Raw genomic sequence first — 41,881 nt, forward strand, 5'->3', positions numbered from 1 at the left:
CCCCACCCCCGACCCCGCCGACGCCACCCGACGCCGCGTCGAGGACGCCGTCCTCGGCTCCCCCGCGTCGTACACCCGCGACGAGGTCGCCCGACGCGCCGGCGTCGACCTCGACCGCGCCCGACGCCTGTGGGTCGCCATGGGCTTCCCCGTGTCTCCGGACCCGGACGCGGTGATGTACACCGACGCCGACGTCGAGGCGCTGCGGGCGCTCACGACGCTGGTGGACCGGAACGTCGTGGAGCAGTCGATGGAGGTGGCCGTCGCCCGCACGCTCGGTCAGTCGATGTCCCGGCTCGCGGAATGGCAAGTGGGCGTGGTCAACTCGTACATCGCCGCGCGCATTCGCGAGGACGAGGCCGCGGGCGGCGAGACCGATCCGGACCGCATCCGCCACGACGCGCGGGAACTGGCCGCGGACACCGTCCCGGCGCTCGAGATGCTCCAGAACTACGTGTGGCGTCGTCACGTCGCCGCGGTGGCGGGGCGGTCGCTGGACGTCGACGGGTCGTCGGACACCCGCCGCACCCTGGCGGTGGGGTTCGCCGACATGGTCGGCTACACCTCGCTGACGCGGCGCCTCGACGTCGACGAGTTGACGTCGTTGCTCGAGGAGTTCGAGTCGGTGGCCGGCGAGGTCATCGCGCGCGGGCACGGATCGGTGGTGAAGAACGTCGGCGACGAGGTGATGTTCCAGTGCGCCGACCCGGTCGACGCGGCGCGGATCGCCCTGCGGCTGCACGAGGCGTTCGCGGACCGCGACGACGTGCCCGCGCTGCGGGTGGGCATCGCCCTCGGGCCCGCGCTGGCCCGCTTCGGCGACCTGTACGGGTCGGTGGTCAACATCGCCGCGCGCCTGACGAGCAACGCCCACCCCGGCACCGTGCTGGTCGACGAGCACACGGCCGAGGCGCTGTCGGACGTCGACGAGTTCTACCTCAAGTCGCTCCGCCCGCTGCGGGTCCGCGGCTTCCACAAACTGCGCACGTTCGCCCTGCGACACAACCGGGCGCACCACCCCGATCACGGCAGCGCACGGGAAGGATCGAGCGACTCCGGGCGTTGATCCGAGGCAATGACTCCTCCCCGGACTCCCGCCGCGACCGCCCTCGTCGAGCCCACCCGCCTGTGGACGCCGAAGCACGTCGTCGTCACCGCCTCCGCCGCCGACCTGCCGCACACCGCCGAAATCCTGCGGCGCTGCGCGGCCGCGGGCGTCGACGACGTGACGATGCTGCCGGGCGATCGCATCACCGGGTTGCGTGCCGGGTCGGACCGCGAGGTGTACGCGCGGGCGAAGTCCACCCTGGCCGTCGTCGTCGCCCCGCCGAGTGCCCGCAAGCCCCAACCGATTCCGCCGAGTGCGGACTGGCGCATCGACCTGGCCAAGGGCTGCCCCGCGCACTGCCAGTACTGCTACCTGGCGGGCTCGTTGTCGGGGCCGCCGATCACCCGCGTCTACGCCAACCTCGACGAGGTGCTCGCGCCGATCGCGACGCACGTCGGCCGGGGCTCGGTCACGTCCGGCACCGCCGAGCGCGCCCACGAGGGCACCACGTTCGAGATGTCCTGCTACACCGACCCGTTGGGCATCGAGCGGGTCACCGGGTCGCTGGCCGCCTCGATCGCGCGCGTCGGCGCGGGCGAGTTCGGCGACGACGCGTCGATCCGGTTCACCACCAAGTTCGACGACGTCACCGAGCTGGCGACGCTCGATCACCGCGGGCGGACGCGGGTGCGGTTCTCGGTCAATGCCGCCGACGTCGCCCACCGGTTCGAGGGCGGCACCGCCCGCATGCCCGCGCGGTGGGCGGCGCTGCGCACCCTGGCCCTCGCGGGGTACCCGGTGGGCGTGACCATCGCCCCGATCATGCCGATTCCCGGCTGGCGCGAACAGTACGGACGGATGCTCGCCGACCTGGCCGACGCCGTCGCGGACGTCCCCGATCTCGACCTCACCGCCGAGATCATCACGCACCGCTTCACGCCCGCGAGCAAGGACGTGCTGCTCGGCTGGTACCCGGCGACCAAGCTCGAGATGGACGAGGACGCGCGCAGTGCCAAGCGGTCGAAGTTCGGCGGGGTCAAGTACGTCTACCCGAAGGACGTGATGGCCGAGATGCGCTCGTGGTTCACCGCCGAACTCGAGCGGGTGGTGCCGTCGGCGCAGCTGCTCTACTGGACCTAGCCGTGCCGGAAGGGGACACCGTCTTCGCGCTCGCGCGTCGGCTCCGGCCCGCCCTCGACGGGCAGCGACTCGCCGTCGGGCGCCTGAACGTCCCCGCCCACGCGACCGCCGACCTGTCGGGTCGGACGGTGCTCGGGCATCGCACCGTCGGCAAGCACCTGCTCACCGATCTCGACGACGGCCTCACCCTGCACACCCACCTGAAGATGACCGGCTCGTGGACCGTGACCCGGCCCGGCCGACGCCTCCCGCGCCGGGTCGCCCCCGACGTCCGGGTGGAGCTCGGCGTCGCCGACGGGCCGACCGCGTACGGCATCACGCTGCCCGTCGTGCAGCTCATGACCACGCCCGACGCCGCCCGCGCGCTCGCCTACCTCGGCCCCGATCCACTGCACGACGACTTCGACGCCGCACTCGCCGCGGCGAACGTCCGCGCGGATCCGCGGCCGGTGATCGCGGTGCTGCTCGACCAGCGCGTCATGGCCGGGCCGGGCAACCTGTGGGCCAACGAGCTGTGCTTCCTCCGCGGCCTCGGCCCCTGGGTTCCCGCGTCGGATGTCGACGCCGATCGACTGGTCGCCCTGACCCGGAAGACCATGCGGCATTCCGCGACCGTGCCCGGTGCGATGCAGGTGACCACCGGCGACACCCGACCCGGTCGGCAGCACTGGGTGGCCGGACGGGCCGGCAAACCCTGCCTGCGCTGCGGCACCACCATCCGCGTGGTGGCCGAGGTGCCCGGCGACCCCGAACGTCGTCGTACCTGGTGGTGCCCGCACTGCCAACCGGGCCCGCCGCCGGATCGACCCCGGGGCTGACCCCGGGCCGACCCGGGCCGAAGCGGACGGGGTCACGACGGTCGGCGTTTCGACGGTCGGCGCACGGGTAGTTCGAGGCTCCCCCTCGAAGGAGTTCCCCATGGCTCGAGCCACTCTCGCCCACCTGCTGCACGACGTCGGCATCGCCGCGTGGTTCGGTGGCACGCTCGCGAACGCGGTCGCCCTGAACAAGGCCGCCGCGAACGCCGACACCGCCTCCTCGACGGGATCCGTCGCCAACGAGGGGTGGGACCGATGGACGCCGGTCAACGCCGCCGCGATCGGGGTGCACCTCGTCGGCGCGACGGCGCTGCTGAAGAACGACTACGGCCGGCTGAAGAACCAGGACGGCGTGGCCACGATGGCGGTCGTCAAGACCTCGTTGACCGCGGCCGCGCTGGCCGTCACCGCGTACAGCCGCGTTCTGGGGCAGACCGTCTCCCGGCAGGGCGCGGTGCCGGCCGCAGACGGCACCACGCCCACCGCGTCGACGCCGCCGCAGGTGGCCGCCGCGCAGCAGAAGCTGACCGCGTTGCAGTGGGTCGTCCCCGCTCTGACCGGCGGCGTCGTCGCGGTGTCGGCGTACGCCAGCGAGCAGTTCCGACCCGACCAGGTGGCGCGGGGCGTGCTGTCCCGCATCGCCGGCTGAGTCGCGGCCGGTGGACACCCCGTCGGACGAGCGCGACGGTGCCGATCAGCGCACGCCGCTGATCGAGCCGCCGACCCTGCGCACCGAGGACGATCGAGCCGCCACCCGGCTCGAGCTGTTCTTCGACCTGGCGTACGTCCTGGTGGTCCACCAGCTCGCGCTCGCCCTCACCGCCGACGTGACGGGGCGGGGCGTCGCGACGTTCGTCGGCCTCTTCGCGGTCACGTGGTGGTCGTGGGTGACCAGCACTCTGTACGCCAACCGCTTCGACACGAACGACGTGCTCTACCGGTTGCTCAAGCTCGCGGCGACGTTCGCGGTGGCGGTCATGGCCGCCGCCGCGGCCACCGCGGTGGGCGGCGACGGGACGGTGGCCTTCGGCGTCGGCTACATCGCCACGCGGGTGATCCTCGCCGCGCTCTACCTGCGCGCCCGACGGCACATTCCCGACGTCCGCGTCACCGTCGACCTGTACCTGGCCGCCACGACCGTGAGCATCGCGCTGTGGGCGGTGTCGCTGTTCACCCCGTCCCCGATCACGTACGTCCTGTGGGCGGCCGGCATCGCCGTGGAGGCGGCGGCTCCGTTCGCCGCCACCCGGTGGGGTCCGGACGTGCCGCTGCACCTCGACCACTTGCCGGAGCGGTTCGGCCTGTTCGTCATTCTCGTGCTGGGCGAATCGATCTCGGCCATCGTGCTGGGGACGAAGGACACCCACTGGGCGCTGCCGTCCATCGCCGTGTCGGCGCTGGGGTTCACCATCGCGGCGGCCGTGTGGTGGATGTACTTCGACATCGGCGGCGCGGAGGCCAAGACCGAGATCCAGGACGACGAACGGGCGGTCGGGAGCGGACGCGCCGACGGGTACATCTACGGCCACCTCCCGCTGACGCTGGGGGTGGCGTTGCTGGGAGTCGGGATCGAGCAGTACGTCCTGCATCCGGTGGGCGAGCTGACCGACATCGGGCGGTGGCTGCTCTCCGGTGGCGTCGCCCTCTTCGTCGTCGGGGTGTGCCTGGTCCTGGCCTGGTCGTCGGGCGGGTGGCGGATGGTGGTCCCGTGGCCGGCCCTGGCCGTCCCGGTGGTGCTCCTGGTCGGCCTGGTCGACACGGCGCTGCCGTTCGCGTCGGCGATCGTGCTCGCCGTCGGTGCCGTCGTCACCGTGATCACCGGTGTCGTACGGCGACGTCGGAGTCCCGTCGTCACCACCGAGACCTGAGCGGAGGACGTGCGGGTAGGTTTGGGCCCACCGATCGGCCGTCGACCAGGAAGACAGTGATGCAGTATCAGTCCACGCGGGGCCACGACGTGCCCCAGCACTTCTCGGACATCCTGCTCGGCGGCCTGGCCCCCGACGGCGGTCTCTACCTGCCCGCCGAGTATCCGCAGCTGACGACGGACGAGCTCGAGTCGTGGCGATCGCTCGCCTACGCCGACCTCGCCTACGAGGTGCTGCGGAAGTTCGTCGACGACATTCCCGAGGACGCGCTGCGCGACATCACCCGGCGGACCTACACCGCCGACGTGTACTGCAACGGCCGCCCCGGCGACGACACCGCGCTCATCACCCCGCTGCGCACCCTCGGCGAGGAGCAGGGCGCGCCGCTGCACCTCCTGGGCCTGTCCAACGGGCCGACGCTCGCCTTCAAGGACATGGCGATGCAGCTGATCGGCAACCTCTTCGAGTACACGCTGGCGCGCGACGACGCCGAACTGAACATCCTCGGCGCGACCTCGGGGGACACCGGCAGCGCCGCCGAGCACGCGATGCGCGGCAAGCGCGGTATCCGCGTGGTCATGCTGAGCCCGCACGGCCGGATGAGCAGCTTCCAGCGGGCGCAGATGTTCAGCCTGCAGGACGAGAACATCGTCAACCTCGCGGTCGAAGGCAACTTCGACGACTGCCAGGACATCGTCAAGGCCGTCTCGCGCGACGCGGAGTTCAAGGCGCACCACGCCATCGGCACGGTGAACTCGATCAACTGGGCGCGCGTCGTCGCGCAGGTCGTCTACTACGTGCACGGCTGGTTGCTCGCCACCGACGGACCGGGGCAGCGGGTGTCGTTCTCCGTGCCGTCGGGCAACTTCGGCAACGTCTGCGCGGGCCACATCGCCCGGTGCATGGGGCTGCCGATCGACCGCCTCGTCGTCGCCACCAACGAGAACGACGTGCTCGACGAGTTCTTCCGCACCGGCGTCTACCGTCCGCGGTCGGCCGCCGAGACCCACCACACGTCGAGCCCGAGTATGGACATCTCGAAGGCCTCGAACTTCGAGCGGTTCCTCTACGACCTGGTCGATCGCGACGCCGCCCGGCTGGGCGAGCTGTTCTCCCGCCTCGACACCGAGGGCGGCTTCGACTTCACCGGCACCCCCGAGTTCGACCGCATCGCAGGCGATTTCGGGTTCGTCTCAGGCAAGAGCACGCACGCCAACCGCGTCGAGACCATCCGCGACGTGCACGAGCGCTACGGGGTGGCGATCGATCCGCACACCGCCGACGGCGTCACCGTCGCGCGGCACCATCTCACCGCGGGCGTGCCGATGATCGTGCTCGAGACGGCCCTGCCGGCGAAGTTCGCCGACATCGTCCGCGAGGCGCTCGGCCGCGAGCCGGAGCGGCCGACGGCGTTCGAGGGCATCGAGGACCTGCCGCAGAAGTTCGACGTGGTCCCGGCGGACGCGGACCGCGTGAAGGCGGTCATCGCGGAGCACGCCGGGCGTTAGACGGCGTCAGCCGGGACGCCCACCCGGCGTCAGCCGGCCAGTTCACGGTGGTAGGCCGCCATCGCGGCGGTGAGGGCGCCGAACACGCGGTGGGCGGCGTCGAGGTCGGTGTCGGGCAGGTCGGCCATGGCCGTCCGGACGTGCACGCCGAGCGGGCCGAAGAACTCGCGGGCCACCTCCATGCCGGGCTCGTCGTACCGCAGGATGACCCGTCGTCGATCGCGGGTGTCCGGTTCGCGGCGGATGTGGCCGGACGTGATCATGCGCTCGACCAGGTAGGTCATGGCGGCCGAGGACAGCCCGAGGACGGAGCCGAGCTCACCCGGCGACACGGGCCGACCGCCGACGTCGGCGACCATGATGTGCAGCAGCGCTCGGAAGTCGTTGGCGCTCAGGCTGTGCTGGGCTCCGAATACTCGACCGAGACGATCGGACTCGGCGGTCATCGCGCGCACGTCCGACGCGATGCGGGACTCGAGCTCGGCCCGCTCGGGGGTAGGACTGCCGTCCTGGGCTGACATCGACACTCCTTCGACCGGAGTCAGACTACTCGCGTCGAAGTATCTCAGTTGCTGAATCATCAAGAAACTGAGATAGTTGACGCCGTGAGCGCACCATCTGCACCCGCCGACTCGTCGTCCCCGTCGTCCCCGTCGTCCCCGTCGTCGTCGCTGTGGGGGCGCGTCTCCGCTCTGGTCTCCTCGCGCCGATCCTGGATCGTCGCGCTGATCGTCACCATCGCCGCCATCGGACTGGTCGGCGGCGTGGGGGCCAACGACGCCGCCGAGAGCTCCCCCAGCTCGGTCCCCACCGACGCGGAATCGGCCCGCGCGAGCGCGCTGCTCGAGCAGTTCCCCGACGCCGACGTCGCGTCGACCATCCTCGTGGCCACCCGCGCCGACGGCGGTACGCTCACCCCGCAGGACCTCGCGGCCGTCGACGAGGCGCGCGGTCGCATGCTCACCGTCGACCGCGGTCTCGACGCCGATTCCCCGGCAGCACCGGTGATTCCGTCGCCCGACGGTCAGGCGGCCATCGCCCCGGTGCAGCTGTCGACGGCGGAGACCGGACTCGGCCTGTCCGACACCGTGACCGAGCTGCGCGACGCCGCCCGCGACGGTGCGCCCGCCGACCTCGTCCTCCAGGTGACGGGTGGGCCGGCGTTCGGCGCGGACATCGCGAACTCGTTCTCGGGCGCGAACTTCGTCCTCCTGGGCGTCACCGCCCTGGTCGTGGCGGTGCTGCTGATCGTCACCTACCGCTCGCCCGTCCTGTGGCTGATTCCGTTGGCCGTCATCGGATTCGGTGATCGCGTGGCGTCGTCGGTCGGCACGGCCGTCGCCGAGCTGACCGGACTGTCCTTCGACGGCAGTACGTCCGGCATCACCAGCGTGCTGGTGTTCGGCGCGGGCACCAACTACGCCCTGCTCCTCATCTCCCGCTACCGCGAGGAACTGCGGCGCGAGGCCGACCATCGCGTCGCACTGCGCCTGGCCGTGCGCCGCGCCGGCCCGGCGATCCTCGCCAGCAACGCCACCGTGGTGCTCGCGCTGCTGACCCTGCTGCTCGGCACCCTGCCCAGCACACGGAGTCTCGGCGGACTGGCCGCGGCCGGACTGGTGGTCGCCGCGATCTTCGTCCTGTTCGTGCTCCCCCCGTTGCTTGCCCTGTTCGGGCGAAAGCTGTTCTGGCCGTTCGTCCCCCGCGTCGGTGATCCCGAACCGACCGACAAGGGCGTCTTCTTCCGCATCGCCTCCGGGGTGAGCCGCCGCCCCGGCCGCACGGCCGTCGTCTCCATCGTCGCCCTCGCGGTGTGCGCGCTCGGGCTGATCGGCACCAGCGTCGGGCTGTCGCAGACCCAGCAGTTCCGCGTCGAGGCCGAAGCCGTGACCGGCATCGACACCCTCGCGGAGCACTTCCCGGCCGGTCAGTCCGATCCGACCGTGGTCATCGCACGGACCGACGCCGCCCCCGCCGTCCAGGACGCACTGGACGCGACCCCCGGCGTGGTCTCGGCGACCGAGTCGGCCGCGTCGACCACCGGGCTCACCGAATGGGCCGTCGTCCTGGACGGCGAACCGGCCTCCGATGCCGCGTTCGACGCCGTCCGGGCCGTGCGCGGCGAACTCTCCGCCGTCCCGAACGCCGACGCCGTCGTGGGCGGCAGCGACGCCGAGGCACTCGACACCGCCGACGCCGCGCAGCGGGACCGCCTGGTCATCATCCCGGTGATCCTCGCCGTGGTGCTCGCCGTCCTGTTCCTGCTGCTGCGCTCGGTGGCCGCGCCGCTGATCCTGGTGGCCACCACGGTGCTCAGCACCGTCGCCGCGCTCGGTGTGGGCAGCTGGGCCAGCCAGACCGTGTTCGGGTTCCCGGCCCTGGGCGACAACGTGCCGCTGTTCGCGTTCCTGTTCCTCGTCGCGCTGGGCGTCGACTACACGATCTTCCTGGTCACCCGCGCGCGGGAGGAAACACCGCAGCACGGCACCCGGACCGGCATCGTGCGCGCGGTCGCCTCGACGGGTGCGGTCATCACCAGCGCGGGCATCGTGCTCGCCGCCGTGTTCGCCGTGCTCGGTGTGCTGCCGCTCATCCTGCTCACCCAGCTGGGCATCATCGTCGGCATCGGCATCCTTCTCGACACGTTCGTCGTCCGGACCGTCGTCATCCCGGCGCTGTTCACGCTGGTCGGTCCCCGCATCTGGTGGCCGACCGCGCTCGACCCCGAATCCGAAGAACCCGCAGAACCCGAAGATCCAGGGACACCCACTCACGAAGGAGCTCACCGATGAAGCGCACGTTCGCCCGAGCCGCCGCTGCTCTCGCCCTCGCCACCGGAGCCGCCCTGGCCGGCAGCGGCGCCGCCTCCGCCCAGCCGCTGTGGGAGCCGCTGCAGCCGATCCAGAAGCTGGACGTCGAGCGCTACACCGGCGACTGGTGGCAGCTCGCCGCCGTGCCGCAGCCGTTCAACCTGAACTGCGCGAAGGACACCAAGGCCAACTACCAGCTGCTCGACCCGGCGAACGTGCGCGTGCAGAACACCTGCACCCGCTGGGACGGCGGCCGCAACGAGATCCTCGGCAACGCCCGCGTCAACGACCCGGTCACGCAGGCGCAGCTGCACGTGAGCTTCCCCGGCGTCCCCACCCAGGACAACCCGGACGGCCCCACCAACTACATCGTCACCTACATCGCCGACGACTACTCGTGGGCCCTGGTCGGCGATCCGTTCCGCACGTCGGGCTTCGTCCTCTCGCGCTCCCCGCAGGTGAGCACGGAGAAGTGGCAGGAGATCCGGCGCGTGGTCGAGAGCCGCGGCTACAACGCCTGCCTGGTGCTCACTTCGCCCACCACCGAGGGCTCGAACGAGATCCGTCCGCTCTGCACCGTCTGACCCACTGTGGACCGTCGCGGTGGCTCGCGTCACCGCGGCGGTCGGCGGGCTTCGCTCGCCGATAAACTGGGCTCACCATGCTCACACCCATCACGGTCGCGCTGTACGTGCTTCCCCTCGTCGCCGCGGGGTGGGCGACGGTGAAGATCGTCCGCGACAAGCCGTTGCTGCTGGCGCACCGCAGCGACCGCGTCTTCTTCCGCTTCCTCGTCGGCATCGAACTGCTGGTGATCGTGCAGGCCGTCGTCGGCTTCGTCAGCCTGGCGGTCACCGATCACCAGGTCCACGCCGTGACGTTCGGCGCCTACCTGATCGGGCTCGCGCTGCTGCTGCCCCTCGGGATGTGGTGGTCGCTCGGCGACCGCAGCCGCGGCGGCACCGCCGTCCTCGTCGTCGTCACCCTCACGCTCGCGGTCATGGTGCTGCGACTGACCCAGATCTGGAACGGCCATGCCTGACGCCCACACCGCCGACACCCGCGCGACCCTGGCGGCCACCACACGGTCCGGACCGGGTCGCATCCTCATCGCCCTCTACGCGATCTTCTCCGTCGCCGCGACGTCGCGGTCCGCCGTGCAGATCGCGACGCGATTCGACGCGGCCCCGATCGCCTTCCTGCTGTCGGCGTTCGCCGCCGTGGTCTACATCGTCGGGACCGTCTGCCTGGCCCGCGCCTCGGTGGTCTCCCGGCGGATCGCCACGATCTCGTGTGTGGTCGAACTGGTCGGCGTCGTGGCCGTGTCGATCGCCAGTTACGCCGCGCCGCAGGAGTTCCCGGAGCCGACGGTCTGGTCGCACTTCGGGTCCGGCTACCTCTTCGTGCCGGTGGTCCTGCCCGTCGCCGCGCTCTGGTGGTTGCGGCGCACCGAGCGTGCCGGCGACTAACCCAGCTTGGCCAGGTTGGTCACCGAGTCCCGCACGTCGGATTCGAGCACCTTGGCCACGACGGTGCCGATCGGGCCGCTGAGCAGCCCACCGCGGAAGTTCGCCTCGAGGGTGAACGTCGACCCCGCGTCCTTCGGCGCCACCAGCATGCGCAGATCGATCTTGACGCCGCCCTTCCCGGTGCCGAGCAGCGCGATCTCGTGCGGCTTGTCGTACTCGGCGATGGTCCAGGTGATGACGTTGCGGAACCCCTTGACCTTGATGAGGGAGTCGACCGTCACGCCCTCGTGGAGCGTCGTCGGGATCGGGCTGCGCCACCCACCGAAGATGGTCATCCAGTCGTCGAAACCCGACAGGTCCGACGCCCGCGCCCAGGCCTCGTCCGGTGTCATCGTCGATTCCACCGTCACGTTCACTCCCGCCACGCGGTCCCTCGCTCCCTGTCGTCGTGCTCGCACCGGTTCCCCGGCGGCCCGGGTCCGGGTCCACCTGTACCCACCGCGGACTCGCCACAACCGTCCCACGGTCGGGTGGCACACGCCCGCCTAGGCTGGACCGCATGCCACCCGCCGGGTCCACGCGCCGCGAGATCGGTGGGCACGCGCTGACCTTCACCAATCCGGACAAGGTCCTGTATCCGGAGACCGGCACCACCAAGGCCGAGGTGATCGACTACTACCTCGCCGTCGCGGACGCCATGCTGCCGCACCTCGCCGGGCGACCGGTCACCCGCAAGCGCTGGCCCAACGGCGTCGACCACCCGGCGTTCTTCGAGAAGAACCTGGCCGCATCGGCCCCGGAGTGGTTGGATCGCAGGCGGATTCACCATTCCGACCGCGTCGTCGTGTATCCGGTGTTCCACGGCCCGGCGGACCTCGCGTGGCTCGGGCAGCAGGCGGCGCTCGAGGCGCACGTTCCGCAGTGGACCTTCGATCGGGACGAGCAGGGCAAGGCCACCCGCATCGTCTTCGACCTCGATCCGGGCGACGACGTCGACCTCGACACGTGCGCGGAGGTCGCGTGCGCGGTGCGGGCGATGGTCACCGACATCGGACTGACCGCATTCCCACTCACCAGCGGCAGCAAGGGCATTCACCTCTACGTGCCGCTGGAGAAGCCGGTCACCTCGGCGGGCGCGTCGACCGTCGCCAAACGCGTGGCGACGCTGCTGGAGGGCACGATGCCGGACCTCGTCACGGCGTCGATGTCCAAGGCGCTGCGGCCGGGCAAGGTGTTCCTCGACTGGAGTCAGAACAACGGCAAGAAGACCACCATCGCGCCGTACTCGCTGCGCGGGCGCAGCCGGCCGACCGTGGCCGCCCCGCGGACCTGGGCGGAGATCGAGGGCGGTGGTCTGGCGCAACTGACGTTCACGGAGGTCGTCGACCGGCTGCACCGCGACGGCGACCTGCTCGCCGACCTCGACGCCGCGGTGCCGGGCGGCACCTCCGACCGGCTGGGCCCGTACCGCGGCAAGCGCACGACCTCCCGCACGCCCGAGCCGGTTCCCACCGAGCAGGTGCCCGAATCCGACCGGAGCACAACCACGTTCGTCATCCAGGAGCACCACGCCCGGCGGCTGCACTACGACTTCCGACTCGAGCGCGACGGCGTCCTGGTCTCGTGGGCGGTGCCGAAGAACCTGCCCACCGACACGTCCTCGAACCACCTGGCCGTCCACACCGAGGACCATCCGCTCGACTACGCCTCGTTCGAGGGGACCATCCCGTCGGGCGAGTACGGCGGCGGCGAGGTGACCGTCTGGGACCACGGCACGTACACCACCGAGAAGTGGCGGGACGACGAGGTCATCGTCACCCTCGCCGGCGACCGCGTGGCCGGCCGCTACGCCCTGATCCGCACCGGCGGCGATCAGTGGCTGGTGCGCCGGACCAAGAAGAACGCGTCGGGCATCCCGCAGGGCGACGCGGCGCTGCCCACCCGGGTTCGTCCCATGCTCGCGACCGCCGGTGAGCTCGACGCGCTCGACGCCGACCAGTGGTCCTTCGAGGGCAAGTGGGACGGCGTACGCGTGGTGGCCACGTTCGACCGGGGCGAGGCCGTGCTCGAGAGCCGCACGGGGCAGGACCTCACCCGTCGCTACGCGGGCATCACGGTGTTGGCGGCGGACCTCGCCGACCACCGGGTGGTGCTCGACGGGGAAGCCGTCGCGTACCGGGAGGACGGCGTCACCAGTTTCGAGCTCCTGCAGGACGCCCATCCCGACGACGTCCAGTACATCTGCTTCGACATCCTCCATCTCGACGGCACCGATCTCACCGGCAAGAAGTTCACCGACCGACGCCGCATCCTCGAGTTGCTCCTCACCGGCCTCGAATCGGCGACGGTGTCCCCGCTGATGGCCGGCACCCCGGCGGGCGCGCTGGCGGAGAGCGAACGACGGGGTTGGGAGGGCATCGTCGCCAAGCGCCGCGATTCCGTCTACGAGGTCGGCCGGCGCAGCACCGCGTGGATCAAGGTGAAGAACTGGCGGACGCAGGAGGTCGTGATCGGCGGGTGGCGGGCCGGGAAGGGCGGGCGGGCCGGCAGCATCGGCTCCCTCCTGCTCGGCGTGCCCGACGGCGTCGGGCTGCGGTACGTGGGCCGGGTGGGAACGGGATTCACCGAGCGCGCCCGCACCGATCTGCTCGACCGGTTGCGCCCGCTGGTGCGGGACGACTCGCCCTTCGACCGTCCGCTGCCGACCGCCGATCGCAAGGACGCCACGTGGACCGAGCCGACGCTGGTCGGCGAGGTGCGGTTCTTCGAGTGGACGGACGGCGGGTCGCTGCGCCACCCGAGTTGGCGTGGGCTTCGCGAGGACAAGAACCCCGGCGACGTGGTGCGCGAAGCCTGACGCGGACCGGCCGCACCCGGGACCGCTCACAACACCGGCGCATTCGATTGCCGGTACTCGACGTGCATGGTTACGGTTCGGATACGGAGCGGGGTGCCGGTTTCCGTGCCGAACGGCGCGGTCGGCGTCGGTTGTCCGGGGGAATTCGTTCACTCGATTGCCGACGTGCCATCATCGGCACCGATAACCGCACGGTCGGTTCGTAGGGAGTGGTAGCACCGTGGGCATAATCCGTCGTTCGTTTCTCAGCGCCGTGGGGGCCGTGGCGGCCGTGGCGGTCGTGCTCGCGGCACCCGGCACGGCCTCGGCCGGGGCGCAGTTCCCGATTCCCAACGCCGATCCGTTCTACTCGGAGGGTGGGGACATCTCCGGGGTCGCCCCCGGCACCGTGATCGCGGCGCGGCCGATGCCCAACCCGCCGAACTTCGTCGGCGTGAACACCTGGCAGCTGGCCTTCCGCAGCACGTCCAGCCTCGGTAAGCCGATCGTCGGCGTGACCACGGTCTTCGTCCCCGTGAACAAGGCACCGGACGGGCCGCTGCTCTCCTACCAGCAGATCGTCAACGCCCTCGGCCTGAAGTGCGCGCCCTCGCAGGCCCTGTACTCGACGGACCCCAACGTGGTCATCCGCGACGCCGCCGCGCTCAACGTCGTGTTCCAGCGCGGATGGTCCGTCGCGATGCCGGACCACCTCGGCCCCACCAGTGCCTACGGCGCCGCCAAGCTCGGTGGTCAGATCACGCTCGACGGCATCCGCGCCGCCCAGAACTTCGACCCGCTGCAGCTGCGCAACAGCCCGGTCGCGATCGCCGGGTACTCCGGCGGCGGCATGGCGACGGCCTGGGCCGCTGCCCTCGCCCCGTCGTACGCCCCCGAGCTGAACATCGTCGGCAGCGCCCAGGGCGGCGTGCCGATGAACCTGATCAAGATGGCCTACCTGCTCGGGGAGACCAACCCGCATCCCACCTTCGGCCTCGCGCTCGCCGCGGCCATCGGTCTGGGACGCGAGTACCCGGACACCATGCCGGTGTCGGAGAGCCTGACGCCGCAGGGCACGGCCATGATGAACCAGGTGGCCAACTCCTGCACCAACGACATCCTCGCCGTCGGGGCCAATCACAGCGCCGCCGAGATCACGGCCAACCGGTCCGTGTTCCAGGATCCCGAGGGTCGCCGGGTGGTCGAGGAGAACAGCCTGGAGCTGTACCCCGGCGTGCCGCGTGCCCCGATCTTCGAGTGGCACAGCCCCACCGACGGGCTCATCCCCGTCGACGCGATCGACAACTCGACGGCGCGGTACTGCGCAGCCGGCACGCCGGTGCAGACCCTGCTGACGCCGACCCCCGATCACCTGTCGGCGGCGCTCCTGGGCCTGCCCGCGGCGCTGCAGTGGCTCGTCGATCGCTTCGCCGGCCTGCCCGCACCCAGCACCTGCTGACCGGTCAGGTGCGGACGGGCTCGTCGAACTGGGTGCGGTAGAGCTCGGCGTACCGGCCCGACGTGGCCAGGAGCTCCACGTGCGTGCCGCGCTCGACCACCCGGCCGTCCTCGATCACCAGGATCTGGTCCGCGGCGCGGATGGTCGAGAGGCGGTGCGCGATGACCAGGGACGTACGCCCGTCGAGCGCCTCGGCCAGTGCCTCCTGCACCGCGGCTTCCGACGTGGAGTCCAGCGACGCCGTGGCCTCGTCCAGCACCACCACCCTCGGATGCGCGAGGAGCAGGCGCGCGATGGTCACGCGCTGACGCTCACCGCCGGAGAATCGGTAGCCCCGCTCCCCGACGACGGTGTCCAGACCGTCCGGCAGCGACCGCACCAACTCGCCGAGCCGCGCGCGCTCCAGGGCGGACCAGACGTCGTCGTCGGTCGCCTCGGGGCGGGCCAGGGTGAGGTTGGACCGCAGGGTCTCGTGGAACAGATGCCCGTCCTGGGTCACCATGCCCACCGTCGCGCGGACCGACTCGGCCGTGAGGTCGCGGACGTCCACGCCGGCGAGACGCACCGCACCGCCGTCGACGTCGTAGAGGCGGGAGACCAGCTGCGCGATGGTCGACTTCCCCGCGCCCGACGATCCCACGAGGGCCACCATGTGCCCGGGCTCGGCCCGGAACGAGATGCCGTGCAGCACCTCCTCACCGCCGCGCGAATCGAGGACGGCGACGTCCTCCAGCGAGGCCAGCGAGACCTTGTCGGCGGACGGGTAGGCGAACCGGACGTCGTCGAACTCGACCGTGACCGGCCCGTCGGGCACCGGACGCGCGTCCGGCGCATCGGCGATCAGGGGTTCGAGGTCGAGGATCTCGAAGACCCGCTCGAAGCTGACCACCGCGCTCATGATGTCGACGCGCGCGCTCGCGAGCGCGGTCAACGGCGCGTAGAGACGCGTGAGCAGCAAGGACATGGTGACCACCGACCCGGCGTCGAGGGTGCCGCGCAGGGCGTAGAAGCCGCCCAGCCCGTAGACGAGGGCCAGCGCCAGGGCCGAGACCAGGGTGAGGGCGGTGACGAAGGTGGTCTGCACCATCGCGGTGCGCACACCGATGTCCCGCACCCGGCCGGCCCGCGTCGCGAACTCCTGCGACTCGTGATCGGGGCGCCCGAACAGCTTGATCAGCGTGGCGCCGGGCGCGGAGAACCGCTCGGTCATCTGCGTCGACATCGCCGCGTTGTGCCCCGCCGCCTCGCGCTGCAGCGTCGCGAGTTTCGCGCCCATTCGCCGGGCAGGGATCACGAAGACCGGCAGCAGGATCAACGCGAGCAGGGTGATCTGCCACGAGATGCCGATCATGACGACCAGCGTCAGCAGCAGGGTCACCAGGTTGCTGACCACGCCGGACAACGTGCCGCTGAACGCGCGCTGCGCGCCGATGACGTCGTTGTTCAGGCGGGAGACCAGCGCTCCCGTGCGAGTCCGGGTGAAGAACGCGATCGGCATCCGCTGCACGTGGTCGAACACCCGGGTCCGCAGGTCGAGGATGAGGTTCTCGCCGATGCGCGACGACAACCACCGGTTGGCCAGGCCGCTCGCGGCGTCGAACAACGCCACCGCCGCGATGACGACGGCGAGGATCAGCACCGTGCGGAACTCCACGCCGCGCACGATGCCGTCGACCACCCGCCCCGCGAGGATCGGCGTCGCCACGGCGAGCGCCGCCGACACCACGCTGAGGATCAGGAACCCGATCAGCAGGCCCCGGAGCGGGCGGGCGAACACCAGGATCCGCCGCAGGGTGACACGGGAGAACGGGCGTGCGTCGGTGTTCTGATGCATGCCGCGATACATCTGGCTGTACGCCACCGATTCCATGCTCACGACGCGCTCCTCCACTCGTCCGACCGCACCGGGTACCCGCTCACGCCGCCGGGGTCTCGGCCGCTCGCGCTACCGGCTCCAGCGCAGCCGCGACGATATCCGCCACGTCCGACATCGGACGGACGTCGAGGGCGCTCAGGACGTCGGCGGGGACGTCGTCCAGATCGGGTTCGTTGCGGATCGGCACGAACACCGTGCTCAGTCCCGCCCGCTGCGCGGCGAGCAGCTTCTGCTTCACCCCGCCGATGGGCAGCACGCGGCCGTTCAGCGACACCTCGCCGGTCATGCCGACGTCCGAGCGCACGGGCCGTCCCGTCGCCATCGACACCAGGGCGGTGACCAACGTGACGCCCGCGGACGGCCCGTCCTTGGGCACCGCGCCGGCGGGCACGTGCACGTGGATCGTGCGGTCGAGCGCCGCGGGGTCCACCCCGAGCTGCTCGGCATGCGCCCGCACGTAGGACAGGGCGATCTGGGCGGACTCCTTCATCACGTCGCCCAGTTGGCCGGTGAGCGTGAGACCCGGCTCCGTCCCGGTGCTGCTCGCCTCCACGAAGAGGACGTCGCCGCCGAGGCCGGTCACCGCCAGTCCCGTGGCGACGCCGGGCACCTCGGTGCGCTCGTGCGCCTCCGGAGTAAAGCGGGGCCGACCCAGATAGCCCGTCAGGTCGTCGGCGTCGACGGTGATCGGCCCGGTCTCCGCCGCGGCGATCTTGCGCAGCGTCTTCGCCACCAGACGTTCGACCTGTCGCACACCCGGCTCGCGGGTGTACTCGGCGGCGATGCGGCGCAGGGCCGCCTCGGTGAACCGCACGTCGTCGTCGGTCATCGCCGCGCGGTCGAGCTGACGCGGCAGGAGGTGGTCGCGCGCGATGGCCACCTTGTCGTCCTCGGTGTAGCCGTCGACGGTGACCAACTCCATGCGGTCGATCAGCGCCGCCGGGATCTGCTCGACCACGTTGGCGGTCGCGAGGAACACGACGTCCGACAGGTCCAGATCGAGGTCGAGGTAGTGGTCGCGGAAGGTGTGGTTCTGCGCCGGATCGAGCACCTCGAGCAGGGCGGCGGCCGGATCGCCGCGGTGGTCGGATCCCACCTTGTCGATCTCGTCGAGCAGGACGACGGGGTTCATCGACCCCGCCTCCGCGATCGCCCGGACGAGACGACCGGGCATGGCGCCCACGTACGTTCGGCGGTGGCCGCGGATCTCGGCCTCGTCGCGGACGCCGCCCAGCGCGACACGGACGAAGCGGCGGCCCAACGCGCGGGCCACGGATTCACCGAGCGAGGTCTTGCCGACGCCGGGCGGACCGGCCAGCACCATCACGGCGCCGGAGCCGCGTCCACCGACGACGGACAGGCCGCGCGACGCACGACGAGCGCGCACGGCGAGGTACTCGACGATGCGGTCCTTCACGTCGTCCAAGCCGTGGTGATCGGCGTCGAGTACGACGCGAGCGGCGACGAGGTCGGTGGTGTCCTCGGTGGTGGTCGCCCACGGCAGGCCCAGCACGGTGTCCAACCACGTTCGGATCCAGCCGGTTTCGGGGCTCTGGTCGCTCGAACGCTCCAGCCGCTCCACCTCGCGGAGCGCGGCGGACCGCACGGCGTCCGGCAGGTCGGCGGACTCGACGCGGGCGCGGTAGTCGTCCGCCCCGTCGGGCTCGGTCTCGCCCAGCTCCTTGCGGATGGCGGCGAGTTGCTGACGCAGCAGGAAGTCCTTCTGCGTCTTCTCCATGCCCTCGCGCACGTCGCCGGCGATCTTGTCGGTCACCTCCATCTCGGCGAGGTGATCGGTGGTCCAGCGGATCAACGTCGCCAAACGGGTTGCGACGTCCGGGGTTTCGAGCAGCTCACGCTTCTGCACGTCCGTCAGCCACGACGCGTAGCCGGCGGTGTCGGCCAACGCCGACGGGTCGGTCAGCTTGGTCACCGAATCGATGGCCTGCCACGCCTCGCGGCGCTGCAACAGTGCCAACACGAGCGTCTTGTACTCCGCAGCCGACGCGCGGACGGCATCGGTGGGCTCGTCGGCGGCGACGATCTCCGCCTCGACCCACAAAGCGGTTCCCGGCCCGCTCACACCGGCGCCGAGATGCGCGCGGGTGCGGGCCTCGAGCACCGCCGCCGGCGCGCCGGTCGCGAGGCGCCCGACCTGCACGATGGTCGCCACCACGCCGTACGCGGGGTACCGATCGTCGAGCCGAGGTGCGACGAGGAGCCTGCCGTCCGCCGACGTGCGCGCCGCGTCGATGGCAGCGCGGGCGGCGTCGTCCAACTCGACGGGCACCACCATGCCGGGCAGCACCACGGGGTCGTCGAGGAAAAGCACGGGCAAGCGAGTGGGTTCGCTCATGGGGTCCTCCAGGGTTCAGCGTGCTCGGCTCAACCTCGCGGACGAGGACGCTGTTCCCGGGTGGGGACCCTGTTCGCTGGGGGCGTACGACGCCCCCGATCTCAGCTGGTCAGCGCAACGTCGACACCGGTGACGGACTTCAGGAACGGGCAGATCGAGCGCGCTTGCTCGAGGACGTCGCCCGCGTTCTCGACGCCCGGCAGGGTGACCGAGAGGCGGTAGGTGGCGTCGTACCCCGCGCCGTCGGCAGCGGCGAGAGTCACCGCTCCCTCGACCGACGCGCCGTCGAGGCTGCCGCCGACGGTGCCGACGGCGATGCGCAGGGATTCGAGCAGACAGGACGACAACGCAGCCGCCATCAGCTGCTCGGGGTTGGTGGCGCCGCCGGGTCCACCGAGGTCGGCGGGCTCGTGGACGTCGAGGGTCAGCACGTCGTCGCTGGAGGTGACGGATCCGTCGGTGGCGGTGACAGTGGCGGTGTACAGGTCCTGGCTCATGGTTCTCGGGTGTCCGCCGCGGACCGCGGGCAAACCCTCGCCGTCGAGGCGGGATTCACGACGCGAGGAATCGTCCGACCACGGACACGAACGTCTCCGGCTCGTCGAGGAAGACGGCGTGGGAGCTGTTCTCGAACAGCTCGAACTGCGCATTCGGCAACGTGTCGGCCACGAATCGTGCTGCCTCCCAGGGGAATGCACGGTCGTGGCGACCGACGATCACCAACGACGGGAGCGTGAGGCCGGGCAGCAGATCGCGCCAGTCGTGGTGCGTGTGATCGGCCATGACCGCGTTGCGGGCCGACGACGTCATGCGCGACATCTCCTCGACCAGGACGTCCACTCGGCCGTCGGGAAGGTCCGTCGCGGTGATCTCGTCGACCTGCTCGCGGTCGAACGCCGCCCGGTCGTAGGTGACCCGGCCCTGCACGGCGGCGAGGGTCGCGTCGTCGAAGATCGAGTGGTGGGCCAGCGTCCAGTCCGGTGCGCGGTACTGCTTGGGGGTCTGCGCGACGTAGACGGCCTGCCGCAGACGATCGGTCCCGAACAGCTCCTGGTAGCTCCAGATCACCGGGCAGCCGAGAGACCAGCCGAGCACCGTGACGTCGTCCAGGTCGAGGGCGACGATCAGGTCGCGGAGGTCCGCGGCGAGCCGCGACACCCGGTAGCCGTGGCCCGGATCCTCCGACCGGCCGTGGGCCCGGAGGTCGACGGCGATCACGCGAGCGTGCTCGGCCAGCCCCGGAACCACGTCGGCGAAGAACTCACCACTGAATCCCCAGCCGTGCAGGAGGATCAGCGGCCGACCCGTCCCGCTCTCGGTGTAGTGCAGGGTGGTGCCGTCGCCGACCGTCACGGTGCTCATCGCTACCCCGTACCCGAATCTCCCCGCGCGGTAACGGTGCGGTCACACCCGCGCTCGGGGTACCCCGTGTCCGATTACAGTCGCGACTACCAGCCGAGACACGTCACGGGTCCCGGCTCGACCCCGAGGAGCCCCATGACCGGTCCCAGTTACCCCGGCCAGCCCGGACCCGACGACACTCCCCGCGACTCGGGCCAGTACCCCCCGCCCGGGCAGTACGGCTCGAGCCCGCAAGGCGGGCAGTACCCGCCCCCGCCCGGCGGACAGTACGGCCAGAGCCCGCAGGGCGGACAGTACGAGGCCGCCCCGCAGTACGCGGGCGGCTATCAGCAGCAGCCGCCGGCGAGTCCGAAGAACGGCATGGGAATCGCCGCGCTGGTGGTCGGCATCCTGGCGCTCCTGACGTCGTTCACGATCTTCGGCGGCATCGTGCTCGGCTTCGTTGCGGTGATCCTTGGTTTCATCGGGCGAAGTCGAGTCAAGAAACTCGTAGCCACCAACAAGGGGATGGCGACCGCCGGAATCGTGCTCGGTGTGCTCAGTATCGTCGTGGCCGCCGCGCTGGTGTTCTTCGGCTTCCGCCTGTTCCAGGAGGTCGGCGGCCAGGATCTGACCGAGTGCCTGTCGAACGCGGGCAGCGATCAGGCGAAGGTCGAGCAGTGCCAGCAGGAGTTCACGAACAACATCGAGGAGCGTTTCTCGGTGACCCTCACACCGACGCCCTAGGCTGATCCACCTGTGACGCGGATGCCCGGTTGACGACCCCGTCGACCGGGCATTCCCGTGTCATGAGCGATGCCGCGAACACTCCTGTCGACACCACCAGCGTCGATCCCCGCGAGGCCACTCGGGGCACGGGCGCCGACACCGCGCAGTCCGAGTCCGAACGTGACGAGGCGATCCGCGAATTCGATCACCACGCGGAGACCGACGGCCCGGACACCCTCGACCGCAGCGAAGCGGTGGTCGACGAGGGCAAGACACTGGGCACGCCGGATCCCGAGGACGTCACCCCCGGCGACAAGGACGACAAGCAGACGACGCGGTCGGAGTGACCGTCAGAAGAGCGTGACCGGTTCCGCCGCGGCCATCGCCACGGCGGACCCGGCCGGCGGGCTCTCCTCGAGCGTGCCGTCGCGGACTCCCCGCGCGGCCTCACCGGCGAGCTGGTCGGCCATCTCGTTGTATTCGTTGCCCACGTGCCCGCGGACCCAGCGGAACCGCACGGGGCCCTCACGCTCGGTGATCGCGCGATCGATGGCCCGCACCAGGTCGAGATTGCGCACCGCGGTGCCGGTGGACGTCCGCCACCCCTTGCGCTTCCAGCCCGGCAGCCATTCCGACGCGCACTTGATGGCGTACTGACTGTCTGCCTCGATGAGCAGCGGCTCCGCGCCCGGGTGCGCGAGCACGGCCTCCAGCAGCGCTCTGAGCTCGGCGATCTGGTTGGTGCCGGACGACGCTCCACCCGATGCGCTGGGTCCGGTGTGGTCGACCCAGGCCCAGCCGATGGCGCCGCCCGGGTTCTTCAGGCAGGACCCGTCCGTACTCACGATGATCACGTCCGCGACAGTATCCGCACCCACCGACACGGTCCGGTTCCCGCGCCGACGTCGCCCGCACCGGGGTTCCCCTACCCTCGATCGTGTGACCGCACCCAACGACAGCTTCCGTGCCCTCGTCGCCCGCGCGACCGACGACGGCATCGACCTCGCCGCCGAGACCGTCGACGCGTCGTTCCTGCCGGACGGCACGGTGACGGTGGCCGTCGAGTACTCGTCGATCAACTACAAGGACGCGCTCGCCGTCACCCCGAAGGGTGGCGTCGTGCGGGACTACCCGATCGTGCCGGGCATCGACCTCGCCGGCACGGTGGTCGCGTCGGAGTCGCCCGACATCGCCGTCGGCACCCGCGTCGTCGCCCACGGATACGAGATCGGCACCGGCCGCCACGGTGGGTACGCCGAGTACGCGCGTCTGCCGGCGGAGTGGGTGGTCCCGCTGCCGGACGACCTCACGACGGCGGATGCCGCGGCCATCGGTACCGCGGGCTTCACCGCGGCGATGAGTGTGCAGGCCCTCGAGCGGCACGGCGTGCGGCCGGATGACGGACCCATCGTGGTGACCGGCGCGAGCGGCGGCGTGGGCACGGTGGCCGTGGACCTGCTCTCGCGCAAGGGTTTCGAGGTGGTCGCGTCCACCGGAAAGACGTCGGCGCACGATCTGCTGCGCACCCTGGGGGCCGCCGAGGTCGTCGGCCGGCTGCCCGCGGACCCGGACGCGAAGCCCCGTCCGCTCGGCACGGCGCGGTGGGCCGGTGCGGTCGACTGCGTCGGCGGTGCGACGCTGGCCGACGTGCTCTCCACCGTCCGGTACGGCGGCGCCGTCGCGGCGAGCGGACTGACGGGTGGGCCGACGTTGTCGACTACCGTCCTGCCGTTCATCCTGCGGGGAATCGCGTTGCTGGGCATCGATTCCGTGCAGATGCCGATCGACGCCCGACGTGCGCTCTGGGCGCGGCTCGCCGACGATCTGCGTCCGAGCCGACTCGCCGAGGTGACCACCGAGGTGGGGTTGGACGGCGTCCAGGGCGTGATCGACGCACTGCGAGGCGGCGAGAACACCGGGCGCGCGCTGGTTCGTGTCCGGTAGCGAGTCCCCCTCCCTGCGGCGGGTCCTGCACTCGGATCGTCCACTGAGCCTGCGCCACACGCTCTCTCCCCATCGACGGGGTCGGAGCGACCCGACGCACCGCACGCTGCCCGACGGAAGCATTTGGCGGACATCGTTGTTCGCGAGCGGGGCCGTGACCTACCGACTCCGCCAACCGTCGCGTACCGAGGTCGTCGCCGACGTGTGGGGCGACGGCGCCGAGGAGTTCGTCGACACCCTGCCCGGTCTGGTCGGAATGCTGGACGACGCCACGGGATTCGCACCCGAACACCGCATCCTCGTCGAGGCCGCCCGACGCCTGACTCACCTCCACCTCGGCCGGACGGGGCAGGTGTTCGAAGCGCTCGTCCCCGCCGTCCTCGAACAGAAGGTCCACGGCGTCGCTGCGTTCGCGTCGTGGCGTCGCCTGGTGACGCGCTTCGGCGCTCCCGCACCCGGCCCGGCGCCGTCGGGCATGGCGGTGTCGCCGCCACCGGACGTCTGGCGTCGTGTTCCGTCGTGGGAATTCCACCGCGCCAACGTCGATCCGAAACGAGCGCGCACGATCGTGGAGGCCGCACGGGTCGCGGACAAGCTCACCCCGATCGTGGGCATGACCCACGACGATGCGTATCGACGCCTGCGGCTGGTCCCCGGCATCGGCGAGTGGACGGCGGCGGAGGTGTGCCAGCGCGCCCTAGGCGACGCCGACGCGCTGTCGGTCGGCGACTATCACCTGGCGGCGGTGATCGGGTGGAGTCTCGTCGGCGCCCCGATGACGGACGACGAGATGGTGGCGTACCTCGAGCCGCTCCGCCCGCACCGGTACCGGGCGGTGCGGCTCCTCGAGGTGAGCGGGATGGCGGTGCGGCCGAAGTTCGGGCCGCGCACCCCGATCACCGACCACCGGTTCCACTGACCCGCGGGGAATGATTCGCGTACAGTCTGCGTTGAAGCTTCAACACTGACTGGAAAGGACTCCCCCCATGGCCATCTCTCGGCTCAACCACGCCGTTCTCTACGTTCGCGACGCCGAGCGCAGCGCCGCGTTCTATCGCGACGTGCTCGGATTCCGCGTCGTGATGGCGATGGGCGACCGCGCCGTCTTCCTGCAGGCTCCCGACAGCACCAACGATCACGACCTGGGCCTGTTCTCCGTCGGCGACGCGGCCGGCGCCAGTCCCGCCGGTCGGGCGACGGTCGGCCTCTACCACCTGGCCTGGGAAGTGCGGACGCTCGCCGATCTGGCCACGGTGCGCGACGATCTCGCCGGCGCCGGAGCGTTGGTCGGCGCGTCCGATCACGGCACCACCAAGAGTCTCTACGGGCAGGATCCCGACGGCCTCGAGTTCGAGATCGTCTGGCTGATCCCGGCCGACCGCCTCGACGACGCGATCCTTCAGGCCAAGACCACCATTCGGCCGCTCGACCTCGACGCGGAGATCGAGCGTTTCGGTGCGGACACCCTCGGCGGCATCGGTATCAGCGTGTCGGCCTGACGCGGGAACAGTGAGCACGGCTCACGAGTTGTTCTCGGTATGACTCGCATCGGACACTCGGACCTGGACGTCTTCCCGCTCGCGCTCGGCGCCAACACCTTCGGATGGACCTCCGACGAGGCCGCCTCGCACGACATCGTCGACGCGTTCCTCGGGGCCGGCGGGTCGTTGATCGACACGGCCGACTCGTATTCGGCGTTTGCACCGGGCAATTCGGGCGGCGAGTCCGAAACCGTCATCGGTAACTGGTTCGCCCGGACCGGCCGGCGAGACGACGTCGTCCTCGCGACCAAGGTGAGTCGGCACCCGGACTTCCCCGGTCTGTCCGCCTCGAACATCGCCGCCGCGGCCGAAGCATCGCTGGCGCGACTCCAGAGCGACCACATCGACCTGTACTACGCGCATTTCGACGACGAGGACACCCCGCTCGACGAGACCGTCGCCGCGTTCGATGCCCTCGTGAAGGCCGGCAAGGTCCGCTACGTCGGCATCTCGAACTACTCCCCCGAGCGTGCACAGGCCTGGCTCGACATCGCCGATCGGGAGGGCTTCGACAAGCCCGTCGCGCTACAGCCGCACTACAACCTGGTGCACCGGCAGTCCTACGAGCCCGCGCTGCAGGGGCTCGCGACCGAGAACCACCTCGGCGTGTTCCCGTACTTCGCGCTCGCGTCGGGCTTCCTCACCGGGAAGTACCGCACGAAGGACGATCTCGGGGACAGCATGCGCGGGAAGATGGCATCGGGATACCTGAGCGACTCGGGGCTCGCCGTCGTCGACGCGCTCGCCGAGATCGCGGAAGCCCACGACACCGCCATTCCGACCGTGGCGCTCGCCTGGCTCCTGACCCGGCCGGGCATCGTCGCACCGATCGCCAGCGCGAGCCGGATCGGGCAGCTCCCGTCGTTGACCGAGGCGCCCGGCCTGAGCCTGACGGACGACGAGGTCGCTCGGCTCACCAAGGCCTCGGACGCTGTCGGGGAGTAAGACTCTGGCCGCCCGCCCTTCGATCGGTGTCCCGGTTCCCGGTCGTTGTCGTGGCGGGTGTCGGTGGGAGCCACTACAATCGAACACATGAGCGATCGGGGGGTCGGCGCGGTGAGCGTGGCGCAGGTGGGCGGTGTGCCGTGGCCTGAGCGCGATCACGCCGCGCTGGGCCTGCCCGTGTCCTTCGACCTCCCCGTCGGTGGGCACCTCGACGCCCTGGCCGACCTCGCCGCGGGCGCGGGGTATCTGGAGTGGCGCCGCTACCGGCACGCCGCGGCCCTGCACACCGAGTTGGTGGTGCCGGAGGAGGACCACGACGAGCGGGCCGTCGATGCGTACGCCCAGTGCGCCGCCCGCATCGCCACCGCACTGTCGGTCTCGCAGTACGTCGCCGAACGACTCCTCGACAACGCCGTCGCCCTGCGGGACCGGTTGCCGCGGGTGTTCGAGTGCCTGCGCGACGGACTGGTATCCCCGACTTTCATCCGCACCATCGTCTCCCGCACCGAACTCATCACGGCCGCCCGTACCAGGAGCAGGTGGACACCGACATCGCCGCCGCGCTACGCAAGCCGGGGACGTGGTCCACGGCGCGGGTGCGGGACCTGTGCGATCAGATGGTCTACCGCCGTGACCCCGACGCCGTCCGCGAACGACGCGAAGAAGCACTCAAGGGGCGGTGCTTCTTCACCGAGGCCGGTCTCGACGGGATGGGGACGGTGGGGGCAACCATGTCCGCCGAACGCGCCGCCATCGTCGCCCGCGTCGTCGAACGACTCGCCGCGCAGGTCTGCAAGCACGACAGTCGCACCAAAACCGCGCGGGCGTCGGATGCGTTGTTCGCATTGGTCAAGCACGCCCCGTTCGGCTGCGACTGCGGCCGCCCCGAGTGTGCCTTCACGGTGGTCGATGCGGACGAGGTCGCAGCGAACGCAGCACGCATCGTGATCCACGTCGTCACCGACAGCGCACCCGCAGACGCAGGAGGCGAACACGGCTGCGACCGCACCCCATGCGGGCCGTTCAGCCGACGAGGTCGAGATAACTGACGGAGCCGAGGACGGCGGGGTCGAGAACGAGGCCGGGGTCGACGTGGCTGTGGTCGACGCGGTCGCGGGCGAGAACGTCGTGGCCGACGATGCTCCGGTCGAGAAGGCCGAGGAGGTCCAGGCTGAGGCGGTCGAGGCTGAGGCGGTCGAGGCTGAGGCGGTCGAGGTCGAGGTCGAGGTCGAGGAGACAGTGGCGGGTGAGGATGCGGCCGCCGACGCTGCGGCGGAGCCCGGGCCCGAGCTGGTCGACGGTGTCGGGTTCGTCGCCGGGCTCGGCATCATCTCCGGAGCCCACGTCCGCGACCTCGCCGACGACCCCGAGGCGGTCATCCGCCCGCTCGGCGACGGCACCGACACTCCACTGCCCGCGACCCAACCGGCGGATCCGTACCGGCCCTCGACCGCATTGGACACCTACATCCGCGCCCGAGACCGGTACTGCACCTGGCCCGGCTGCAACACCCCCGCGTGGGACGGCGACCTCGACCACATCACCGAATACGACCACGCCCACCCCGAGCGGGGCGGGCAGACCAGCGCGACCGGACTCGGCGCCAAGTGCCGGTTCCACCACCTACTGAAAACGTTCGGGGACTTCGTCGACGACCAGTACGACGACCCCGACCACCCGGGGCGCATCATCCGAACCTTCACCATCCCGGAAGGCCGCACCGTCCTCGGTCCGGCGTACACCGGGTTCGACACCCACCCCGGACTCGACATGATTGTCTTCGGCGACCCACCCGTCACCGGCAGCACCAGTTCACCGACACCACGCACCCCGAAGCCGGACCAACCCGAACCCACCCGACCCGCCCCACGCACCGAGCAGAAACACGCCCGCCGCCGCCAGGAACGCAACCGAAACCGACTCCGCAACAACCTGAACGGGGTCCGACCACCCGGACCCGACGACGCACCACCCCCGTTCTGACCGGGCGACGTCTCGGCACCGGCTCGACCGGCCAGAGTAGAACGGAGGGTATGCACGGAGACGACACGAGCGGCGTCGACACCGGGGACCGCTCCCCGACCGCGCGCGACCGCCTCGGCGACGGCCGACCCCAGAACGGCCGACCCCGAGACATCCTGGGGCGGCCACTGCCGCACGGCTCCGTCGGCGTCCCGCGCGTGCCGGACGATCTTCAGCTTCCCCCGCACGAGTCGCTGCCGTTGGCTCAGCGCTACCTCGACGACGGGATGCCGTTCCACGCCCACGACGTTCTCGAGGGCACCTGGAAGGCGACCAACGGCGACGATCGCGAACTCTGGCAGGGCCTCGCGCAACTGGCCGTCGGCCTCACCCACCTGATGCGGGGCAATGCCGCCGGCGCTGTGACGCTGATCACACGCGGTCGGGACCGCCTCACCCCCTACGGCGCTGCGCCGCCGCACGGGGTGGACGTCGTCGGCCTCGTGGGCTGGGCCGACACGGTCCTCGCCGCCCTCGACCGCGGCTCGGTGGAGGTGCCCGCACCTCCCCGGCTCGCCTCCACCTGACCACGGACCGGGCCGGGACGGGAACAGATCCGATTCCCCGGGTGCTGCAGCCCGGGTGACGACGAAACCCGCCTCGGTCGCTGCCCTCACCACGACCCGCGATCAATCGCCGCCGTCGCGACTGCGCATGATCCTGGTCCTCGGAGCTCTCGTCGCCCTGGGCCCCCTGACCATCGACGTCTACCTGCCGGCACTGCCCGCCATCACCGACGATCTGAACTCCACCGACGCCGCGGTGCAGTTCACCCTCACGGGCACCCTGATCGGCCTCGCCGTCGGCCAGTTGGTCATCGGCCCGCTGTCCGACGCTCTCGGCCGGCGCCGTCCGTTGATCGCCGGCACGGCCGTCCACATCGTCGCGTCACTGTTGTGCATGATTGCCCCGTCCGTTGCGGTGCTCGGGGTCACGCGGGCTTTGCAGGGCTTTGGCGCCGCCGCCACCATGGTGATCGCCCTCGCCATCGTGCGCGATCTCTACGAGGGCCGCGCCGCCGCCACTGTCCTGTCGCGCCTGGTGCTGGTGATGGGCGTCGCGCCGATCGTCGCCCCCAGCCTCGGCGGCGTGATCCTGCTGCAGGGCTCCTGGCGCGGCATCTTCGCCGGCCTGGCCGTGGCCGGTGTGCTGCTCATGCTCGTCGCGGTGTTCTTCCTGCGCGAGACGCTGCCCGCCGAGCGCCGCCGCGCTCCCGAGGTGGTGCCGGTGCTGCGGACCTACGGCAGCCTGTTGCGCGACCGTAGCTTCGTCGTCCTCGTGTTGGTGGCCGGCCTCGGCATGTCGGCTCTCTTCGCCTACATCTCCGGCAGCTCGTTCGTCCTCCAGGACGGGTACGGGCTCGGCGAGCAGCAGTTCGCCCTGGTCTTCGGCATCGGCGCCGTCGCCCTCATCGGCGCGTCCCAGCTGAACGTGCTGGCGCTGCAACGCTTCTCACCCGCCCGCATCGTCACCGTCGCGCTGATCGCCATGGCTGTCTCCGGCGTCGCCCTGATCGTCACGACGACGACGGAGGTCGGCGGCGTCGTCGGCTTCATGATCCCGGTGCTGTGCGTCCTCGCCTCGGCCGGCTTCGTGATGCCCAACTCGCCCGCCCTGGCCCTCTCGCGGCACGGTGAGGCAGCGGGCACCGCTGCGGCCCTGCTCGGCGCGGCGCAGTTCGGACTCGGTGCCCTGATCGCACCGCTCGTCGGCGCCCTGGGCAACGACGGCCCGGCCATGGCGATGACCATGACCGGCGGCGCCGTGGTGGCTCTGGCCGCGCTGGCCTACGCGCGACCCGACCGCGACCGGCCGGAGACCGTGGTCGACGGGTCGGCCACCGAGGCCCTGGTCGACGGGTCGGCCACCGCGACCGTGGTCGACCGGTCAGCGACCGCGTAGGTACGCCACGTCGTCGGCGATGCCCTCGCCCGGTGTCTCCAGAACGATCGGGGCGCCCGACTCGGCCGCCACCGCCGCGAGTACCTCGGGGTCGATGGATCCGGAGGCGAGGTTGGCGTGGCGGTCGCGGGCCGAGTCGAACTCGTCGCGCGAGTTGTTGAGGTGCACCAGGTCGATGCGGCCGGTGATCGCCTTCACCCGCTCGATGACGTCGACGAGTTCCTCGCCGCCCGCCCACGCGTGACAGGTGTCCAGGCAGAACCCGGCGCCGAACTCGCCGACCGCGTCCCACAGCCGGGCGATGGCGTCGAACCGGCGCGCCATCGCCCGATCGCCGCCCGCGGTGTTCTCGATCCAGATGGGCACCTCGAACCCGCCGGACTCGGCCTGCCGCTCGAAGAGCTTGCGCCAGTTGGCCACTCCCTCGGCTGGGTCCTCCCCGTCCCGCACGTGCCCACCGTGCACCACCATCCCCAGCGCACCGAGCTCGGCGGCGACGGTGGCCTGCTGCGCCAACGCCTTGCGCGACGGGATGCGAATCCGGTTGTTGAGGCTGGCGACGTTGATGACGTACGACGAGTGCACGACGACGTCGACGGCCGAGTCCCGCACCGCCGCGAGGGACTCGTCGATCACCGGCTTGTTCCACTTCTGTGGGTCGGTGACGAAGAGCTGGACCAGATCGACGTCCAACGACGTCGCCTCGTCGAGCGGCGAATCCGACCGAACGTGTGCCCCGATGCGCATGGCTCGACCCTACCGACGCGCTCCGACGGTCACCGCAGGCTCAGCACGACCTTGCCGGTGGCGGTGCGGTTCTCCAGGGACGCGACGGCCGCTCCGGCCTCCGCCAGGGGGTACACCGAGGGCTCGGGTGCGGACAGCCGACCGTCCGCGAAGAGCGGCGCCAGTTCCGCCCACTGCGTCGCCGTGTAGCCCGGACGGGACATCCACCAGGCACCCCATCCGGCGCCGACCACCTCGACGTTGTTGAGCAGCAGGCGATTGACCTTCACCGTCGGGATCTCCCCGCCCGTGAAGCCGATGACCACCAACCGGCCGGCGGGCGCGAGGGAACGGATGCTGTCGGTGAACCGGTCACCACCCACCGGGTCGATGACGACGTCGACGCCGCGGCCACCGGTCAGTTCCTTCACCTGCTCGCGCCACCCGTCGACGAGCACGACGTCCGTCGCACCCGCGGCGCGCGCGACGGCGGCCTTCTCCTCGGTGCTGACGACGGCGATGGTGCGGGACGCGCCGAGCACCGGGGCCAGCCGCAGCGCGGAGGTGCCGATACCGCCGGCCGCGCCGTGCACCAGCACGGTCTCGCCCTCGGCGAGCCGGCCGCGTTCACGCAGCGAGAAGTGCACGGTGAGGTCGTTGAAGAGCACTCCGGCGCCGGCCTCGAAGGACACCTGATCCGGCAGTGCGAACACCAGTTCCGGGGTGGCGAGCACCACCTCCGCCATCCCGCCGCCGATCCCGGTAAGGGCTGCCACCCGATCGCCCGCGGTCAGCCCCGAGCCCTCCGGCGCGGAGCGGACCACGCCCGCCACCTCGCTCCCGGGCACGAACGGCAGGTCCGGGCGGTACTGGTAGAGACCGCGGGTGAGCAGCGCGTCGGGAAACGCGACCCCCGCCGCGTGGACGTCGATCAGCACCCCGTCACCGGTCGGCTCCGCGATGTCGGCGACGGTGACCGACTCCGGCCCGTCGAGGGTGGTCACCTGTACTGCGCGCACGCCGTGGTCCTTCCGTCGGGAAACTGCTGTGGTCGACGATCGACGTTCAGACAACCACACGCGTGCCCGGCGTCACACGGGTGCCGCGTCGAGGGCGCGGACCACCGCCGTCACCTCACCGACCGGAACGGGCCGGCTGACGAAGAACCCCTGCACCGCGTCGCACCCCCAGTGCCGCAGCATCTCCAGGGTCGCCGCGTCCTCGACGCCCTCCGCGACCAGGTGCAGGCGCATCCGGCGGGCCAGGTCGACCGTCGACGCCACGATGGCGCGGTCGACCTCGTCGTCGACGATCGACGCCACCAGGGACCGGTCGAGCTTGAGCTGCTGGACCGGCAGCCGCGAGAGATAGGCCAGCGAGCTGTATCCGGTACCGAAGTCGTCGATGGAGAGCGTCACGCCGAGGGCGCGCAGGGCGTTCATCGTGATCACCGCGCGGGTCGGGTCGGTCATCGCGGACGTCTCGGTGACCTCGAGGACCACGGCCGACGGCGGCACGTCGTACCGCGACAGCGCCTCCGAGACCTGGTCCGGCAGAGTCGAATCCACCAGGTTGCGGACCGAGAGATTGACGGCGACGTCGACGTCCAGCCCCGCCGCCCGCCACCGAGCGCAGTCCCCGAGCGCCCGATCGAGGACGTACGACGTCAGCGCCCCGATGATCGACGTCGCTTCGGCCCCCGCGAGGAAGTCGGCGGGCCCCAGCAACCCGTCGACGGGATGGCGCCACCGCAGCAGGGCCTCGAGGCCCGACACCCGACCCGACCGCAGATCGAGACGCGGTTGATAGAACAGGTCGAGTTCACCCGAGCGCATCGCGACCTCGAGCTCACCGAGACGGCGGAGCCGGTTGGCCTGGTCGGTCTCCATCGTGCGGTCGTAGACGGCGACCCGCGGGTGTCGACGCTGCGCCTCCCCGACCGCAGCGTGCGCGCGCTGGATCATGTTCTCGGCCGTCGTGACTCCCGCCGTGCCGGTGTCCGACCCGTCGCACGCGCGCAGCGCGACGCCGATGCTGCAGTCGACGGTGACCTGCATGTCGCGCATCTCGATCGGTGCGGTGACGGCCGCGCGCACGACGGCGGCGAACTCGGTCGCGGACCGGTCGTCTAGCGGGCCGGCGACGACGGCGAACTCGTCGCCACCGAGACGGCCGACCACCGAGGTGGGAGGCACCGCGTCGAGCAGTCGCTCGCCGATCGTCCGCAGCAGGCGGTCCCCGTCGGTGTAGCCGAAGGTGGCGTTGACGTCGGCGAAGCCGTGGAGGTCGACGAGGACGAGCCCCACCCACGGGTCGGTCGCGAGACGGCGGGACAGCCGACGCTCGAGCTCGTTGCGGGTCGCCAGCCCGGTCACCCGGTCGGTGGTCGCGGACTCGCGCAGCGCCTCGGCCTGCCGTCCCAGCACCTGCAGGAACATCCACACGCGCACGGACCCCACCACGACCATGACGGCGGTGGCCACGACCGCCACCGATCCCCACTCCGAGGCCGGCACACCGCGCGAGAGCTGCAGGGTCATCGCGGTCGGCGTCAACGCGACGGCGAGCGTGATGAGCGCGAGGCGCGACAGGCCGGTGCCCCGACGCGAGAACGTCGGCGCCGGCCGGGGCCGCTCGGGTCGCACCGCGGCGGCGCCGAACAGGACGTACGAGGTGAGCCACATCATGTTCAGCACCGTCTCCGCGGTGCCCTCGATCTTCCACACGTAGGAGCCGTAGTCCGCGACGACCATCACGGCGAGGCCGACACCCACCAGCACCAGCGTCACGGTGCCGGCGCGCCGACGCAGGAACACCGACAGCACCAGCACCAGGACGAAGACGTCGATCTCGGTGTAGAACAGCCCGAGCCAGACCGACGCGGGGGTGTCGGGGAATTGCGCGGACACGAACACCCAGGACGTCAGCCCGACGCCGGCGGTCGTCATCGCGGCGTCCAGCACGTCGACGGGTGCGATGAGCCGGCCGACGGAGTCGCGCGCGCTCAGCAGGGCCGCGACGATCAGCACGTAGCCGAGGACGTAGCCCGCGTCGGCCCACGACGGGAACGGGGTGCCGGCGGCGGTGGTGTCGAGCACGCCGGTGTAGACGTCGCCGGCGGTCCAGGCGAGCAGCGCCGCCCCGAGGATCTTCCACGGCAGGGTGTCCCGCTTGATGCCGGTCCGGACTCCGACGACGACGGCCACGACGGACGACGCCGCCACGACGGAGTAGACCGCGCCGGCCACGGGACCGGCGGGTATCAGCCCGTACGCACCGACCACGACGAGGCCGCCGAGCAGCACCCGCGTGGACCAGGACGTCGACATCGCTCCACCTTTCCCGGGCGCGGTTGGCGCGACCCCACGGTGCGAAACCCGACTTCCCACCATTGTTCCCACGAACCGGGCGTGACGACACCGTTGTCGACCACTTTGTTGGTGAATGGCGGTTAACCGAAATGGTACGCTGCCGTCCGGCGGAACGAACCGGGAAGGCGGCGCACGTGGGGCAGAGGAGCGACGGCACCGAGACCGAGCGTTCTCGCCTCAAGGCCGAGCGCCGCAGCAACCTGCTCGACGCCGCCGCCGAGTTGGTCGCCGCGCGCGGCTACCACGGACTGCGCCTCGAGGACCTCGGCGCGGCGGTCGGCATCAGCGGACCGGCCGTGTACCGGCACTTCCCGAACAAGGAAGCCGTCCTGGTCGAATTGCTGGTCGGCGTGTCCGAGTACCTGCACCGCGGCGGCGAGAACGCCGCGACCGAGCCCGATCCGGCCGCCCGGGTGCGTGCGCTGGTCGGCTTCCACCTGACCTTCGCACTCACCTCGCCGCGCCTGATCGAGATCCAGTTCCGCGACCTCGCCAACCTGCCCGACGACGCCCGCCACCGGGTGCGCTCCCTGCAGCGTGCCTACGTCGAGACCTGGGTCCGGGCGCTGCGCGACCTCGATCCGTCGCGGTCCGAGGAGGACGCCCGCATTCGTGCGCACGCCGCGTTCGGACTGCTCAACTCCACCCCGCACTCCGTGGGTCGCGTCCCGGTCCCGGTCCTGGAACAGACCCTGTCCACCATGTCGTTGACAGCACTGGGCGTGGGCGGCAGCAGTGCCGCGGCCGCCGCCACCCATCCATCCGAAGCGAGGACCCCGTCATGACCGCATCGACTCCCACCACCTCCGTCATCGTGGCGGGCGCCCGCACCCCCGTGGGGCGTCTGCTCGGGTCCCTGTCCACCCTGTCCGGGTCCGACCTCGGCGGCGTCGCCATCGCGGGCGCGCTCGAGAAGGCGGGTATCACCGGCGAGCAGGTGCAGTACGTGATCATGGGGCAGGTCCTCACCGCCGGCGCCGGCCAGATCCCCGCGCGCCAGGCCGCCCACGCCGGCGGCATCCCGCTCACCGTGCCCGCCCTGACCATCAACAAGGTGTGCCTGTCCGGCGTCGATGCCATCGCCCTCGCCGACCAGCTCATCCGCGCCGGCGAGTTCGACATCGTCGTCGCCGGTGGTCAGGAGTCGATGTCGCAGGCCCCGCACATGCTGTCCAAGAGCCGCACCGGCTTCAAGTACGGCGACGTCACCCTCGCCGACCACATGGCCTACGACGGACTGCACGACATCTTCACCGACCAGGCCATGGGCGCCCTCACCGAGGACCGCAACGCCGACGAGAAGTTCGTCTCCCGCGAGGACCAGGACGCCTTCGCCGCTGCTTCGCACCAGCGCGCGGCCGCCGCGTGGAAGAACGGCGTCTTCGACGACGAGGTCGTCCCCGTCACCATCCCCCAGCGCAAGGGCGATCCGATCGTCGTCACCGAGGACGAGGGCATCCGCCCCGACACCTCCGCCGAGTCCCTCGCGCGCCTCAAGCCGTCGTTCGACCGGAGCGGGACCATCACCGCCGGGTCCGCCTCGCAGATCTCCGACGGCGCCGCGGCCGTCGTGGTGATGAGCCGCGCCAAGGCCGAGGAGCTCGGCCTGACCTGGCTCGCCGAGATCGGCGCCCACGGCGTCGTCGCCGGCCCCGACTCGTCGCTGCAGTCCCAGCCCGCGAACGCCATTGCCGCCGCCTGCGCCAAGGACGGCATCGCCCCCACCGACCTCGACCTCGTCGAGATCAACGAGGCCTTCGCCGCCGTCGGCATCGCCTCGACCCGCGAGCTCGGCCTCGACCCGGAGAAGGTCAACGTCAACGGCGGCGCCATCGCCATCGGGCACCCCCTCGGCGCCTCCGGCGCCCGCATCGCCCTGCACCTCGCGCTCGAGCTGCAGCGACGCGGCGGCGGCACCGGTGCGGCCGCCCTGTGCGGCGGCGGGGGTCAGGGCGACGCCCTGATCCTCCGCGTCCCCACCCGCTGACACCCCCTGCGGGGTCGGTCGGCAGGACCTACTCCTCCGACTGACCCCGCAGGTACCGGCCGAAGTGCGGGACCGTGAACCCGATGGACCCCCGCTCGGCGGAATAGATCAGGCCCTTCTTGATCAATCCGTCACGCGCGGGGGACAACGACGCGGGCTTGCGACCGAGTTCGACGGCGATGCTCGCCGTCGACACCGGCCCGTCGTCACCGGACAGTTCGGCCATCGCCCTCATGTACTCCCGCTCGGCGGGCGTCGCGCGCTCGTAGCGCGATCCGAAGAAGCCGACGGCCAGTTCGTCCTCCGCGGTCGGGGCGGCCACACGGACGTCGTCGGCGGTGATGGGACTGTCCGCGGCGTGGTCCCAGGTGGCCTTGCCGTAGGCCTGCACGAAGTACGGGTAGCCGTCCGCCGCCGCGTACAGCGCGTCGAGTGCCTCGGCGGTGTACTCGACGTCCTCGCGCTCCGCCGGCGCAATCAGGGCCAGATCGGCCGACGCGCGATCGAGTCGGTCGATGCGGTGGTACCCGAACAGCCTCTCGGAGTAGCTCTTCGACCCCGACAGCACGGCGGGCAGATGCGGGAGCCCGGCCCCGACGACGATCAACGGAGCCGCGTCCTGACTGAGTTCGTGGCAGGCGCCGCAGATGGCGGAGATGTCGGCGGCGCCGAGGTCCTGCATCTCGTCGATGAAGATCGCGATACCGACGCCGACGTCCCGGGCCAACGACGCCGCGTCGAGCAGCAGTTCGACGAGGTCGATCTCGATGTCACCGGTGTCCGCGCGCCCCTTCACCGCCGGCGCGTCGATGCCGGGCTGCCACTTGTCCCGCATGCCCTTGTCCTGCGACGCCCGCAGGGCGAACGACTTGAGGACACCGAGGAACTGCTCGACGCGGTCCGGGTCCCGATGTGAGACAGCGATTTCCCGGACGGCCATGTGCAGCGCGGACGAGAGCGGACGGCGCAGGTCCTGATCCGGCCGCGCCTCGATCTTGCCGGTCCCCCAGCGCCGCGAGATTGCCGCGGACCGAAGGTGGTTGAGCAGCACGGTCTTTCCCACACCGCGCAGTCCCGTGAGCATCACACTGCGTTCCGGGCGGCCCCGTGCAATGCGTTCGAGCACCACGTCGAACGCGTCGAGCTGCTTCCCGCGCCCGGCGAGCTCGGGCGGGCGCTGGCCGGCACCGGGGGCGTAGGGGTTCCGCACGGGGTCCATGGTGTGACGGTAGCAACCTCGTCAGGTCTTTCTCGCTCTTTCTAGCGCGTGTCCTAGAACCGTCGATAGTCGGCAAGCGACCCGCAGTCGCCGCCCGGTCCGCGGGGCGGGTCCTCCGACGCGGCACGGTGTTCGATCGGGTGCGCACGTTGCCGCGGGAGCTGTCCGGCACGTGATCCCGAACATCACGCGTGGCGCGAAGATGACGGGGCTGGTGTCGTACCTCGCCGGTCCCGGCCGGTCGAACGAGCACGAGAACCCTCACGTCGTCGCCGGCCACGAGGCGGTGCTCTTCGCTGCACCGGCGGGGGAGTTGTCGCATTCCGATGCGATCGAGTTGGCGCACGAGATCGACACGGCGCGGATCGTGTTCGGCACCGAGGTCTCCTACACCAACCGTCGGAAGATGAACGCTGCCATCGACGATGGCACCCCGCGCTCTGTGGCGCTCGCCGACGCCACTAGCGATCGCAATGTCTGGCACTGTTCGCTCTCGCTGAACCCCGACGAGGGGGAGTTGTCGGATGCCAGGTGGGGCGCGATCGCGGCCGACTTCATGCGTGAGATGGGCTTCGATGACCCGGACTCACCGCGGGCGGCGGCGAGGTGGGTCGCGATTCGGCACGGTAAGACCACCGCGGGCGGGGACCACATTCACATCGCGGCTTCCGCCGTCCGTGAGGACGGCACGAAGGTCGATACGTTCAACGACTTCAAGCGCGCACAGGCTGCGTGCGGAACGCTCGAACGCGCCCACGGACTTGTTGTGCTGACCTCACGCGAGAACGACCGCGGAACACGCGGCGTCAAACCGGCCGAGGCCGGCGTCGCTGCACGCTCCGGCGCGGCGGAGACCGCCCGCGCGCGTCTCGAGCGCACCGTGCGGGCGTGCGCCACGGCGTCGAAGACCGAAGGCGAATTCGTGCGGCGCCTGCGGGCGGAGAAGGTGCTTGTCCGGCCGCGCTACGACACGGGCACCACCGGGAGCGTGGTCGGCTACTCCGTCGCCACGACGCCGACAGCGGCCGAGCGGGCGGCCGGAGGCAAGCCAGTGTGGTTCGGCGGCGGCCGGTTGGCGAAGGACCTGACGTTGCCGCGTCTGCGCGACGAGTGGGAGACCACCGGGACCGCGCAACACGACGCAGCGGCGGAGTGGTCGGCGGCGCGGCGCGGCGCGGCGGTGACCATCACGACCGGTCGCGAACGTGCGCAGCTCGACGCCGGCGTGATGGCGCGGGCGGCCGAGGACATCGGTAAGTGGAACACCTACCTGTCCTCGATTCCGGCCTCGGACACCGCGCAATGGGCACGTGCCGCAGGACGCACTGCGGGAGTGTTCGCCGCGTGGTCGGCGCGCACCGAGTCGTTGCCGGGTCCGCTGGCGAAAGCGGCGGCAGCTCTGTCCCAGTCCGCGCAGATCCCGGCGCACCAACGCATCACCCCGGACCCGGATCGTCGGCATGCGGGCGGGGCCGCGCTGATCGTGCTGCAGACCGCGCTCACGGCACGCGGCGGCGCCGCAGCGAACGCCCTGTTGCTCCGCCAGATGATGCGCACGATGGAAGCGTTCGCCGACGCCGAACGCGCCGCCGGAAACGCACGACAAGCGCACGAACTCGTTCGAGTACGCGAACGCGAACTGACGGCGCTGCACACCCAGCTCGTACGCAAGTCCGTTGCGGACCGCGGTGCGGTCTCACCCGCGTCGGACTCGGTTCCGCGAGCGGTGACCGCTCGCGACGGCGGTCGCCCCGACGGTGTGTCGGCGGAAGCGTGGGAAGCAGCCCGGTTGACCGGCTTGGGCAACACCGGCGGGGCTCCCCATCGGGACGGTCCCGCACACGCACCGACCGCGTCATCAGGTGACGGGGCGGACAGGGCCGATAGAGGTGCACGGGGCGCAGGCGAGGCTTACGAGAGGTAGAGCCGCCGTCGCCGAATCGTCGATCGACCCGGAACCTGTCGGTCACTGCCCGCCGATCGCGGTGTTGCGGGGCAGTGATCTTCGATCTGGAACGCGACTACCGACGCAATTCGCCGACGTGGCCCGCAAGCGCGCGCAGAGCGTGGTCGATGTCCGCAAGTTCGTTTCCGCTTCCGGATCGCCGCGGCCCGTCGGTCGGCACGGGACTCACTGCCGTCATGGCCGCGATGTCGAGCTCGTAGGTCTCCGTGTACTCGGTGCCGCCGTCGTCGGTGTAAGTGATGCGCGCTGAAACGCCGCCGTCCACACCGGCGTCCAGTCGGCCGGACTTGGCGTTTCCTGCGTGGTGCCACATCACCCTGTGCCGGGCGCCGGGAACGAAGATCTTCGGGGTGGTGAGGTACCTGTCGAGCGCATCGCTGATGTGGTCGTGGTCGTTGCGCTTGGCCAGCGGACCGATCTCAACGAGGATTTGGCGTGCGAGGGACCGGCCCACGTTGGCGATCACCAAGTCTGTACTGCCGGCGCCGTGCAGCCCCGGGACGAGGTCGGCTACGACATACGGTCGACGCTCTTGCTCGGCCTGCTGACGCAGCAACGTCAGCTGACCCCGTGCACCGCCGAGAGTCCGATACGCAACCACCACCAGGCCGATCGTCGCGACCGCCGTCACCGCGGCCCCGATCGCCGTCACCCAGGCCAGAGCGTCGTTCATTGTCGATCCTTTCGTCGGGCAGCTAGGTCGTTCCTCGGTCGATCGGGACAACTCACCCGTCCCGTCGACGCGCACGAGTGTGCACGGCAGGGGTGCATCGCCCGCTGCGCCGCCCGCGCACACCCGACTGGACGGTCTGCGAATGTTGGCCCTCGGTGATTGACTTTGCGGTATGAACAAGTCCCGCGCCGCAGGCCTGGCCCCTGCGGCCGCCGTGGTCGGTCTCGTCGCTGCATGCGGCGACGGCCTGACGGATCACCCCAGGCGACTACCCGGCAGCACGGTCAGGCTGGCGGCAATGATCGGTGTGTTCACATTGGTTTCGGTCGCCGCGGCCGCGTGTACCGGAGAGACTGCCCGTGCGCCCGATGCAGGGTCCGCTGCGGACAACCAAGCGGAGATCGTCGACGTGTTGCGGCGCTATCTCGATGCCTACAACGCCGGTGACGTGCGGACGATGAACGACACGGCCTGCGCCGCAGCGCAACGAGGTGAGGCCGCACCCCCGCTGCTGCCGACCGTGGTGCACCAGATCGGCGTGGCAGAAGTCGCGGGGGACTCCGCGACTGTCCCGGTGTCCCTATCGATCGAAACCCGAGGACAACCGTCTCCGCCGGCGAGCGTGACCATCGGCGTCGTCAAAGAGGACGGCATGTGGAAGTTCTGCATGATGGAGCGCCCGACTACGGCATGACCGCCCGCGGCCGACGGGGACGCTGCGATGCAGCGATCGTGGAGAGCGAGCGAGGTCGTGACACCGTCGAAGGATTTGAGTTCTCCACGACCGACTACACAGGATGAGCCAGTGACGAGCCATGGTGGACCGGTGCGGCGGATACTTCGTCACCCGCTGACATGGGTGACGCTGGCCGTCGCCTTCGAACTGCTCATCCTCGTGCCGAGTCTGGACACGTTGGGGGACGAGCCGAGACTGTCGGTGTTCCTTCAATGGCAGAACGGCCCGTTCCTCGGCGTGCTGCTGTGCGCGGGGCTCGTTGCGGAGGTTCTGTGGCGTACCGACAAGGCGCTCGGCTGGGGAGCGTCGCTGCTCCTGCTGTTCGGGCTGTACCAATTCCGGTACTTCGTGCTCATGGTGGTCTTCTTCCACCCTTATTTCCTGTTCGGCGTGTGCAGCATGCTGTGCGTGTTCGTGGCGTCCGGGCGAACGTTGTTCGGGTCCACTGTTCGTCAAGATGCTGCGGCCGAAGAAACTGCAAGCGGTGGTCGGTGAGGTCGACCGAGGCGTCATCGGTGGTTGCCAGGGGGGAGCAGCCGGTCACACTTGTTCCGTGACACCTCGCCGAGGATGGATCGATGCCCGCACCCGTCGGCCGACGTGGTGGGCGGTACGCACTTCGACCGCTCTCGGTCGGCCACGAGGCGGTTGACGCGCAACAGGTGGTCTTTATTATCCCACCTGACCAGCAAATTTCTGCGCCTTATTTACATAAGATAAATTATCGGCAATTATTATCGTTACGTCGAGGTCCCTGAAGTCTCGGGTTCCGCGCCGGCGACCTCACTGGCCGTAGGTGTACCGCAACTGGCCGTTGATCAGCCACCCGAGTCGTTTGCGCATCGTGCGGATCTCGTCATCGTCGGGGATCGGCGGATCGGGCAGCAGGGTGAACCGCAGATCGGTTCCGGATTCGGCAGACGCCAGCTCGAACCGGACCTTCGCGTCAGGACGCGCCAGCCAGATCGACGACCACACGACAACCGACGCGTGCTCGGACACCAGCACTCGCGGGGCCACTTCGTCGGCGAGCAGGTGCAGCCAAGGCCGACGAGTCGGTCGGCCGGGATTGGTCAGGTCGTTGAACACGACATGAGGCGGCGGAGGCTGAGTCCTGCGTCTGGTCGCGACCGGCTCCATGCGATGGACGCTATACGGCGGACAGGTTTCGCGCCGACGCGAGGCGTCGAAGGTAGAAACTACACCTTCGGGTGGGTGTGTTGCGTCCACTTCGAGCCGTTCCAGTAACGCGAGTCGTCGGATCAATACATAGGCTAGGAGTGGCGGGGCTTTGCCGCATGCCGGGCGGTACAACCAGAGCGTCCGGGCACCATCGATGCCCCAATGCTCCCGTAAGGTCGACGCGTGCGGATGTCGCCTGCTGCCCTATGCCGAGTTGGCGCGACGGCCAGTACAGCTCTTGTTGCGGTTTGGACGCTGTCCAACGCCCGGCCGCTCGACTTGTGTCAGCTCCGGTCCAAAAGTGAGCAGTTGTTCCGGTCGAAAAGTGAGCAGGTTAGGTGGTCGAGTTTGCCTCACGGTCGGCGGCGACGGAAGGCAGTGACTCGATCGCGGTGTGTTTGATGCGGTA

General features: G+C 70.6%; 39 protein-coding genes and 2 pseudogenes. 27 read left to right on the forward strand and 14 right to left on the reverse strand.

Features of this window, described 5'->3' with window-relative positions:
* The 6 genes from HQ603_RS16740 to thrC all read left to right on the forward strand — a co-directional run.
* Window positions 1-1,066 (forward strand): adenylate/guanylate cyclase domain-containing protein (locus tag HQ603_RS16740; protein WP_222685902.1); only part of this gene is annotated, 1,066 nt, incomplete at its 5' end.
* A 9-nt stretch (window positions 1,067-1,075) separates the two neighbouring features.
* A complete protein-coding gene (locus HQ603_RS16745) occupies window positions 1,076-2,188 on the forward strand; it encodes a spore photoproduct lyase family protein (protein ID WP_222685903.1) in 1,113 nt (370 codons plus the stop codon).
* Window positions 2,189-2,190: 2 nt separating this feature from the next.
* Window positions 2,191-3,006 (forward strand): DNA-formamidopyrimidine glycosylase family protein, encoded by an 816-nt coding sequence (locus tag HQ603_RS16750; RefSeq protein WP_222685904.1) that lies wholly within the window; start codon window positions 2,191-2,193, stop codon window positions 3,004-3,006.
* Between the two features lie 100 nt (window positions 3,007-3,106).
* Entirely contained in the window at window positions 3,107-3,655 is a 549-nt protein-coding gene (locus HQ603_RS16755) for a hypothetical protein (protein ID WP_222685905.1), read from the forward strand.
* A 10-nt stretch (window positions 3,656-3,665) separates the two neighbouring features.
* Window positions 3,666-4,874 carry a low temperature requirement protein A gene (locus HQ603_RS16760; RefSeq protein ID WP_222685906.1) on the forward strand — a complete coding sequence of 403 codons (1,209 nt, stop codon included), beginning with the start codon at window positions 3,666-3,668 and terminating at the stop codon, window positions 4,872-4,874.
* A gap of 59 nt (window positions 4,875-4,933) precedes the next feature.
* Complete coding sequence (gene thrC, locus HQ603_RS16765) at window positions 4,934-6,382, forward strand: threonine synthase (protein WP_222685907.1); 1,449 nt, start codon at window positions 4,934-4,936, stop codon at window positions 6,380-6,382.
* A 29-nt stretch (window positions 6,383-6,411) separates the two neighbouring features.
* Here the strand turns inward: thrC and HQ603_RS16770 are convergent, their stop codons facing one another.
* Entirely contained in the window at window positions 6,412-6,903 is a 492-nt protein-coding gene (locus HQ603_RS16770) for a MarR family winged helix-turn-helix transcriptional regulator (RefSeq protein ID WP_222685908.1), read from the reverse strand.
* Window positions 6,904-7,074: 171 nt separating this feature from the next.
* Between HQ603_RS16770 and HQ603_RS16775 the strand changes: the two genes are divergently transcribed.
* From HQ603_RS16775 to HQ603_RS16790, 4 genes are all read left to right on the forward strand, one after another.
* Window positions 7,075-9,174, forward strand: coding sequence for an MMPL family transporter (locus HQ603_RS16775; protein WP_261773989.1), 2,100 nt, complete (start codon window positions 7,075-7,077; stop codon window positions 9,172-9,174).
* Window positions 9,171-9,776, forward strand: coding sequence for a lipocalin family protein (locus HQ603_RS16780; RefSeq protein WP_222685909.1), 606 nt, complete (start codon window positions 9,171-9,173; stop codon window positions 9,774-9,776). Before HQ603_RS16775 ends, HQ603_RS16780 begins: the two co-directional genes overlap by 4 nt.
* Window positions 9,777-9,853: 77 nt before the next feature.
* The gene (locus HQ603_RS16785; RefSeq protein WP_222685910.1) at window positions 9,854-10,234 is read left to right on the forward strand and encodes a hypothetical protein; all 381 of its coding nucleotides are present in this window, start codon (window positions 9,854-9,856) and stop codon (window positions 10,232-10,234) included.
* Window positions 10,227-10,661 carry a hypothetical protein gene (locus tag HQ603_RS16790; RefSeq protein ID WP_222685911.1) on the forward strand — a complete coding sequence of 145 codons (435 nt, stop codon included), beginning with the start codon at window positions 10,227-10,229 and terminating at the stop codon, window positions 10,659-10,661. Before HQ603_RS16785 ends, HQ603_RS16790 begins: the two co-directional genes overlap by 8 nt.
* Here HQ603_RS16790 and HQ603_RS16795 read toward each other — a convergent pair.
* Window positions 10,658-11,086 carry a type II toxin-antitoxin system Rv0910 family toxin gene (locus tag HQ603_RS16795; RefSeq protein ID WP_222685912.1) on the reverse strand — a complete coding sequence of 143 codons (429 nt, stop codon included), beginning with the start codon at window positions 11,084-11,086 and terminating at the stop codon, window positions 10,658-10,660. The two genes, HQ603_RS16790 and HQ603_RS16795, sit on opposite strands and share 4 nt — an antisense overlap.
* A gap of 134 nt (window positions 11,087-11,220) precedes the next feature.
* Between HQ603_RS16795 and HQ603_RS16800 the strand changes: the two genes are divergently transcribed.
* Both HQ603_RS16800 and HQ603_RS16805 read left to right on the forward strand, forming a co-directional pair.
* Window positions 11,221-13,518 carry an ATP-dependent DNA ligase gene (locus tag HQ603_RS16800; RefSeq protein ID WP_222685913.1) on the forward strand — a complete coding sequence of 766 codons (2,298 nt, stop codon included), beginning with the start codon at window positions 11,221-11,223 and terminating at the stop codon, window positions 13,516-13,518.
* A 220-nt stretch (window positions 13,519-13,738) separates the two neighbouring features.
* The gene (locus HQ603_RS16805) at window positions 13,739-14,956 is read left to right on the forward strand and encodes a lipase family protein (RefSeq protein ID WP_222685914.1); all 1,218 of its coding nucleotides are present in this window, start codon (window positions 13,739-13,741) and stop codon (window positions 14,954-14,956) included.
* A gap of 4 nt (window positions 14,957-14,960) precedes the next feature.
* On the opposite strand, the gene HQ603_RS16810 is transcribed toward HQ603_RS16805, so the two are convergent.
* The 4 genes from HQ603_RS16810 to HQ603_RS16825 form a co-directional block, all read right to left on the reverse strand.
* Window positions 14,961-16,832, reverse strand: coding sequence for an ABC transporter ATP-binding protein (locus HQ603_RS16810; RefSeq protein ID WP_222685915.1), 1,872 nt, complete (start codon window positions 16,830-16,832; stop codon window positions 14,961-14,963).
* A gap of 40 nt (window positions 16,833-16,872) precedes the next feature.
* Window positions 16,873-19,188 (reverse strand): endopeptidase La, encoded by a 2,316-nt coding sequence (lon, locus tag HQ603_RS16815; protein ID WP_222685916.1) that lies wholly within the window; start codon window positions 19,186-19,188, stop codon window positions 16,873-16,875.
* Window positions 19,189-19,289: 101 nt separating this feature from the next.
* Window positions 19,290-19,685 (reverse strand): OsmC family protein, encoded by a 396-nt coding sequence (locus tag HQ603_RS16820; protein ID WP_222685917.1) that lies wholly within the window; start codon window positions 19,683-19,685, stop codon window positions 19,290-19,292.
* Window positions 19,686-19,740: 55 nt separating this feature from the next.
* Entirely contained in the window at window positions 19,741-20,550 is an 810-nt protein-coding gene (locus HQ603_RS16825) for an alpha/beta fold hydrolase (RefSeq protein ID WP_222685918.1), read from the reverse strand.
* Between the two features lie 135 nt (window positions 20,551-20,685).
* Between HQ603_RS16825 and HQ603_RS16830 the strand changes: the two genes are divergently transcribed.
* Complete coding sequence (locus HQ603_RS16830) at window positions 20,686-21,276, forward strand: DUF4190 domain-containing protein (protein WP_222685919.1); 591 nt, start codon at window positions 20,686-20,688, stop codon at window positions 21,274-21,276.
* Window positions 21,277-21,338: 62 nt separating this feature from the next.
* A complete protein-coding gene (locus tag HQ603_RS16835) occupies window positions 21,339-21,605 on the forward strand; it encodes an autophagy-related protein 2 (RefSeq protein ID WP_222685920.1) in 267 nt (88 codons plus the stop codon).
* Window positions 21,606-21,608: 3 nt separating this feature from the next.
* Here the strand turns inward: HQ603_RS16835 and HQ603_RS16840 are convergent, their stop codons facing one another.
* A complete protein-coding gene (locus HQ603_RS16840) occupies window positions 21,609-22,112 on the reverse strand; it encodes a ribonuclease H family protein (RefSeq protein WP_222685921.1) in 504 nt (167 codons plus the stop codon).
* 85 nt (window positions 22,113-22,197) lie between these two features.
* Between HQ603_RS16840 and HQ603_RS16845 the strand changes: the two genes are divergently transcribed.
* The 8 genes and pseudogenes from HQ603_RS16845 to HQ603_RS16880 all read left to right on the forward strand — a co-directional run bounded on the left by HQ603_RS16845 (window position 22,198) and on the right by HQ603_RS16880 (window position 29,612).
* Window positions 22,198-23,202, forward strand: a complete 1,005-nt coding sequence (locus HQ603_RS16845; RefSeq protein WP_308126585.1) for an oxidoreductase — start codon at window positions 22,198-22,200, stop codon at window positions 23,200-23,202.
* On the forward strand, window positions 23,192-24,121 hold the full coding sequence (locus HQ603_RS16850; protein ID WP_371831067.1) for a DNA-3-methyladenine glycosylase family protein: 930 nt from the start codon (window positions 23,192-23,194) through the stop codon (window positions 24,119-24,121). Before HQ603_RS16845 ends, HQ603_RS16850 begins: the two co-directional genes overlap by 11 nt.
* 67 nt (window positions 24,122-24,188) lie before the next feature.
* Window positions 24,189-24,701, forward strand: a complete 513-nt coding sequence (locus tag HQ603_RS16855) for a VOC family protein (protein WP_222685923.1) — start codon at window positions 24,189-24,191, stop codon at window positions 24,699-24,701.
* Window positions 24,702-24,740: 39 nt separating this feature from the next.
* Window positions 24,741-25,688, forward strand: coding sequence for an aldo/keto reductase (locus tag HQ603_RS16860; RefSeq protein WP_222685924.1), 948 nt, complete (start codon window positions 24,741-24,743; stop codon window positions 25,686-25,688).
* 87 nt (window positions 25,689-25,775) lie between these two features.
* Window positions 25,776-26,737: pseudogene (locus HQ603_RS16865) on the forward strand (DUF222 domain-containing protein).
* 43 nt (window positions 26,738-26,780) lie between these two features.
* Window positions 26,781-27,671 carry an HNH endonuclease signature motif containing protein gene (locus tag HQ603_RS16870; RefSeq protein ID WP_222685926.1) on the forward strand — a complete coding sequence of 297 codons (891 nt, stop codon included), beginning with the start codon at window positions 26,781-26,783 and terminating at the stop codon, window positions 27,669-27,671.
* 50 nt (window positions 27,672-27,721) lie between these two features.
* Entirely contained in the window at window positions 27,722-28,237 is a 516-nt protein-coding gene (locus HQ603_RS16875; protein ID WP_222685927.1) for a DUF309 domain-containing protein, read from the forward strand.
* 127 nt (window positions 28,238-28,364) lie between these two features.
* On the forward strand, window positions 28,365-29,612 hold the full coding sequence (locus HQ603_RS16880) for a multidrug effflux MFS transporter (RefSeq protein ID WP_222685941.1): 1,248 nt from the start codon (window positions 28,365-28,367) through the stop codon (window positions 29,610-29,612).
* Here the strand turns inward: HQ603_RS16880 and HQ603_RS16885 are convergent.
* The 3 genes from HQ603_RS16885 to HQ603_RS16895 form a co-directional block, all read right to left on the reverse strand.
* A complete protein-coding gene (locus tag HQ603_RS16885; RefSeq protein WP_222685928.1) occupies window positions 29,598-30,359 on the reverse strand; it encodes a deoxyribonuclease IV in 762 nt (253 codons plus the stop codon). The two genes, HQ603_RS16880 and HQ603_RS16885, sit on opposite strands and share 15 nt — an antisense overlap.
* Before the next feature lie 29 nt (window positions 30,360-30,388).
* Window positions 30,389-31,357, reverse strand: a complete 969-nt coding sequence (locus HQ603_RS16890) for an NADPH:quinone oxidoreductase family protein (protein ID WP_222685929.1) — start codon at window positions 31,355-31,357, stop codon at window positions 30,389-30,391.
* A gap of 72 nt (window positions 31,358-31,429) precedes the next feature.
* Complete coding sequence (locus tag HQ603_RS16895) at window positions 31,430-33,667, reverse strand: putative bifunctional diguanylate cyclase/phosphodiesterase (RefSeq protein WP_222685930.1); 2,238 nt, start codon at window positions 33,665-33,667, stop codon at window positions 31,430-31,432.
* Between the two features lie 176 nt (window positions 33,668-33,843).
* On the opposite strand from HQ603_RS16895, the gene HQ603_RS16900 reads away from it, so the two are divergent.
* Entirely contained in the window at window positions 33,844-34,494 is a 651-nt protein-coding gene (locus HQ603_RS16900; protein ID WP_308126586.1) for a TetR/AcrR family transcriptional regulator, read from the forward strand.
* Entirely contained in the window at window positions 34,491-35,696 is a 1,206-nt protein-coding gene (locus HQ603_RS16905) for an acetyl-CoA C-acetyltransferase (protein ID WP_222685932.1), read from the forward strand. Before HQ603_RS16900 ends, HQ603_RS16905 begins: the two co-directional genes overlap by 4 nt.
* A gap of 28 nt (window positions 35,697-35,724) precedes the next feature.
* On the opposite strand, the gene HQ603_RS16910 is transcribed toward HQ603_RS16905, so the two are convergent.
* Window positions 35,725-36,915 carry an ATP-binding protein gene (locus HQ603_RS16910; protein ID WP_222685933.1) on the reverse strand — a complete coding sequence of 397 codons (1,191 nt, stop codon included), beginning with the start codon at window positions 36,913-36,915 and terminating at the stop codon, window positions 35,725-35,727.
* Between the two features lie 172 nt (window positions 36,916-37,087).
* Here HQ603_RS16910 and HQ603_RS16915 point away from each other — a divergent pair, with 172 nt between their 5' ends.
* On the forward strand, window positions 37,088-38,839 hold the full coding sequence (locus HQ603_RS16915; protein ID WP_222685934.1) for a relaxase/mobilization nuclease domain-containing protein: 1,752 nt from the start codon (window positions 37,088-37,090) through the stop codon (window positions 38,837-38,839).
* A gap of 97 nt (window positions 38,840-38,936) precedes the next feature.
* On the opposite strand, the gene HQ603_RS16920 is transcribed toward HQ603_RS16915, so the two are convergent.
* Window positions 38,937-39,554, reverse strand: a complete 618-nt coding sequence (locus tag HQ603_RS16920) for a hypothetical protein (RefSeq protein ID WP_222685935.1) — start codon at window positions 39,552-39,554, stop codon at window positions 38,937-38,939.
* Between the two features lie 172 nt (window positions 39,555-39,726).
* On the opposite strand from HQ603_RS16920, the gene HQ603_RS16925 reads away from it, so the two are divergent.
* The gene (locus HQ603_RS16925; protein WP_222685936.1) at window positions 39,727-40,248 is read left to right on the forward strand and encodes a hypothetical protein; all 522 of its coding nucleotides are present in this window, start codon (window positions 39,727-39,729) and stop codon (window positions 40,246-40,248) included.
* 165 nt (window positions 40,249-40,413) lie between these two features.
* Window positions 40,414-40,785, forward strand: coding sequence for a hypothetical protein (locus HQ603_RS16930; protein WP_222685937.1), 372 nt, complete (start codon window positions 40,414-40,416; stop codon window positions 40,783-40,785).
* Between the two features lie 288 nt (window positions 40,786-41,073).
* Here the strand turns inward: HQ603_RS16930 and HQ603_RS16935 are convergent, their stop codons facing one another.
* Together HQ603_RS16935 and HQ603_RS19270 are read right to left on the reverse strand one after the other, a co-directional pair.
* Window positions 41,074-41,379 carry a hypothetical protein gene (locus tag HQ603_RS16935; protein ID WP_308126587.1) on the reverse strand — a complete coding sequence of 102 codons (306 nt, stop codon included), beginning with the start codon at window positions 41,377-41,379 and terminating at the stop codon, window positions 41,074-41,076.
* 110 nt (window positions 41,380-41,489) lie between these two features.
* Window positions 41,490-41,543 (reverse strand): annotated as a pseudogene (locus tag HQ603_RS19270) (DUF2510 domain-containing protein); the annotation flags it as partial.
* Window positions 41,544-41,881: the final 338 nt, after the last annotated feature.

Origin of the sequence: Rhodococcoides corynebacterioides (assembly GCF_019834675.1) — a bacterium.
In the GTDB taxonomy this organism is placed as follows: domain Bacteria; phylum Actinomycetota; class Actinomycetes; order Mycobacteriales; family Mycobacteriaceae; genus Rhodococcoides; species Rhodococcoides corynebacterioides_A.

Bases quoted from the DNA above. Each gene is read 5' to 3' on its own strand.
- HQ603_RS16745 (WP_222685903.1), top strand. From the start codon at position 1,076: ATGACTCCTCCCCGGACTCCCGCCGCGACCGCCCTCGTCGAGCCCACC.
- HQ603_RS16755 (WP_222685905.1), top strand. From the start codon at position 3,107: ATGGCTCGAGCCACTCTCGCCCACCTGCTGCACGACGTCGGCATCGCC.
- thrC (WP_222685907.1), top strand. From the start codon at position 4,934: ATGCAGTATCAGTCCACGCGGGGCCACGACGTGCCCCAGCACTTCTCG.
- HQ603_RS16770 (WP_222685908.1), bottom strand. From the start codon at position 6,903: ATGTCAGCCCAGGACGGCAGTCCTACCCCCGAGCGGGCCGAGCTCGAG.
- HQ603_RS16780 (WP_222685909.1), top strand. From the start codon at position 9,171: ATGAAGCGCACGTTCGCCCGAGCCGCCGCTGCTCTCGCCCTCGCCACC.
- HQ603_RS16785 (WP_222685910.1), top strand. From the start codon at position 9,854: ATGCTCACACCCATCACGGTCGCGCTGTACGTGCTTCCCCTCGTCGCC.
- HQ603_RS16790 (WP_222685911.1), top strand. From the start codon at position 10,227: ATGCCTGACGCCCACACCGCCGACACCCGCGCGACCCTGGCGGCCACC.
- HQ603_RS16800 (WP_222685913.1), top strand. From the start codon at position 11,221: ATGCCACCCGCCGGGTCCACGCGCCGCGAGATCGGTGGGCACGCGCTG.
- lon (WP_222685916.1), bottom strand. From the start codon at position 19,188: ATGAGCGAACCCACTCGCTTGCCCGTGCTTTTCCTCGACGACCCCGTG.
- HQ603_RS16820 (WP_222685917.1), bottom strand. From the start codon at position 19,685: ATGAGCCAGGACCTGTACACCGCCACTGTCACCGCCACCGACGGATCC.
- HQ603_RS16825 (WP_222685918.1), bottom strand. From the start codon at position 20,550: ATGAGCACCGTGACGGTCGGCGACGGCACCACCCTGCACTACACCGAG.
- HQ603_RS16830 (WP_222685919.1), top strand. From the start codon at position 20,686: ATGACCGGTCCCAGTTACCCCGGCCAGCCCGGACCCGACGACACTCCC.
- HQ603_RS16835 (WP_222685920.1), top strand. From the start codon at position 21,339: ATGAGCGATGCCGCGAACACTCCTGTCGACACCACCAGCGTCGATCCC.
- HQ603_RS16855 (WP_222685923.1), top strand. From the start codon at position 24,189: ATGGCCATCTCTCGGCTCAACCACGCCGTTCTCTACGTTCGCGACGCC.
- HQ603_RS16860 (WP_222685924.1), top strand. From the start codon at position 24,741: ATGACTCGCATCGGACACTCGGACCTGGACGTCTTCCCGCTCGCGCTC.
- HQ603_RS16875 (WP_222685927.1), top strand. From the start codon at position 27,722: ATGCACGGAGACGACACGAGCGGCGTCGACACCGGGGACCGCTCCCCG.
- HQ603_RS16880 (WP_222685941.1), top strand. From the start codon at position 28,365: ATGATCCTGGTCCTCGGAGCTCTCGTCGCCCTGGGCCCCCTGACCATC.
- HQ603_RS16885 (WP_222685928.1), bottom strand. From the start codon at position 30,359: ATGCGCATCGGGGCACACGTTCGGTCGGATTCGCCGCTCGACGAGGCG.
- HQ603_RS16895 (WP_222685930.1), bottom strand. From the start codon at position 33,667: ATGTCGACGTCCTGGTCCACGCGGGTGCTGCTCGGCGGCCTCGTCGTG.
- HQ603_RS16905 (WP_222685932.1), top strand. From the start codon at position 34,491: ATGACCGCATCGACTCCCACCACCTCCGTCATCGTGGCGGGCGCCCGC.
- HQ603_RS16910 (WP_222685933.1), bottom strand. From the start codon at position 36,915: ATGGACCCCGTGCGGAACCCCTACGCCCCCGGTGCCGGCCAGCGCCCG.
- HQ603_RS16920 (WP_222685935.1), bottom strand. From the start codon at position 39,554: ATGAACGACGCTCTGGCCTGGGTGACGGCGATCGGGGCCGCGGTGACG.
- HQ603_RS16925 (WP_222685936.1), top strand. From the start codon at position 39,727: ATGAACAAGTCCCGCGCCGCAGGCCTGGCCCCTGCGGCCGCCGTGGTC.